Consider the following 55602-nt stretch of genomic DNA (forward strand, 5'->3'; position numbering starts at 1 on the left):
AGAGGATACCCATGTCGAAATCGCTGATAGCCATTGCCGGTCTTGCGCTTGCCCTGCCTGCCGCCGCCCATGCGCAGGACGCGGTGGACACGGGTGACGACAGTTACAACATGGTGATCGTCTACGGCGATGACGAATGCCCGCAGTCGACCGCCGACCAGATCGTCGTCTGCGCGCGCAAGGCTGAAAACGACCGCTACCGGATCCCCGAAACCCTGCGCTTCTCGCAAAGCCCGGCGAACACTTCCTGGGCAGAGCGCGTGGAGCGATTCGAAATGGCAGGCGACTTCGGGATCATGTCCTGTTCGCCCACAGGTGCCGGCGGCTTTACCGGCTGCACGCAGGAAATGATCAATGCGGCCTATGCCGACAAGGCGAATGACGCGGGCGTCCGCTTTGGCGAGATCATCGCTGCAGAACGCGCCAAGCGCCTCGCCACGATCGATGAAGACGCAGCCGCCGAACAGGAACGCGTCGAAATGATCGAGCGCGAATATATGGAACGGCTCGAGCGCGAGCGCGCTGCCGAAACCGCCGGGGAAGACGCGCTTCCGCAGCCGGAAGCGGGCGCCGATCCGGAGTAGTCTATCCGCGGTTAACCATTTGCGGCTAGGGCAGTGCAATGGCCGCGCCGCGCAAGATCCTCACTGTGTTCGGGACGCGTCCCGAAGCTATAAAGCTGTTCCCGCTGGTTCACCGGTTGGCGCGGGATGACCGGTTCATTGGCCGCGTGTGCATTTCAGCGCAGCACCGAGAGATGCTCGACCAGGTGCTTGATATCGCGGGCATCGTTCCCGATCACGATCTCGACTTGATGACTCCCGGACAAACGCTCGATGCTCTCACGGCGCGGGCGCTGGTGGAAATCGGCAAGGTGCTCGATCTCGAACAGCCCGACTGGGTCGTCGTCCAGGGCGATACCACCACCGTGATGGCGGGGGCGATTGCCGCCTATTATCGCAAGATACCCGTGTGCCATGTAGAAGCGGGCCTGCGCAGCGGCGACATCCACCATCCCTGGCCCGAGGAAGTGAACCGCCGCGTTGTCGGCAGTTTTGCCGCGCTGCACTGCGCGCCGACCACGACCGCCCGGGATGCATTGCTGCGTGAAAACGTCGATCCGGCGATCGTCCACGTGACGGGCAACACGGTTATCGATGCCTTGCAGTGGGTCACCGCACGCGTCGACAACAGGCTCGCGCTGGCGGATGGGCTGCGCGCGCTGGAAGAACGCTTCGCGGGGCGGCGGATCATTGGGGTCACCAGCCACCGGCGTGAAAATTTCGGCGAGGGCATGCAAGCTATCGCCAAAGCGGTTAAGTCGATAGCCTCTCGGCAGGACGTTGCGGTTATTTTCCCCGTCCATCTCAACCCTCAGGTGCGCGCGGTGATGAAGGTCGAACTGGCCGGGCTCGACAATGTCGCGCTACTCGAGCCGCTTGATTACCCGCAGTTCGCGCGGCTGCTCGATATCAGCCACCTGATGCTCACCGACAGCGGCGGCGTACAGGAAGAGGCGCCCGCGCTGGGCAAGCCCGTGCTGGTGATGCGCGAAACCACCGAACGGCCCGAAGGCATTGCTGCCGGAACCGCCCGGCTGGTCGGAACCGATGCCGACAGGATAGTGCGCGAAACCAATCGTCTGCTCGACGACCCGGCGGCCTATGCGGCGATGGCGCAGGCGCACAACCCGTTCGGCGACGGGCATGCCGCCGAACGGATCGCCGATCTGCTCGCAGCCAGCTGACCGGCGTTACTGTTAAATTTACCGACACGCGCTACCACAACCCGCCAAAGGTTCAGGGAAGCAGTTTCATGCGTGGTGATACAAAGCCCGATGTGTGCGTCATCGGTCTCGGCTATATCGGCTTGCCCACGGCGGCGATCATCGCTCGCGCCGGCTGTCCGGTGCACGGCGTCGATGTGACGCAGACCGTGGTCGACACTATCAATCGCGGCGAGATCCATATCGAGGAGGTCGATCTCGACGGGCTGGTCCAGGCGGTCGTGCAGCGCGGCCTGCTCAAGGCCTCGACCGAAGTTGCGCCCGCGGATGTCTTCGTCATCGCGGTACCCACGCCGTTCGCCAAGGATGGCAACCACACCCCCGATACCTCCTATGTCATGGCCGCGGCAGAGCAGGTCGCTGCCGTCCTAAGAAAGGGCGATACGGTCATCCTGGAATCGACTTCGCCGGTCGGCACCACGGAGGCCATGCGCGATGCCATCGCCGCGCGGCGTCCCGATCTTGCACTGCCCGGGCTGACCGAGGGGCTGCCCGACGTAAGCATCGCCTATTGCCCCGAACGCGTGCTGCCCGGCCGGATCCTCGAAGAACTGACGCATAACGACCGTTCGATCGGCGGAATCACTCCGCGGTGCGCGCGCAAGGCGCTGGCGTTCTACAAACGCTTCGTGAAGGGCGAATGCGTCACCACCGATGCGCGCAGCGCCGAAATGACCAAGCTGGTCGAAAACGCCTTTCGCGACGTCAACATCGCCTTCGCGAACGAGCTTTCGATGATCGCCGACCGTCAGGGGCTCGACGTGTGGGAGGTCATCCGCCTGGCCAATCGGCATCCGCGTGTGAATATCCTGACCCCCGGACCGGGCGTGGGCGGGCACTGCATCGCGGTCGATCCCTGGTTCATCGTCCATGGCGCGCCCGACGAGGCCAAGATCATCCGCCAGGCCCGCGATACCAACGACGCCAAGATGCACCACGTCCTGGCCCGCGCGCGGGCACTGGCCGCGGCCCAGCCGGACGCGAAGATTGCCTGCCTCGGGCTCGCCTTCAAGGCCAATATCGACGACTTTCGCGAATCGCCCGCGCGCTTCGTCGCCGCATCGCTCGCCCGCGAATTCGGCGCGCGCGTGCAGGTGGTCGAACCCTATGCCGGCTCCCTGCCAGCCGAATTCGAAGGCACCGGCGCCGAACTGGTCGATATCGACACCGCGCTAGAGGAATCGGACGTACTGATCCCGCTGGTAGACCACGATGTCTTCAAGGTCATTCCGCCCGAAGAGCGGCTGGGCAAGGCGGTTTACGACACGCGCGGGATATGGCCCGACGTGGCCTGAGCCGCAGGGCAGTTCGCTAATCGAGCGCGATATCGGGCGCGTCTTCCTGTTTCATGCCCACGACGTGGTAGCCCCCGTCGACATGGTGCGTTTCACCCGTCACGCCCGATGACAGGTCGGACAGCAGATAGAGGCCCGAGCCGCCGACATCGTCGATGGTGATATTCCGCCGCAGCGGCGAATTGAGCTCGTTCCATTTGAGGATATAGCGGAAGTCGCCGATCCCGCTCGCAGCGAGCGTTTTCACCGGGCCGGCGCTGATCGCATTGACGCGGATGTTTTCCGGGCCGAGATCGTTGGCGAGATATTTCACGCTGGATTCCAGCGCCGCCTTGGCCACGCCCATCACGTTGTAATGCGGAATGACCTTCTCCGCGCCGTAATAGGTCAGCGTCAGGATCGAACCGCCCTCGGGCATCATGGCGCGTGCGCGCTTGGCCACCGCGACCAGCGAATAGGCGGAGATGTTCATCGTCATCAGGAAGTTGTCGAGGCTGGTGTCGACATATTTCCCGCGCAGTTCGCTCTTGTCCGAAAAGCCGATCGCGTGAACGACGAAGTCGATCGTCTCCCAGCGCGACTTGAGCGTATCGAAGGCGGTGTCGAGCGCAGCCATGTCCGATACGTCGCATTCGATCAGGAAATCGCTGCCCACCTGTTCCGCCAGCGGGCCGACGCGCTTCTTGAGCGCTTCGCCCTGGTAGGAAAAGGCCAGTTCCGCCCCATGCTCCGCCAGTTGCCTGGCGATGCCCCATGCCAGCGACTTGTCGTTGGCGAGCCCCATGATCAGCCCGCGCTTACCTGCCATCAACCCGCTCATGCGGCATGCTCCTCTTCTTCCATTTCGCGCGCCAGGGCGGCGCGGCGGCCTTCGTCGGTTTCTTCCGTCTGGCTGAGTTCCTCTTCGGGCGTCTCGGCCAGCGCCGCATTCAGTTCCGCGCCGATAACCACCCCGAGCCCGACAAGCCAGAAAAAGAACAGGACGATCATCACGCCCGCAAGCCCGCCATAGGTCAGGTCGTAGGCGAAGAAATTGCGCAGCACCGCGGGCATGATCGTGGTCACCGCGATCCACCAGATCGTGGTGAGGAGCACCCCCGGCCACTTGGGATACCGCTTGCGCCGGTATTTGGACGGGGTCAGCGAATAGAAGATCAGGTAGAGCGAACCGAACAGGCCGAGCGACGGCACGATCCGCGACAGCCGCAGCGCCACCACGCGGTCGACCAGCTGGGGGAAATAGGCCTCGATCACCTCCTGCGCCGCGCCGATCAGGAATTGCGCGATCAGGCTGAGCAGCAAGAGAAAGACCGCGGCGAGGATCACGCCCGCGGACAGCAGCCGGTATTTCCAGAAGGCATGCGTCGCCTGCGTGCCATAGGCGCGCCGCAGAATGTCACGGATCGTTTCGATCAGGCTGCCCACGGTCCACAGCGCCACCGCCGCCCCGGCCCAGAGCAGCCAGCCGCTGCGCGCTTCGATCACGTCGCGCGCGACGGGTTCGATGACGCTGCCGACCATTGGCGGCAGCGCATAGAGGAGGGCGTTGATGGTGGCCGCGCGTTCGGCTTCCTCGCCGAAGGCGGAAAACACCGCCGCGCCGAGAATGAAGAAGGGGAAGATCGCCAGCATCGACAGATAGGCCAGATTGCCCGCGTGGATGAAGCCATCGTTATAGGTGCCGATCAGCGCACGCTTGGCGACTTTCCAGGCGCGTGTTCCCGGGCCGACCTGCTGTTCGATCCGGCCGCGCAGATCGCGGGCTTCCTCGCGCCGCTTCTCGGGCGAAAGCGACTGGATTTCGCGTCGCCAGCTGTCCGGCATTTCCTTTTGCGACAAGGGCTACACCCCGAGCTTGCTCCGCGGATCGCTCTCGTCCTTCCATCCATCGAGGCGCTTGGCAAGTTCGTCGAGCATATCGGGCAGCTGGATTTCGAGCGTTACCAGCTGGTCGCCGCGGGTGCCGGTCTTGCGGGTGAACCCCTTGCCCTTGAGGCGCAGCACGGTGCCGCCGCTGGTCCCGGGCTTGAGCGTCATCATGACCGGGCCATCGACCGTCGGGACGCGGACCTTGCCGCCGTTAACCGCCTCGTCGAGCGTGATCGGCAGGTCGAAGCGCACATCGTCATCATGGCGCTTGAAGAAACTGTGCGGGTCGATCGCGATCGTGACCAGCCCGTCGCCCGGTCCGCCGGGCCCCTGTTCGCCCTTGCCCTTCAGGCGCATCTGCGTCCCGTCCTCGACCCCGTTGGGCAGTTTCAGATCGATCGTCTTGCCGTCCGCCAACGTGATGCGCTGCGGCTTGAGCGTCGCGGCATCGATGAAGGGGACCCGCAGCCGGTATGCGACATCGGCGCCCTTCTGCGGCGCGCGCCGCTGCTGCGCCCCGCCGAAGGGACTGCCGCCGGGTCCACCGCGCGGGCCGCGGCCGCCGAACAATCCTTCGAAGATATCGCCCAGGTCGACGTCCTCGGTGCCGAAACCCTGCATGTCTTCGGGCCGGTAGCCGCGTTGGCCGCCGCCGGGCCTGAACCCGCCGCCGCCCATGCCGGCGAAGGGATTGGCCGGATTGCCATCGGCATCGATTTCGCCGCGGTCGAACTGCGCCCGCTTGTCCTTGTCGGACAGCAGGTCATAGGCATTGGTGACCTTGCTGAAGCGTTCGGACGCTTGCGGATTGTCCTTGTTGCGGTCGGGGTGCAACTCCTTCGCCAGCGTGCGATAAGCGCTCTTGATGTCTTTCTCGGACGCATTGCGGCTGACGCCGAGCGTGGCATAGGGATCTGAAGAGTTCGTGGCCATTTGGCGTATCAGCTAGGCACTACAGCGGCACCGCGCAAGCACGCGCGGTTTCCTACGGCTGGGATCGGGGATAGGGGATCGATCATGGATACCGCAATTCTCCTGTCTGTACCGCTCTCGAAGCGCCAACGGCCCGCGCAGAATTTTGCTCCAGAACCGTGTTCCATGTGTTCCAAGTCTCCCACCCCCTAGGAAAGCCCGCATGCAGTCCGACGAAAGCGCCATCCCGCAAAGCGATCCCTTCATGCTCTTCGAAGTGTGGTACGCCGAAGCGAAGGAAAGCGAACCCAACGATCCCAATGCGATGGCGCTCGCAACCGCGTCGGAAGACGGGCTGCCCTCGGTCCGCATGGTGCTGCTGAAGGGCCACGGCCCGGACGGTTTCGTGTTCTATACCAATGCCGAAAGCCGCAAGGGCGAACAGATCCGCGCCAATATGCGTGCGGCGCTGCTGTTTCACTGGAAGAGCCTGCGCCGCCAGATTCGCATCGAAGGCCCGCTGGAGGAAGTGAGCAGCGCCGAAGCCGACGCCTATTTCCATTCGCGGCCGCGCGTCTCCCAGATCGGCTCGGCAGCCAGCGACCAGTCGCGCGCGCTGCCCGACCGCCAGGTCTATCTCGACCGGGTAACGGCGCTCGAGGAACGCTATCCCGAAGGTGACATTCCGCGCCCGCCGCACTGGACGGGTTTCCGGCTCAGCCCGCGGCGGATCGAGTTCTGGCAGGATCGCCAGTACCGGCTGCATGATCGCCGGCTGTTCGTTCGCGATGCTGCGGAAGAGGCGTGGTCCGACACGCTTCTGTACCCATGACGACCGATCGCGCCCTGCTCGCGCGGTCCGCTGCCGTCGCGTCGATCTCGGTCGCGCTGATACTGGTCGCGCTCAAGACCTGGGCTAGCTGGCGGACCGGGTCCACTGCCATGCTCGGCAGCCTGGCCGATTCGGCGCTCGATCTCGTGGCCAGCCTTGCCACGCTGACCGGCGTCTGGATCGCGTCGATGCCTGCCGACGAGGATCACCGCTTCGGCCATGGCAAGGCCGAGGCGCTCGCGGCGATCTTCCAAGTGATGCTGATCGCGCTTTCGGCATTCGGCATTGCGGTGCGCGCGATCATGCAGCTGGCGGCGGGCGGGCCCACCGCTGCGGCGCAGGAAGGCATCGCGGTATCGTTGATCGCCATCGCGCTCACTTTCGCGCTGCTTTCCTGGCAGCGATTCGTGATGAACCGGACGCGGAGCCTCGCGATCCAGACCGATCACCTGCATTACAAGTCCGACCTGCTGCTCAACCTTGCCGTGATCGCCGCGTTGGTGCTCGACCAATATGCGGGTTTCGGGATCGCCGATCCGCTGTTCGGCCTAGCCATCGCCGGCTGGCTGGCATGGGGCGCATGGCGCGGGGCGAGCGATGCGGTCGACGATCTGATGGACCGCGAATGGCCCGACGAAAAGCGCCAGGCCTTCGTCGAAGCTGCGGCGCGCCATCCCGAACTGTCCAACCTCCACGACCTGCGGACGCGCACCAGCGGGAACCGCGACTTCGTCCAGTTCCATGTGGATCTGCCCCCGGCGCTGACCATTGCAGCCGCGCATGCGATCATCGACCGGGTCGAGGCCGACCTGCTCGAACAGTTTCCCGGAACCGAATTGCTGATCCACATCGACCCCGAAGGCCATGTGGACGAGCCCAACAACCCGCTGGTCGAAGACAATGAATTCGCCAAGCTGGAGAAAGATGCATGAGCCGCACGATACCCTATTGGCATGTCGACGCATTCGCCAACCGGCCGTTCACGGGCAACCAGGCTGCGGTGATGCCGCTCGAGCGCTGGCCCGACGATGCCGAATTGCTGGCGATAGCCGAAGAGAACAATTTCGCCGAGACCGCTTTCCTGGTCCGCGACGAGAGTGGCGCGGCCGAGTGGGAGCTGCGGTGGTTCACCCCGGCCGAGGAAATCCGTCTGTGCGGCCACGCCACGCTGGCGAGCGGACATGTGCTGTTGACCCGCGATGGAGGCGACAGGGTCACCTTTCGTACGCGCAGGGCCGGGCTTCTCGAAGTCGCGCGCACCGGCACGGGATACGAACTGGCGCTGCCGCTTATCCGCAGTGCGCCGGGATCATGGCCCGAAGCGGCGGCGTTGCTCGGCTCCGAACCGGCCGAAGTGTGGCTGAACGAGGATGGCTACGGCATCTATCTGTTCGACAGCGAAGCGCAGGTGCGCGCACTCGATCCCGACCTGCGCGGCCTGGGCGCGCTGGGCAGCGACCAGTTCATCTGCACTGCGCGCGGTTCGGACAGCGATGTCGTCAGCCGCGTGTTCGTACCGGGGAGCGGGGTGGACGAAGACAGTTTCACCGGCTCCGCCCATGCCGCGCTGACCTATTTCTGGACCGAACGGCTGGGACGCGACAGCTTCACCGCGTTCCAGGCGTCGCAGCGCGGCGGCCATGCCACCTGCCGCCGCGATGGCGAGCAGGCGATCTTGTCCGGCGACTGCGTGACCGTGGTCGAGGGCCGGTTCCTGCTGCCCTAGCTGGCGGGGTACAATTCGATGAGATCGGCCAGCTGCTGCAGCATGGCGCGGCGCTCGGGCGCGTCGGAATGGCCGAGCCTGACGACGGTGAGCTTCTGCGCGGGCGAAACAAAGACATACTGGCCCATGTGCCCGATCATGGAAAAGGCGGATTCGGGCGCGCGGGCGGGGATCAGCGGGTGCTGGTCTTCACCCGTCGGCCGGTTGAGCCATGTCTGCAGACCGTAATGCGGGCTCTTCGGGCTGGGAGTGACCATTTCCTCGACCCAGGCGCGCGGCACCAGCTGTTCGCCGCGATAGGACCCCTTGTTGCGCAGCAGCTCGCCCAGCTTGGCCCAGTCGCGGGCGGTGGCATGGATCAGGCTGCCGCCGATCAGCGTGCCGGCGCGATCGAATTCGGGCACCACGCTGGTCATGCCCAGCGGTTCGAACAGCCGAGCGGCGAGATAGTCGGTCACCGCCTGCCGGCGGATATCGGGATCGCTGCTGCCGGTCAGCGCCCGGGCCGCGATATCGGCGAGGATGACAGTGGTGTTGGAGGAGTATTCGAATCGCTCGCCCGGTTCCGCCTCGAGCGGCTGCGCGGTGGCGTAATCGGCCATGTCGTCGCGCCCGTCGAGGAACAGCATGCGCACTTCGCTGCTGTCATAGGGTGGATCGCCGGCCTCGGTATGTTCGAGCCCGGCGCGCATCTGCAGCAGGTGGCGCAGGGTGATTTCGGCGCGCGGATCGCCGGTTCGCTGCCAACGGGGCACGGGCGCGGGCGCATCGAGCCGGAGCTGCCCGTCGGCAACCAGCATGCCGATCATGATCGCGGTGACCGTCTTGGCCATGGACCAGCTGACGAAACGCGTGTCGGCATCATATCCCGGCGCATAGCGCTCAACCGCCAGGGTGCCCCCGTGATAGACCACCAGCGCGCGGGTTTCGCCAAGGCCCTCGCGCGTGAACAGATCGTCCGCTGCCCGTGCCAGCGGCCGCGTGGGCGCGCCGGGCTGCTTGCTTACCGCAGCGAGCGCTTCTTCGCTGAGCGGGGGTTCCTGCGCCGGTCCGGACGACCCGCAGGACGCAAGGCTTGAGGTGGCGAGCGCAAGCGCGATAAGGGGGGCGGGCCGCATGAACATATGTGCGTCACTCGCATGAAGGAATCCCGCTTGGCAACGGCCAAAACCCGCACTCGCAAAACCCGCCTCTGGTTCTGGTCGATCCTGCTTGTCGCCGTGCTGCTCGGTGCGGCGTGGCTCGCGTGGGGCGAAGGGCTGCGCAAGACCGGCGGGGCAGGGGTTGCCTATGCCGCGCGGGTCGGCTGCTCGTGTCGTTTCGTCGCAGATCGCAGCCTGGACGATTGCGCCAAGGACAGACTGGCAGGGATGGAGCTGGTTTCGCTCAGCGATGACGCGGCGGCCAGGAGCGTCACGGCATCGATCCCGCTGGTCGCATCGGAAACCGCCGCCTACCGGGAAGGCTATGGCTGCGTCCTGCAGGAGTGGCGCGACTAGGCGGCGACGCGGGTCGTCGAATCGATCCATCCGCCGCCAACGACCCTCTCGCCCGCGTAGAGGACGGCCGCCTGGCCGGGCGCGACGCCGAATTCCGGATCGGCAAAACGGATCGCAACTTCGGCCCCATTGCCCAGCGGGCCTTCGAGCGTGACCGGCACCGGTTTGGCGAGGCTACGCACCTTGGCGGTCAGCGGGACATCGGGCAGCGGACCGATGCGGTTGGTCTCGATGATCTGCGCTGCGGTCACGGCCAGCATGCGCTTCGGCCCGACCCTGACCTGTGCGGAGGCGGCGTCGATGCCGACGACATACAGCGGTTCGGGCTGGCCCCCGATGTCGAGTCCGCGGCGCTGGCCTACCGTATAGTGGATGACGCCTTTGTGTTCGCCCAGCTGCTCTCCGGTCGCGGCATGGACGATCGCCCCCGGCTCTGCGCCTTCGGGCCGCATCTTGCGCACGATCTTGGCATAGTCGCCATCGGGTACGAAGCAGATATCCTGGCTGTCGGGCTTGGCAGCGTTGCGCAATCCCGACCCTTCGGCGAGCTCGCGCACTTCCGCTTTCGGCATGCCGCCGAGCGGGAAGCGCAGGAAGGCCAGCTGGTCGTCGGTGGTGGCGTAGAGAAAATAGGACTGGTCGCGCGCAGGATCGGCAGCGCGGTGCAATTCGGGGCCGGCGGCCCCCATGACGCGCTTCACGTAATGCCCGGTGGCAAGGCAGTCCGCCCCCAGTTCACGCGCCATGTCGAGCAGATCGGTGAACTTGGGCCCCATGTTGCAGCGGATGCAGGGCACGGGCGTCCGTCCGGCAAGGTAGTCGTCGGCGAATGTCTCGACCACTTCTTCGCGAAAGGCGCCCTCGTGGTCGTGGACGTAATGCGCGATGCCCAGCCGTTCGGCGACCTCGCGTGCATCGCGGATGTCATCGCCGGCGCAGCAGGCGCCCTTGCGCCCCGTGGCGGCGCCGTAATCGTACAGCTGCAGGGTGATGCCGATGACTTCGGCACCGGTCCTCGCGGCAAGCGCGGCGACCACCGAACTGTCGACGCCGCCCGACATGGCGACAACGATGCGGCATTCGGCTGCCGGTCGCGGCAGGTCGAACAGAGCGGCAGCCTGGTCCGGCGAAAGGATATCGGTTGCGGGCATGGCAAGGCCATACACGGATTGGCGCAAGGCCGCCAGATACCAAGGGCTGGCGAGCGCTGCGGCGACCTTCACGATCCGTTTACCATGGGTCGCCTATGTACGGAGACCATGTTTGAGGGCCGCTCCAAAGAAAAAACGCTACCGGATCAGCGCGGAAGCGCGGATCTGCGCCAGTTTCGCTGGACCGATCTGGTTGCGAAACTCGCTGCGACTCGCGATTTGCGCGATGAATTCGAACGGGTGGAGGCTGGATTCAACGCCTTTGGGCAAGCCCGCCGCGAGGGCAATGAAGAAGGTAAACTGACCGTTAACCAAGCTGCTTTAAGCGATGGAAAAGCCGCCCCCCTAGGTCTTGGTCATCCCGCGAACGACGCGGACCAAGGCGACAGAGAGTAGAGAATGATCGAAAACCAGGACATCCGCCCTGCACAGGTTATCGGGCCGCTTGGCGAGCCGTTAACCGTGGACGACTTGCCTTCGCCCGATACGAAGCGCTGGGTGGTGCGGCGCAAGGCGGAAGTGGTCGCGGCGGTGAATGGCGGGTTGCTGACGATCGACGAGGTGCTCGAACGCTATTCGCTCAGCCTCGAGGAATTCGCTTCGTGGCAGCGCGCTGTCGATCGGTCGGGCATGCAGGGGCTGCGCGTCACCCGGATTCAGCATTACCGCGACCTTTACGAACGCCAGCTCAAATACTGATCGCCATTCGTCACGGGAACGATTTGACTCCTCCATCGCTGCGCGTTCATCCTCGAGCCGAATTCGGGGAACCGGTCAGCCCATGCTTTCGTTGAAGGCACATCGGGTTGACGGGAAGAACAGGAGGAATTCGAATGGCTTGGATTATCGCTATTATCGTCGGTGGGATTATCGGTTGGCTGGCTAGCCTGGTTATGAACCGCGACGCCTCGATGGGCATCTTTTGGAATATCGTCGTCGGCATCGTCGGCTCTTTCATCGGCCGTTTCATCGGTTCGCTGATCGGGGTCGGCTCGACGCTGACCGAATTCAGCATTCCGGGTCTGCTGATGTCGCTGGTCGGTGCCATCGTATTGCTCGGCATCGCCAATCTCATCCAGCGTGGCCGCGTCCGCTAAGCCGGGTCACTTACTGAAGTTTCAGGGCGGGGCGTCGCAGGGCGTCCCGCCCTTCGTATATGCGGCAGTGCTGCTTGTGGCGCGCGGGCGACATTCGTCCGGCTATACCGGCCCCCGGTCGAAGCGTCGATTGCCCTGCGCTGGGCCCGGGTCTATCGCCTCCATGCGAAATTCTTGCGCTGAGTGATATAGCAATGTAATACACTGCTCGTTCGCAGCGCTTCTGGGGCAGGGTACGACATGAATTACGAGTCAGGTGTAATGGCCGAGAAGGGCGATCCGATCACGGTCGACTTCGATCCCGACGAAGACGACCGTCTCGAGAAACGGCGTACGGATCGCCGCAGGATCATCATCATCGCCGGCCTTATCGTCCTCGGTCTCGCGATTGCGGCCTATTTCGCCATGCGTGGTGGCACGACGACCCCTGCCGGGGAAGAAAACGCGCAGGCGCCCACGGTTACCGTGGTGCGTCCGGGGCGGACCACGGTCGAAGGTGAAATCACCGCGACCGGCTCGCTCGCCGCGCGGCGTGAAATGCCGGTCGGCGTCGTGGGCGAGGGCGGCCGTGTCGTCTCGGTGCCGGTCGATGCCGGCGACTGGGTAAGTCAGGGCCAGGTGCTTGCCCGGATCGACCGCTCGGTCCAGTCGCAGCAGGTCCAGAGCTTTTCCGCACAGGTCCAGGTCGCGCAGTCCGATGCCGATCTAGCGCAGGCCAATCTCGATCGCGCGTTGCAGCTGGTCGAACGCGGCTTCGTTTCGCAAGCCGATGTCGACCGGTTGACCGCGACCCGCGATGCCGCCGTCGCACGCGTCCGCGTGGCACAGGCGCAGCTGGCCGAACTGCGCGCGCGCAATGCCCGCCTCGACATCCTCGCCCCCGCGGCGGGTTATGTGCTCGAACGCAATGTCGAACCCGGCCAGACGGTCAGCGCCGGTTCGCCGCCACTGTTCCGGATCGCCCGCGGGGGCGAAATGGAACTGCTCGCGCGGCTAAACGAAGATGCGCTGGCGTCGATTTCGCCGGGAACGCGTGCGCAGGTGCGCCCGGTCGGCACCGACAAACTGTTCACCGGGCAGGTTTGGCAGGTTTCGCCGATCATCAGCGAGCAGGATCGCCAGGGCACCGCACGCATTGCGCTGAGCTACGCTCCGGGCCTGCGGCCGGGTGGTTTTGCCACTGCAACGATTGCCAGCGGCACGGTCGTCGCGCCGATCCTTCCCGAAAGCGCAGTGCTGTCCGACGAGGACGGCGCTTATGTCCTGATCATCAATGGCGAGGACAAGGCCGAACGCCGCGCGGTGACCACCGGCACGGTCACGTCGAAAGGTATCGTGATCGCCGAAGGGCTGAACGGTTCGGAACGTGTCGTGCTGCGCGCAGGGGGCTTCCTGACCGAAGGTGAAACGGTCCGGACGCAGCTCGCCGAGCTCGACGACTAAGCAGGGGTAACTCGATGAATTTCCGCAACATCTCTGCCTGGTCGATTCGCAACCCGGTCATTCCGCTGGTGGCGTTCACGGCGCTGCTGCTGGCGGGCCTGATCAGCTTCGCCCGGATGGATGTTGTCAACAATCCAGACATCGAGTTTCCCGCCGTCAACGTCTCGATTTCCCAGCCCGGCGCCGCGCCGACCGAAATCGAGAACCAGATCACCCAGCGCGTCGAATCGGCCGTGCGCTCGATCAACGGCGTGAATTCGCTCAATTCCACCGCGCGCGAGGGCAATTCGAACACCTTCATCGAGTTCGAGATCGGCACCGATCCCAACGATGCGGTCGCCGAAGTGAAGAATGCGGTCGACACGGTCCGTGGATCCCTGCCCGACGGAATTCTCGAACCGCGCGTCACCAAGGAGGAAATCTCCGGCGGCTTCCTCGCGATCTATGCGGTCGAAGCCGACGACATGACGATCGAAGGGCTTAGCTGGTTCATCGACGATTCGGTCGCCAAGCAATTGCTCAGCATCGAAGGCATGGCCGAGGTCAATCGCTTCGGCGGGGTCGACCGCGAGATCGAAGTTATCCTCGACCTGCCGCGGATGCAGGCGCTGGGAGTGACAGCCAGCCAGATCAACGGCGTGCTGCGCCAGAGCAATGTCGATGCCGCGGGCGGTATGGCCGAAGTCGGCGGCACGCGCCAATCGGTGCGGGTGCTGGGCAACAGCGAGGATGCCTACGCGCTCAGCCAGCGGCAGATCCAGCTGGGCGGTGGCCGCACGGTCAAGCTGGCCGATGTCGCCACGGTGCGCGATGGCTATTCGGAACGCACATCGATCAGCAAGGTCCGCGACAAGGAAGTCGTCAATTTCGCGATGAGCCGCGCCAAGGGCGCATCGGACGTTACCGTCTATGAAGAAGCGCTCGAGAAGATCGCGCAGATCGAAGCGGAGAATCCGGGCGTCAAATTCATCCCGCTGTTCAACACGGTCAAATACACCAAGGACCAGTACGAAAGCGCGATGGCGGCAATGATCGAGGGCGCCATCCTTGCCGTCGTGGTCGTGTTCTTCTTCCTGCGCGACTGGCGCGCGACTGCGATATCGGCTGTCGCGATCCCGCTGTCCGCGATCCCGACCTTCTGGTTCATGGATCTGCTCGGCTTCAACCTCAACCAGCTGTCCTTGCTGGCGCTGGCGCTGGTCGCAGGCGTGCTGGTCGACGATGCGATCGTCGAGATCGAGAACATCGTCAGACACATGCGGATGGGCAAGACTGCCTACCAGGCCTCGATCGATGCGGCCGACGAGATCGGCCTGCCAGTGGTCGCCACCAGTTTCTGTATCGTCGCCGTGTTCTTCCCCGTGGGGGCCATGCCGGGAATCTCGGGCCAGTTCTTCAAGAACTTCGGCTTCACCGTCGTGGTCGCGGTGCTGATGTCGCTTGCCGTGGCCCGGATGATCACGCCGATGCTGGCCGCCTACTTCCTCAAGGCACACGGCCAGGCCGCGCATGGCGAGGGCCGCATGATGGACCGGTACATGGGCATCCTGCGCTGGTCTCTCGATCGCGGCAAGATGCTGGCGGTTCGGCAGGGTATAGCAGGGCCGCGCAGCCGCGGGCTTTACATCGTCGCATTGCTGCTGGTCGTGCTCGGCGCCTTGGCAATCTCGGCGATTGCGACTTTCCAGGCGTCTTCCCTGATCCAGGGATTGGGGCTGCCCGATCTCATCACTGGGGGCGATCCCGATCCGCAGGGCCTGGTCAAGTTCCTCGCTACGCTCGTCGGCCTGGTCCAGCTTGCCTTGGCACTGGCGATCGGCCTGCTCGCCGCCCTGGCATTCTTCCGCATAACCGGGTTCGTCGTCCGCATGTTCGGCGACCACATGGCGCAAGCCTGGCAGTATCTCTATGCGCGCTTTCTCGATCACCGGGTCTGGATGCTCGGGGTCGGCTATTTCGCGCTGTTGCTTACCATTCTCCTGTTCAGCATCGTCCCCGGCCAGTTCCAGCCCAACATCGACGATGAAAACAGCCGGGTTGAAATCGAGATGGTTCCGGGCACCACGCTCGAAACCACCGAGCGCGTGACCGATCAGGTCGCCGACCTCCTCTATGCGCAGCAAGAGGTCGAACTCGCGCTGGAACGCGTTCGTGAAGGGCAGGCAACGCTCTACGTCACGCTCAAGCCCGACCGCGAACGCACCTCGATCGAGTTCGAACGCGCCCTGGCGCCGGAATTCGCCAAGATCGCCGACGCACGGGTGCGCTTCGCCTCGCAGTCGGGCGGGTTCGGTTCGGGCCGCGACGTGACAGTGATGCTGGCCGGTTCGAATCCCGAGCTGCTCAACGACACCGCCGCCACGCTGGTCGAACAGATGAAAGGTATCGACACGCTGGTGGCCCCGCGAATCAGTGCGGACATCAACCGTCCCGAACTGATCATCGAACCGCGCGAGGACCTCGCCGCGGAACTCGGGGTGACCACTCTCGCGATCAGCCAGACGATCCGGATCGCCACCATGGGCGAGATCGAACAGAATGCCGCGAAGTTCTCGCTCTCCGACCGGCAGATCCCGATCCGCGTGAAGTTGCCCGAGCGCTCGCGCGAGGACCTCGAAACGATCCGCAACCTGCCGGTCCAGACCGCGAGCGGCGGATCGGTTCCGCTCTCGCGGGTAGCCGATGTTTCCTTCGGATCAGGCCCGACGACGATCCAGCGCTACAACCAGAACCGCCGGGTGCTGGTGGGGGCTGATCTGGCGCAGGGTGTCGTCAAGGGCGAGGCGCAGGCCGAGATCGACGCGCTGCCGATCCTTCAGGATCTCCCGCAGGGGGTCATCCGCGATGTCGTGGGCGAGGATGAATGGCAGCAGGAACTGATCAGCAGCCTTATGATCGCCATCGTTTCGGGCGTCCTGCTGGTGTTCGCAGTACTGGTCCTGCTGTACAAGCGACTGATGAGCCCACTGGTCAACATGACCAGCCTGGCGCTCGCTCCGCTGGGCGGCATCCTGCTGGTCTGGCTGTTCGGCCAACCCCAGTCGATGCCGGTGTATATCGGTATCCTGCTGCTGCTGGGGATCGTGTCGAAGAACTCGATCCTGCTGATCGACTTCGCGATCGAGGAGATGGACAAGGGCACCCGCCAGTTGCCCGCGATCATCGACGCCGGCCACAAGCGCGCCCAGCCGATCGTGATGACGACCGTGGCGATGACCGCAGGCATGGTTCCGACCGCGCTTTCGGGTGTCCTTGGGTCCGGTGATGGCGCCTGGCGCGCGCCGATGGGCACGGTGGTGATCGGGGGGCTGATCCTGTCGACCCTGCTCACGCTGCTGATCGTCCCCGCTGGCTTCAGCCTTGCAGACAGCTTCGAGAAGCGCGTCGGACCGTGGCTGCGCAACCGCCTGCTCACCTACAAGGAGGGCGACGATACGCGCGGCATCATCGGCGATAGCACCGCCGGGCCGGGGGCCGAACCCGCGGAGTGAGCGATCCACAGCCAACGGGCCGGGCGGCTGCCGGCGTACCGATCCCGGCGGATCGCGCACGGATGATGCGGCGCACGGCGACGGGGCTGATCGTCCTCATGGCGGCACTGTTCCTGTGGTCGGGTCGGTATCTGGGCGAGCACCCGGGATGGGGTTATCTCCACGCCTTCGCGGAAGCCGCGATGGTCGGCGGGCTGGCGGACTGGTTCGCGGTGACCGCGCTGTTCCGCCACCCGCTGGGCCTGCCAATCCCGCACACGGCGATCATCCCCGAGAACAAGGACCGCATCGCCGATACGATGGCGGGGTTCCTGCGCGACAATTTCCTGACGCCGGCGGTTGTGGGCCGCCGGATGGGGTCGATGAACCTTGCCGGAGCGATCGGCAGTTACCTCGCCGATCCCAAAGCGACCAAGGATTCGCGGATCCAGGCGGGAGCCGGGGAGCTGGCCGTCGAGGTGCTCGAATCGCTCGATCCAGACCGACTGGGCACGCAGGTGCGCAGCGGGATCAAGACCCAGCTTGGCAAACTCGAGGTCGCCCCGCTGCTCGGGGGCATGCTGGAAGCGATGATCGCCGACGGGCGTCACAAGCCGCTCATCGACAAGATCATCCGCTGGGCAGGTCTGGTGCTCGAAGACAATGAGGCAATGGTACGCGAGATGGTGCACCGGCGCGCGAATGCGGTTCTGCGCTTCACCGGGCTTGACGAGCGACTGGCGAATTCGGTCATCGACGGGCTCTACAAGCTGCTCGCCGAAGTGCTGGTCGATCCCGAGCACCCGCTGCGCAATAAGATCGAGGAAGGCCTGGAGGATCTCGCGCGCGGGCTGCGGGACGACCCCGTGATGCAGGAGCGGGTCGAGCGGCTGAAGAACGAGCTACTCGACAATCCTGCGATCGGCGACTGGTGGCAGGGCGTGTGGGAACGGCTGCGCGCCGGGCTGATCAAGAGCATTCGCAATTCCGGCGACGAAACCGGTCCCAGCTATATCGGCGAAACTCTGGCGGAACTCGGCGCCGCGCTGCGTGACGACCAGCGCCTGCAACGGCAGGTCAATCGCTTCACGCGCCGGACCGCGGTGGGGGTCGCGACCCGCTACGGCGACCAGATCGTCCAGCTCGTGTCCGAAACCGTGCGCCGCTGGGATGCGGTGACGATCACCGACCGGGTGGAAAGCGCTGTGGGCCGCGATCTCCAGTTCATCCGCATCAACGGCACGCTGGTCGGCGGGCTGGTGGGGCTGACGATCCACGCCTTGGATGTCTACGTAATCTGATTTGCACCGCTTTCGCGATAGAGCGAGTTCGTTGGTACCGCGAACGATCCGCTGGGCTGCGCGACCTGAATTGTCCTTGCGGCAATCCGGCGATGCCGTTTGCCTACCAGAATGCGATGCCGGCCGAACGGCGGATGCGGGCAAAGAAAAACCCTCCCGTCGAGCATCGACGGGAGGGTTAATTGTTCGGTCGAACTTTGCGCTCAGAGCTTTTCAGTCAGTTCTGGCACTGCCTTGAACAGATCGGCGACCAGGCCAACATCAGCAACCTGGAAGATCGGCGCGTCCTCGTCCTTGTTGATCGCGATGATGGTCTTGGAATCCTTCATCCCGGCAAGGTGCTGGATCGCACCCGAGATACCGATCGCGATATAGACCTCGGGAGCGACGATCTTGCCCGTCTGGCCGACCTGGTAGTCATTGGGGACATAACCCGCGTCGACCGCCGCCCGGCTTGCGCCAATACCGGCGCCGAGCTTGTCGGCGAGCGGGGTAATGACCTGTTCGAAGGTTTCCGAATCCTTCAGTGCGCGGCCGCCCGAGACGATCACCTTGGCACTGGTCAGTTCGGGACGATCGCTTTCGGCGATTTCTTCGCTGACGAAGCTCGAGAGACCTGCGTCGGTCGGGCCCGAAACCTCTTCGATCTCGGCCGAACCGCCATCGGCATCGGCCTTGTCGAAGGCGGTGCCGCGGACGGTAATGACCAGCTTGGGATCGGAGGATTCGACCGTCGCGATGGCGTTGCCGGCATAAATCGGGCGAGTGAAGGTCTTGTCGCCTTCGACCGAAAGGATGTCCGAAATCTGCATGACGTCGAGCAACGCGGCGACGCGCGGCGCGATGTTCTTGCCGGTGGTGGTAGCAGGCGCAACGAATGCGTCGTGATGGTCCATCAGCTGGGCCACCAGCGGGGCAACGTTTTCGGCCAGTGCATTGGCATAGGCTTCATCGTCGGCGATGTGGACCTTGCCGACGCCGGCGATCTTCGCCGCCTGGTCGGCCACTGCGCGGCAGCCCGAACCAGCGACCAGCAGGTGGACTTCGCCCAGCTTTCCGGCGGCGGTAACCGCCGCCAGCGTGGCATCGGCGAGGCTGGCGTTGTCGTGTTCGACCCAAACGAGGGTTTTCATGTCTGTATTCCTTCTCGTCTGTCTGACTTAGGCGATACCGAGCGCTTTGATCTTGGCGACCAGCGCATCGACATCCTCGACCTTCTCGCCTGCCTGGCGAACCGGCGGTTCGGAGACATTCGTGGTCGTCAGGCGGAGGGCGGTATCGACACCGTAATCGGCGGGCGACTTGGTCTCGAGCGGCTTCTTCTTCGCCTTCATGATATTGGGCAGCGAAGCGTAACGCGGTTCGTTCAGACGCAGGTCGGTGGTGACGATCGCCGGCAGGGTGAGTTTCACCGTCTGCAGACCGCCGTCGACTTCACGCTTCACCGTGACGCTGTCGCCATCGACTTCGACGGTGTTAGCGAAGGTACCCTGCGGACGGCCCATAAGCGCGGCGAGCATCTGGCCGGTCTGGTTCGAATCGTCATCGATCGCCTGCTTGCCCAACATCACCAGGCCGGGCTCTTCCTCAGCGGCGATCGCCTTGAGGATCTTCGCGACTGCGAGCGGTTCGACCGCATCGTCGGTTTCGACCAGGATCGCGCGGTCGGCACCCATCGCGAGCGCCGTGCGCAGCGTTTCCTGCGCCTTTGCCGGGCCGATGCTGACGGCGATGATTTCCTCGGCCTTGCCCGCTTCCTTGAGGCGGATGGCTTCTTCGACGGCAATTTCGTCGAAGGGATTCATGCTCATCTTGACGTTGGCGAGGTCCACGCCCGAACCGTCCGCCTTGACGCGCGGTTTGACGTTGTAATCGATCACCCGTTTCACGGGGACGAGGATTTTCATGCGATACCTTCCTCTCGATAGAAACTGTAGGCACCGCCTAGCTTGCGTTTACGTAAACGTCAAGCAAGCCGGAGTGCCACCATGCGGCGCTTGGGACGATCCCTCGCGTGACCGGCACGGCGGGTCAAGCGGTGCCGGCCTGCAGCTTTACTATGGCTGGCGAGGCGAATAGTTTCGCCTCCTGTCGATGGGAGGAAAGCCATGCGCGTCTGGACGATTGCCGCGGCCGTGGGAGCGCTGATGGCGCCACCGGCGCAGGCGAACGAAACCCGCGTCGCTCCGGAGGGTCATATACCTCCGCCGGCGCAGGTGGAAGCGCTCGATTGGCTGGTCGGCCAATGGCACGGCAGCGGGATCGGCGAAGCGGCGGCATACGAGAGCTGGCTCCCCTCAAGCGGCGGAACCATGGTGGGAAGCTTCGTGCAGGAAACGCCGGCCGGCGGCATCATGTTCACCGAGCACATGTATATTGCCGAAGACGCCGGATCGCTCGTCGTCCGGCTCAAGCATTTCAATCCCGACCTCACTGGCTGGGAGGAGAAGGACGAGATGGTGTCCTTCCCGCTGCTGGCGATCGATGAATGTGCCGCCTATTTCAGCGCATTGACCTATCACTGCGATGGCGCGGACGGGCTGCTGGTGGCGGTCCGGGTAAAGGGCGCCGGCGAAGCGGCCGAGGAACTGGTGTTCCGCTTTACCCGCATTCGCTGAAAGCACGCCTGCGAAACCCGCTGTTCGCATGGCCCGACCTGTATTCGGGACCGGGGGATCGGGCCGCCCCGCTCGCACAGGCATGATGCCCGCACGAGCGGATGCGGCAATTCGTTAGGCGCCGATCAGGCTGCCTGCTTCACTTCGGCGACGATCTTCTTCGCTGCGTCGCCCAGATCGTCGGCGCTGACGATCGCGAGGCCCGAGTTGTCGAGGATGGCCTTGCCTTCTTCGACATTGGTCCCTTCGAGCCGGACCACCAGCGGCACCGAGAGATTCACGTCCTTCGCGGCCTGGACGATGCCATTGGCGATGACGTCGCACTTCATGATCCCGCCAAAGATGTTGACGAGAATGCCTTCGACCGCGGGATCCTTGAGAATGATCTTGAATGCCGCCGTCACCTTCTCCGTGGTTGCGCCGCCGCCGACGTCGAGGAAGTTGGCAGGGAAGGCGCCATTGAGCTTGATGATGTCCATCGTCGCCATGGCGAGGCCCGCGCCGTTGACCATGCAGCCGATGCTGCCGTCGAGCTTGATATAGGCCAAATCGTATTCGCTGGCCTCGACTTCGGCCGGGTCTTCCTCGGTCTCGTCGCGCAGCGCTTCGACATCCTTGTGGCGGAACAGCGCATTGCCGTCGAAGCTCATCTTGGTGTCGAGCACGAGCAGGTTGCCGTCCTCGGTTTCGACCAAAGGATTGATCTCGAGCATCTCGCAGTCGAGATCCATGAAAGCAGTGTAGAGCTGCTTGGCAAGCTTCTGCGCCTGCTTGTTGAGGTCACCCGTCAGCTTGAGCGCGAAGGCCACCGCGCGGCCGTGGTGCGGCATGAAGCCCTGCGCCGGGTCGATGGTGATGGTGGTGATCTCTTCAGGAGTCGAATGCGCGACTTCCTCGATGTCCATCCCGCCTTCGGTCGAAACGATCATGGCGACCCGGCCGGTGGCGCGGTCGACCAGCATCGACAGATAGTATTCCTGCGCGATGTCGACACCATCGGTCACATAGAGCCGGTTGACCTGCTTGCCGGCATCGCCGGTCTGGACAGTGACCAGCGTGTTGCCGAGCATGTCCTTGGCGTTGGCTTCGACTTCCTCGATGCTCTTCGACAGACGTACGCCGCCCTTGGCGTCGGGGCCGAGTTCCTTGAACGTGCCCTTGCCGCGGCCACCGGCGTGGATCTGCGCTTTCACGACGTAGAGCGGACCGGGCAGCTTCTTGGCGCCTTCCACCGCTTCTTCGACAGTAAGGGCGGCATGGCCGGCGGGGATGCCGATGCCGTATTTCGCAAGCAGTTCCTTGGCCTGGTATTCGTGGATGTTCATGGGAATCCTTCGTCCTTCGCGTGACGCGCGTGGGGGAATAAGAGTCGCACCGGCCATAAGCATGTCTGGGCCCGCTTGAAAAGGCCCGCTTTCGGGTGCAGGGCGCGGACCGATAGCCATGATCGACAGCCAGCGCCTCGAATCCATCGTCTCCGAAGCCGGACGGATCGCTTACGATCTGTGGCCGGGGGCGGGCAATGCGCTGGATGCATGGGAAAAGAAACCGGGTGATCCGGTGTGCGAGGCCGACCTCGCAGTCGATGCCTTCCTCAAGCGCGAGCTTGGCGCGCTGCTGCCTTCCGCGGGGTGGCTGTCCGAAGAAACCGCCGATGACCCGGCGCGTCTCGGCCACGACCTGATCTGGCTGGTGGACCCGGTCGACGGGACCCGCGATTTCATCCGTGGGCGCAGCGGCTGGGCGGTTTCGGTCGCGCTTATTAGCGCTGGCCGGCCACTGATCGGCACGCTGTGTGCCCCTGCGCGAGGCGAGACATGGCAAGCGGTTGCAGGGCAGGGCGCGTACCGCAACGGTACGCGGCTGACTGCTTCCACCCGCCGCGAATTTGCCGGATCGCGTGTGCCTGCGCATGTCTTGCCCAAGACCGACACCGATCTGGTCACGGTCGACCAGCCCAATTCGATCGCCTTGCGAATCGCGATGGTGGCGGCGGACGAAGCGGATCTGGTTGCGACGGTGCGTTGGGGTTTCGAATGGGATATCGCCGCGGCCGGAATGATCGCGCGCGAGGCCGGTGCCGCAGTGAGCGACGCCTATGGCCGCAAGCTCGACTACAACAAGCGCGACCCGCGGGACTTCGGCGTATTGGTCAGCGCGCCCGATATTCACGCCAATGCCGTGGAGCGGCTGGCACGGCGAATGGACAACCTGCCCGAATAACGGCTGGAAGAGCTGCCCGAACGAAATCGGGGCCAGCGCAATGCCGGCCCCGATCGATGATCTGAGTGTCGGACTTGCCCGTCACATTCCCTGCGACTGGGCCGCCTGGATGTCCTGCTGGTCGAACGGAATGATCTTGATTTCGACGCGGCGATTGAGCGGTTCGTTGACATTGTCGCCGGTGGAAACCTTGGGGCGGGTCTCGCCGAAGCCCATCCAGCGGATGCGCGATGAATCGACGCCGCGCGACGTCAGGTAATTCGCCACTGCCTGCGCGCGCTGTTCGGACAGGCGCTGGTTCGAATCGGCCGAACCGACGGTATCGGTATGGCCATATACGTCGACGAGGCTGTTGGGATATTGCGTCAGGCTCGAGGCCACGCGGTCGAGCAGGTCACGGAAGCCCGGAGTGATGGTGTAGCTGCCGGTGGCGAAGGTCACGCCGTCGGGCAGGTTGACCAGGATCGCTTCGCCGCCATCGGTTTCGCTGACGTCGACGCCCGAACCGGCCGTCTGCTCTTCGAGTTCCTTGATCTGCTGATCCATGTTGTAGCCGACCACGCCGCCGGCCACGCCGCCAGCTGCCGCGCCGATGATGCGTCCGGTCTTGCCGCCGATCACGCCGCCGAGCAGGCCGCCGGCAAGTGCGCCGCCGGCCGTGCCGAGCACGGTCCGCGAAACCTTGCGTTCGCCGGTGTTGGGGTCGGTTACGCAGGCCGATACGGTCATCATCGATACGGCAGCGAGGCTGGCGGTAAGAATGCGCGATTTTTTCATGTAGTTTTCCTCCTCTGAGGTGGCAGGCGGCCCCAATACGGGCTTGGTGCCAGGCGATATATCCCGGACGCGCCCACCCACGTCACAACCAAGCCAACCGCCCAGCGGCGCGCCTGTTCCGCGCCCGGCGCAGATAAGTCACACGAAACGCTGGCAGCTTGGAGCAATTGTGCTAGCCACGCGCGGGTGACACCTTTTCCCTGGACCGACCTGCTGATCATTGCAGGACTGATCGTGCTCAACGGCGTGTTCGCCATGAGCGAACTGGCCATCGTGTCGGCGCGCACCGCCCCGCTGCGTACGGCAGCGCAGCAAGGCAATCGCGGCGCGCAGATCGCGCTTTCGCTGGGCGCGGAACCGGGCAAGTTCCTCTCGACCGTGCAAATCGGCATTACGCTGATCGGGATCGTGGCGGGTGCCTATTCTGGAGCCAGCCTCGGCGGGCCCGTGGGCGAGCGGCTGGCCGTGCTCGGCGTTCCTGCGGACTGGGCGGACCAGGCGGGCTTCGCCACGGTGATCGCGCTGACCACTTACCTCAGCCTTGTGGTTGGCGAGCTCGTGCCCAAGCAGGTGGCTCTCCGCGCTGCGGTGCCAATCGCGATTTATATGGCGCGGCCGATGGCGGTGCTGGCCAAGGTCGCCGCCCCGCTGGTGTGGTTGCTCGACGCCTCGTCCGGTCTGCTGATCCGGCTGCTCGGCGTGCGGCCGGCAGGCCAGAGCGCGGTTACCGCCGAAGAGCTGCACATGCTGTTCGCCGAAGCCACGCGCAGCGGCGTCATCGAACACGAACAGCACCAGATGCTGCAAGGCGTCGTCCGGCTGGCCCAGCGGCCCGTGCGCGAGCTGATGACCCCGCGCACGGAAGTCGACTGGATCGATATTGCGGCGGACGAAGCTGCAGTCCGTGCGGTGCTCGACGCCAGTCCCCATTCGCTGTTGCCCGTGGCCGAAGGCTCGCCCGACAGGGTGCTGGGCGTGGTCAAGGTGCGCGATATCCTGTCGCGCCTCATCGCCAACGAGCCGGTCGATATTGCCGCGCTGATGAGCAAGACCGAGGTGGTCCCCGACCAGTTGGACGCGGTCGACGCGCTGCGCGTGCTGCAACAGGCCGAAATCGCCATGGCAATGGTGCATGACGAATACGGCCATCTCGATGGTATCGTGACGCCGGTAGACCTGCTCACTGCGCTGGTCGGCGATTTCGCGAGCGATCAGGACCCGGGCGATTCGCCGGGGGTTACCGAGCGCGCCGATGGCAGCCTGCTGGTTTCGGGCTCGCTGTCCGCCGACGTGCTCGCCGATCGGCTGGGCATCGAATATGGCGAAGACCGCGAATTCGGCACCGCGGCGGGGTACGCACTGCATGTGCTCAAGCGCCTGCCCAACGAAGGCGACCATTTCACCGATCAGGGCTGGCGTTTCGAAGTCGTCGATATGGATGGCCGCCGGATCGACAAGCTGCTGGTAAGCAACGAGGCGGATGCGGCAGCGCAGCCTGCCTGACGCGGCGTGGAAATCTGCCGGCACTGGCGCCGGCAGGTTCTTCCAAATAGCTAGGCTCTCAACCCGGGATTACGGCGACGGCATTGGCGCCATCGCCCTCGGGCGCAGCGACGATGTCGCGCGTCACGCTGCCCTTGGCGACGGTGGCGGTCGCCGGATCGCCGACGGCGCTGCGAATCCCGGGGTCTGCGGCTCCCGCGCGTTCGAGCACGCTGGTTTCGACACTGCTGCGCGCCTGTGGACCGCCGAACAGGGCTTCCAGCGTCTGCGCGGCGGCACTGCCTTCGGCCGGACGCGGAGCGCCGGGCTTGGGCGGGACCAGGTTGAAATCGGGCGGCACCACCAGCGGGGCCTGCCGCTGGACGGCGAATTCATCGGGCCGGTCGCGATTGAGCAGGCCATTGCTGCCGCAGGCTGCGGTCATGGCGCCAAGCCCGGCGATCAGGGCGAAACGGGTGAATTGGTTCATCACTTGCTCTCCGCGGCGTCGGCCGCCTTGCTGTTCATGAGGTCGTCGACCTCTTGCTCGTCCTTGTCGCGCATGAAAAAGGCGCGTGCAAGGACGATGACCACGCCGATGGTGATAGCCGCATCGGCGACGTTGAAAATCAGGAACGGACGGAAATCGCCGAAATGCAGATCGGCGAAGTCGACGACATAGCCGAGCTCGTAGCGATCCTTGATGTTGCCCAGCGCTCCGCCGAGAATCAGCGACAGCGCGAGGATGTCGCCCAGCAGCTTTTCGCGCAGCATCCACACGGTCACCACCAGCGCGATGACGGCGGTCACCAGCACCAGGCCCCAGCGCATTTCCGGGCTGGTTGCTTCGAACATGCCCAGCGACACGCCGAAATTGCGCGTGAAACGCAGATCGAAGATCGGCAGCAGTTCCATCGCGTCACCCACCCGCTCGATGCCGAGCGTCTTGGTGACGTAGTTCTTGCTCCACTGGTCGGCCGCGAAAATCAGCAGGGCGATCACGCAGCCGATCAGGCGATTGCGCAGGAGGGGGGTCATGCCGCACCATCCAGCGTGGCGACCACGTCTTCGCAGCGATCGCACAGGTCGCCATCCTCGGCGACACTGGGCAGCAGGCGCCAGCAGCGCCCGCACTTGCTTTCATCTGTCCGCGTAACCGTCACCGTGTCGCTATCGCCGCGCGCGACTGACGCGGTGATGAACAATTCGGCCAGGTCGGCGTCGCTGAAACCTTCGGGCACGGCGCTGGCGGGCACGACGACGTCGGCTTCGAGTCCCGAGCGGATCACCTTGTCGCGGCGCAGCGGCTCGATCGCTTCCATGACGTCCTCACGCAATTCGCGCAGTTGCGCCCAGCGCGCGCCATCGGCGGTCACACCCGGCACCTGCGGCCATTCGAGCAGGTGGACGCTGCCGCCATCGGGATAGCGCGTCGACCACACTTCCTCTGCCGTGAACACCAGCACCGGCGCGGCATAGCGGACCAGCGCGTGGAACAGCAGGTCGAGCACGGTGCGGTAGGCATTGCGCTTCACGCTGCCCGGCCCGTCGCAATAGAGCACGTCCTTGCGAATATCGAAGTAGAAGGCCGACAAATCCTCGTTGCAGAAATCGACCAGCAACCGCGTATAGGCGTTGAAGTCGTAATTCTCTGCCGCGTGGCGCAGCTTGCCATCGAGATCGGCCAGCAGCGCGAGGATATAGACCTCGAGTTCGGGCACCTCGCCGACATCGCCCATATCGCCGACGAAACCGTCGAGCGCGCCGAGCAGATAGCGGAAGGTGTTGCGCAGTTTGCGGTACTGGTCGCCCGCGCCCTTGAGGATCTCGTCACCGATGCGGTGGTCCTCGGTCGAATCGACGCTGAGCGCCCACAGCCGGATGATATCCGCGCCGTATTGTTCCATGACCTTGAGCGGATCGATCGTGTTGCCGAGGCTCTTGGACATCTTGCGCCCGTCGCTCGCCATGGTGAAGCCATGCGTCAGCACCTGGTCGTAGGGCGCGCGGCCGCGCGTGGCGCAGCTTTCGAGCAGCGAGGACTGGAACCAGCCGCGGTGCTGGTCACTGCCCTCGAGATAGAGATCGGCGGGCCATTTCAATGCTGGCCAGCGCCCGCTTTCGAGCGTGAAGGCATGCGTGCAGCCCGAATCGAACCAGACATCGAGGATGTCGGCGACCATTTCGTAATCGTCGGGATTGTACGCCTCGCCGAGGAATTCGGCCTTGCGGCTCTCGTCCCAGGCATCGACGCCTTGCTCGCGCACTGCGGCGATGACGCGCGCGTTGACTTCGGGGTCCTGCAGATATTCGCCCGTGCCGTTCTTCACGAACAGCGTGATCGGCACGCCCCAGGCGCGCTGGCGCGACAACACCCAGTCGGGACGGCCTTCGACCATCGAACCGATCCGGCGGCGGCCCTTTTCGGGGATGAAGCGGACGCGTTCGATTTCGGACATGGCGCGGCTGCGCAGCGTGCCGCCGCCGCCCAGTTCCTTGTCCATCGGCACGAACCACTGCGGCGTGCAGCGATAGATGACCTTGGCTTTCGAACGCCACGAATGCGGGTAGGAGTGCTGGTAATCGTCGCTCGCGGAAAGCAGCGCACCCGCTTCGCGCAAATCGCTGCAGATCGGGCCTTCGGGCGAATTGAACGGCTTGTTGATGACGCTGCGGCGGCGTTCCTTGCCGTTCTCGTCCAGATCGCCAGCGCCAAGCCATTCCCAGTCGTCGCGATAGCGCCCGTCAGCCATGACCGCGAAGACCGGCTCGAGTCCGTTGGCACGGCACAGCAGGAAGTCGTCCTCGCCATGGTCGGGCGACATGTGGACGAGACCGGTGCCGCTGTCGGTGGTGACGAAATCGCCCGGCAGGAAGGGGCGCGGCTTGGCGTAGAACCCGCCGAGATGGTGCATCGGGTGGCGAGCGACGGTCCCGGCTAGGTCGGAACCCTTTCCGACCCAAGCAATGTTCCAACCGCTACCGCCCCTAAGCCAAGGACTCTGATCGAGGCGCTTGAGCGTCTCATTCATCAACTCCTCGGCAAGAAGCAGATAGTCGCCACCAGCGTGAACAAGCACGTAACTGATGTCTGGCCCGTAAGCCAAAGCTTGGTTCACCGGGATCGTCCACGGGGTGGTGGTCCAAATCACCGCCATGACCTTCGAGCCCATAGAGTTTGCAGCAGTGAGTGCGTCTGCCAAATTTTCGTCATTTGTTGCGACGATCTCGAACGCCACGTCGATCTGGGTCGAAGTGATGTCCTCATATTCCACCTCCGCCTCGGCCAGCGCGGTCTCCTCGACCGGGCTCCACATCACCGGTTTCGAACCGCGATAGAGATTGCCCGCCTCGGCGAATTTCATCAGTTCGGCGACGATGGTTGCCTCGCTGTCGAACTGCATGGTCAGATAGGGGTTGTCCCAGTCGCCCATGATGCCGAGGCGTTTCAATTGCTCGCGCTGCACATCGACCCATTTCTGGGCATAGGCGCGGCATTCGGCGCGGAATTCGGCCGGCGGGACCGCTTTCTTGTCGAGCTTCTTCTTGCGGTACTGTTCCTCGACCTTCCATTCGATCGGCAGGCCGTGGCAATCCCAGCCAGGCACGTAGGGCGCGTCCCTGCCCATCAGGTTCTGCGTGCGGCAGACCATGTCCTTGAGCGTGTGGTTGAGCGCGTGGCCGATATGCATGTCGCCATTGGCATAGGGCGGGCCGTCATGCAGCACGAAGGTCTCGCGCCCGGCGCGCGCTTCGCGCAGCTGCCGGTACAGGCCCTCTTCCTCCCAGCGCGCGGCGATCTTCGGCTCCTTCGCAGGAAGGCCGGCCTTCATGGGGAAATCGGTCTTGGGCAGGAAGACCGTGTCTCTGTAATCGCGCTTTTCGGACATAGAGGCGAGCCGTTAGGCCAAACCCGCTCCGCAATAAAGACTTTCGTCGCCCCTGCGCAGGGGAGGCGGGCTACGCCAGCAGCCGCCGCGCCTCGTCGCAGTCCTTTTCCATCTGCGCGATCAGTCCATCGAGGCTGTCGAACTTTGCCTCGCCGCGCAGGAAATGGTGGAAGGCCACCTCGATCTCCTGCCCGTAGAGATCGCCGGAGAAATCGAAGAAATAGGGCTCGAGCAATTCCTTGGGCGGATCGAATTGCGGGCGCACGCCGATATTGGCCGCACCCTTCAGCTCCTGCCCGGTGGCGAGCACGCGGCCGGTGACGGCATAGATACCGTATTTGGGGCGCAGATAGTGCTCAACGGGCAGATTTGCGGTGGGATAGCCAATCTCGCGCCCGCGTTTGTCGCCATGCTGGACCACGCCGCGGATCGCGAAGGGGCGGGTCAGCAACCGTGCGGCTTCCTGCGGGTCGCCATTGCGCAGGGCGTCGCGCACGCGGCTGGACGATACCGGTGCGCCTTGGTCCATCACCGGCGGCACAGCCCGCGCGGCCATGCCGATATCCTTGCCCAGGCTGACGAGCTTGGCGAAATTGCCGCCCCGCGCCTTTCCGAAGGTAAAGTCCTCGCCGGTGACCACTCCGGCAGCGCCCAAATGGTCGCCGAGCAGCTGCTGGACGAAATCTTCCGCCGTGGTGCCCGCCAGCGCGCCATCGAAATGGAACACCAGCATCGCGGTTGCCCCCGCGGCCAAGTAGAGTTCCTGCCGCTGTTCGAGCGTGGTCAGGCGGAAAGGCGCGGCATCGGGCTTGAAGTGACGCACCGGATGCGGATCGAATGTGGCAATGATCGACGGCCGGCCTTCTTCGCGCGCCCAGCGAATCGCTTCTCCCGCCACCGCCTGGTGGCCCAGGTGGAAGCCATCGAAATTGCCCAGTGCGATGATCGCGCCACGCAGGCTTTCGGGCAGCGTCTCGCGGTGGTCGAGAAATCTCATGCCGCGCGCTCCAGTGTCACGAAGCTGTAGGCCGGGATGTCCCCATCGGCGGCGAAATCCTCCCGCCCGCATATGGTCCATTCGGGACCCGGCGGCTTCATGAAGGTATCGCCGTCGAATTCGGCATGGATTTCGGTCAGCTCGATCCGGTCGGCATGCGCCATGAACACGTCGTAGATCGCGGCGCCGCCGATTACGGCCACGTCGCCTTCACCGGCGAGCGCGAGCGCTTCCTCGACCGACCGGGCAATCTCGGCACCGCTCGTATCCCAACGTTCGCGCCGGGTCAGCACGATATGGCGGCGGCCGGGCAACAGGCCGGGCAGGCTTTCGAATGTCTTGCGGCCCATGATCATCGGCTTGCCCATCGTCAGCGCCTTGAACCGCTTGAGGTCCGCAGGCAGGTGCCAGGGCAGGGCGCCATCCTTGCCGATGCACCCATTGGCGGCGCGCGCATAGATCAGGAACAGGCTCATCGCACGATACGGGTGACGTGACCCATCTTGCGTCCTGCTCGAACCTCGGCCTTGCCATAGTCGTGCAGATGGGTGTCGGCCGTGTCGAGCTGCGCGTATGCGTCCCGAATGTCGGCGCCGATGATATTGGTCATGGTAACGCTTTTCGCGACCGTGTCCGTGTCGCCGAGAGGCAGGCCGGCGACCGCGCGGATGTGGTTTTCGAACTGGCTCGTGGCCGCGCCCTCGATGCTCCAGTGCCCCGAATTGTGCACGCGCGGCGCCATTTCGTTGAACACCGGGCCCGCAGCAGTGGCAAAGAATTCGAGTGTGAGGACGCCAACGTAATCGAGCGCGTCGGCAACCTGCCGCGCCAGATCCCGCGCCGGTGCGACCTGATCCGCGATCGGCTGTCCGGCGGGCAGCGCGGAAGTCGCCAGAATGCCGTCGTCATGCGTGTTGCGGGTCGAATCCCAGAACCGGATCGCCCCGTCCTGGCCGCGCACGAGGATGACCGAGAACTCGGCCTCGAATTCGACGAACGCTTCGTAGATCAATGGCAGGTCGGGCAGGTTCAGACCCTCGATATCGCGCGCCGAAGTGATCCGCCACTGACCCTTGCCGTCGTAACCATCACGGCGGGTCTTGAGAATGCCGGGCACGCCCAGTCGCTCCACCGCCCGGTCGAGATCTGCGCGCCCGTCGACGCAGGCATGGGCAGCAGCCGTACCGCCAAGTCCCTCGACGAAGCGTTTCTCGCTCAGCCGGTCCTGCGCGGTTTCCAGCGCACGCGGATGGGGGAAGATGCGGCCCTCGGGCATGGCCTGCGCGGTGGCTACGGGGACGTTCTCGAATTCCCACGTCACCACATCGCATTGTGCGGCGAACGCGGCGAGCGCCGCCGTATCGTCCCATTTGTTGGCGAAGACATCGCCGCATACCTGTTCTGCCACGGTGTCGCCCTCGGGTGCATAGGCGATGCAGCGATAGCCGAGCTGTGCAGCGCTCATGGCCATCATCCGGCCCAGCTGGCCGCCGCCAAGAATGCCGATCGTGCCGCCGCGCTTCAGCATCAGTCGACGGGGCGCTCGGTCACCGCCGCGCTGCGCGCTGCGCGCCAGTCCTGCAGCCGCTGCGACAGGTCGGGGTCGTGGTTGGCGAGGATCGCCGCAGCAAGCAGGCCTGCATTGGTGGCCCCGGCCTTGCCGATCGCCAGCGTTCCCACGGGGACCCCGGCCGGCATCTGCACGATCGAGAGCAGGCTGTCCTCGCCCGACAGCGCCCGCGATTGGACCGGTACACCGAGCACGGGGACATGCGTCAGCGCGGCGATCATGCCGGGCAGATGCGCCGCCCCGCCGGCGCCGGCGATGATCACTTCGAAACCGTCCGCTGCCGCACGCTTGGCGAAATCATACATCCGGTCGGGCGTGCGATGCGCGGAGACGATGCGGACATCGGTGGCAACGCCAAGTTCGCCGAGCACTTCTTCGGCGCAGGTCATGGTTTCCCAATCGGACTGGCTGCCCATGACGATCGCAACCTTGGCGTTCCCCGGGGCAGTCATCTCAGCTGTCCTTCAGGTAATAGCGTTCGCCGATCACCTGCGTGCCGTCGAATTCATAGATGATCGGCTGGCCGGTGGGTATCTCGAGCCCGGTGATCTCCTCATCCGAAATGTTCGACAGGTGCTTGACCAGCGCGCGCAGCGAATTGCCATGTGCGGAAATGATCACCGTCTCGCCCTGGCCCAGCCGGGGCAGGATCGCTTCTTCCCAATAGGGCAGCACGCGTTCGATCGTGAGCTTGAGGCTTTCGGTACGCGGCACGTCGACCCCGGCGTATCGCGGATCGTCGGACAGGTCGAACTCGCTGCCTTGTTCGAGCTCGGGCGGCGGAATGTCGAAACTGCGGCGCCAGATATGCACCTGTTCGTCGCCGTGCTTGTCGCGGGTCTCCTGCTTGTTGAGCCCGGTCAGCCTGCCATAGTGGCGTTCGTTGAGATGCCAGTCGCGCGTTACCGGGATCCACAGCCGGTCGCATGCTTCCAGCGCAAGGTTGAGCGTCTTGATCGCGCGTTTCTGAACGCTGGTGAAGGCAAGCGTCGGCAAAACGCCCTTCGCCAGCATCAATTCGCCCGCTTCGCGCGCTTCGGTCTCGCCCTTTTCGGTCAGGTCGACATCCCACCAGCCGGTAAAGCGGTTGGCGAGGTTCCACTCGCTCTGCCCATGACGGACGAGGATCAGCTTGGACACTGGGAGCTCCCGTAATTCCCCTAGGAGCAAGGCGCGTTAGCTGCCCGCATCGCCCTTGGAAAGGGGGTGGTCGTCCGATTCGCGGATTTCGCGCGCCTGGCCCTTGCGGCGGCGCAGGTTCTCGCGAAGTTTCGCGGCGAGGCGCTCTTCGCGGCTCAACTTGTCGTCTGGGCTGTCCATGACGCAAGCTTTCGCCAATTTTGCCGCTCCGCTCAAGCGAAGGTTGACTTATGCTGCGCGTCTGCCATTAGCGCGCGCCTCCACCCCGACGGCATTTCCGGGGCGAGATGTGCTGCTGTAGCTCAGTGGTAGAGCGCACCCTTGGTAAGGGTGAGGCCGGGAGTTCAATCCTCCCCAGCAGCACCATTTCCCATATCTTCGCCCCCGGTCCCGGGGGCCGCCCCCCGCGTCAGGAGGACGTTTGCGCATCATGTCGTGCGTTCGGCCTTGTCCGCGGCATTCGTCCCCTTGATCATGCTGCGCATCGCCTCCCACTGCTCGTCGCCCATGTCCTTGAGCGCGCCGTAGAAGGTTCCGCCAGTCGCCTGGTACCCGGCGCCGTCGATGGCGATGGTCTGGCCGTTGAGCCATTCGGCACCCGGTCCCATCAGGAACACCGCCAGATTGGCCAGTTCGTGCATTTCGCCGTGGCGGCCCATCGGATTGGTGTCTTCATGCGCATTGCCACCGCGACCGCCGGGTGACAGCCGCGCGCTCATCCCGTCGGTGGGAAACAGCCCCGGGGCGATCGCGTTGAAGCGCAATCCGTGGCGTCCCCATTCGACCGCCAGGCTCTGGGTCATCGCGTTGAGACCGGCCTTGCTCATCGCGCTGGGCACCACGAAGGGTCCGCCGTTCCAAATCCAGGTGGTGAGGATCGACAGGAAGCTTGCGCGCCGTCCTTCGGCGATCAGCCGTTTGCCGATGTCGAGCGTGACATAGAAACTGCCCCGAAAGACGATATCGCTGATGGCGTTGAAACCGCCGACCGACAGGTCCTCGGTGCGGCTGATGAAGTTGCCCGCCGCATTGTTGACCACGCCGGTCAGGGGACCGTGGCTCCAGATCGTATCGACCATGGAATGAATCGCGTCCGGGTCGCGGATGTCACAGGCATGGCCGTGAACCGTTCCGCCGTGCCGCTGCATGAGTTCACTCGCCGTGTCGTCGAGCTTGCCCTGTCGCCGTCCGCAAATATGCACCGCGGCGCCGAGCTTGAGGAAGGCTTCGGCCATTTCGCGGCCCAGCCCGGTGCCACCCCCGGTTATCAGGATGCGCTCGCCTTCCATTAGGTCGTCGCGGAACATCAGTTTGGAAATATCCATGCCTCTCCCTTTCCCTTTTGTACGGCATAGCGCACCCGGACCGCGAAACCAGATTGAATAGCCCCACTGTATTGCCTAACTAGAACGCCATGGATGCCGCCGACGACCTCACCCCGCTCGACCCCGCCTACAAGACGCTGCTGCGCGTTCAGTTGGCGATCGCCGCGCTGATCTTGCTGGCGGCAGCCACGATCGCGGAAGTGGCCATCCCGGGATGGACCGGGGTGGTCTGGCTCCCCGCTCTGGCGGTGGCGGCCTATGCGCTGATCCGCGTACCGCTGCGGCGCTATCATGCGCGCGGCTATTCACTCGCCGGAGAACGGTTGCGCGTGGCCCGCGGCGTGATCTTCCGCTCCGATACCGTGGTGCCCTTCGGCCGCGTCCAGCATATCGATGTCGGCCAGGGGCCGCTGGAACGCGTCTTCCATCTCGCCACGCTCACGGTGCACACGGCGGGCACGCACAACGCTTCGGTCGCGCTGCCCGGGCTCAGCCATGGCGACGCGGTGGCCATGCGCGAGGAAATCCGCGCTGCGATCAGGCGCGACACGCGGTGAGCGAAGAGGCCGGGAACGACGCGCTCAGGACCGATCCTCGCACCTTCGCGGTGCGCGCGATCGCGATGCTTGGTCAGCTGGTCCTGCCGATAATCGTCGGCGCTTTCGCCATCCTCGATAAAGGCGATCTGGGCGACTTGCTGCTGTATTTCGTGCCGCTGGTGCTGGTGGCGGGCGGAGGCAACCTCCTGTTCGCCTATCTGCGCTGGACCCGGCTGACCTATACTGTCGGGGACACCGATATTCGGGTGGAAAGCGGCGTTCTGTCGCGCGCGGCACGGTCCGTTCCTTACGAACGGATCCAGGACGTCAGCCTCGAGCAGAAGCCGCTGCCCCGGCTGTTCGGACTGGTCGAGGTGCGTTTCGAAACCGGCGCGGGCGGTGGTGACGACCTGTCGCTCGCCTATCTGCGCGAAAGCGAGGGCGAACGCCTGCGCGAATTGGTGCGTTCGCGCCGCGAAGGGCCGGGAGCTTCCGCTGCGCCCACCGGCGAGGACGAACTTGCCCAGGCCAACACCGCGCATCTACTGTACGCCATGTCGCCCAGACGGGTCGTCACTTTCGGTCTGTTCGAATTCTCGCTGGTGGTCGTCGCGGTCGCGGCAGGCGTGGCGCAGCAGTTCGATTTCCTGCTTCCCTTCGAAATCTGGGACTGGCGCGGCTGGCGCGACATTTCGGATTGGCGGGCCTGGGGCGACCAGCTTTCCGGCCCCGGCGCATGGCTCGCGGGGCTGGGGATCCACGCACAGGTCCTGGGCGCCCTGATCGCGGCCCTGGCGCTGCTTCTGATCGGCGTGGCGAGCGGAGTGGTGCGGACGGTCTTGCGCGAATGGGGGTTCCGGCTGGAACGAACCGACAAGGGTCTGCGGCGGCGGCGCGGGCTGTTGACGCGAACCGATCTGGTCATGCCGACCCACCGGATCCAGGCGCTGCGGGTGCGGACGGGAATGGTGCGGCGCCTGTTCGGCTTCCATGCGCTCAAGGCTGTCAGCCTTGCGAGCGATAGTGGATCCGCGAATCACGACGCCGTCCCCTTCGGACGGATGAATGAAATTGCGCGCGTCGTGAGTGAAACGGGGTTCGCGCTGCCTGACGAAAGCTCCGACTGGCATCGCGGGGCACCGGCCCACCGAATCGATGCCTTCCTGTTGGGGCTGGCGGCGATGCTTGTCCTGTCCGGGATAGCCCTAGCCTTGGGGCACTGGAAGCTGGCGATCGTGCCAACCATTCTCGGTGGCGGAGCGATTGCGTTCGACCAGTTCCTTACCTGGCACTGGACTCGCCATGCGCTCGATCGTGATCGGCTCTATACGGGGCGCGGATGGCTGGCGCCCAGCATGACCATCGCCGCGCGGCATAAACTGCAATCGGTCGAGCTGGTGCAGCATCCGCTGGCCCGGCTACGCGGTTATGCCGACGTCCGCTTTGGGCTGGCCGGCGGGAATTTGCGCCTGCGCGGGCTGTCGGTGGCCGAAGCCGAGCGGGTGCGTGCGGCAGTGCTCGACAGCATGGCTGCGAACGACTTTTCACAGATCGGTGAGGCCACGCCGACCGGCTGCTAGGCGCGCAGCGGCTCCCATTCGGGATGCTGATCGAATTGCGCGGCGACGTAAGAGCAGCTGGGAATGATCTTGAAGCCTTCGCGCCGGGCATCGCGCACCAGCGCATCCACCAGCCGCCCGGCGATACCCTGTCCGCGAAGTTCCGGCGGTACGATCGTGTGCTCGGCATCGCGGGCATCGCCGCGCTGCGTCCATGTGAGCTTTCCGGCCGCCTCGCCCGGGCCGATGCTTACCAGATATTCGCCATGAGTGGTGTGATCGTGGCGTTCGATTACAATTTCGTCGTTTTCCATGTCCGAAAGTTTCCCTTCTGGGCAAGCAACGTTCCCCTGTCTAAGGGGTTCCGATGCTGTTTCTCTCCGACAATGCAGCCGCAGTTCACCCTGCGGTCTGGGACGCCCTCAAAGCCGCCGACGAGCCCGATTCGCCCTATGACGGCGACAGGTGGAGCGCGGCGCTGGACGACCGGTTTTCGCAGCTGTTCGGCCGCCCATGCACGGTACTCTGGGCAGGCACCGGGACCGCAGCGAACTGCCTCGCGCTCGCCACCATGGTCCCGCCCCACGGAGCGGTGGTCTGCCATGAAGAAGCGCATATCGAAATGGACGAAGGCGGCGCGCCGGGTTTTTACCTCCACGGGGCCAAGCTGATTCTGGCAGAAGGCACTGGTGCCAAGCTGACGCCGGAGGCCATTCGCGCAGCGGTCGATCCGATCCGCGACGATGTCCACCAGGTTCAGCCGCATGCGATCTCGATCACGCAGCCGAGCGAATATGGCCGCGTCTACCGACCGGATGAAATCGCCGCGATCGCCGAACTGGCGCGCGAACGCGGGCTTGGCCTGCACATGGACGGCGCACGGTTCGGCAATGCGGTCGCGTTCCTCGATTGCGCGCCCGGGGACGCGGTCGGAGCGGCCGACGCGCTCAGTTTCGGTTTTATCAAGAACGGCGGAATGAGCGCCGAGGCGATCGTATTCTTCGATCAGGAGCTCGCCGATGTCGCGCGCTATCGCCGCAAGCGGGCAGGGCACCTCCAGTCGAAGGGACGCTTTCTCGCCGCGCAACTCCACGCCATGCTCGAGCGGGAGGTCTGGCTGGACAATGCCCGGCACGCCAATGCCGCCGCGCAGGAGATCGCACGCGCGTGCGAAACGCGGCTGATGCATCCGGTCGAAGCCAATGAAGTGTTCGTTCGCTGTACAGCTGACGAGCGTGATGTGCTTCGTGCACAAGGCTTCGGTTTTTACGACTGGGGTGCAGATGCGGCGCGCTTCGTCACGGCCTGGAACACGCGCGGCGCCGACGCCGCCGCGCTCGCTCGGGCCATCGCCAGCCTATGAGCGCGCCTGCCGAGGCCGAGAGCCTGTTTACCCCGCGCAATTTCATCGCCTTCGTGATTGTCAGCCTGATTTGGGGCGGCACCTGGCTGGTCATCCGCGACCAGATCGCCAGCGTTCCGGCGAGCTGGTCAATCTCATACCGCTTCGTAATCGCCGCGCTGGGCATGTTCGCGCTTGCCGCCCTGCGCCGCGAACCGCTGCTGCTGGTCGCGGGGGGGCTGCGCTGGGCGGCCTTGCTCGGCCTCTTCCAGTTCACGCTCAACTTCGCGTTCGTCTACAATGCCGAAGCCTATATTACCTCGGGCCTGGTCGCAGTGATGTTCGCCTTGCTGGTGGTGCCCAATGCCGTCCTGGGCCGGATCTTCCTGCACCAACCCATCACCGGTGCATTCGTGCTCGGGTCGCTGATTGCGGCGATCGGTGTCGCGCTGCTGTTCGCGCATGAATGGCGTTCTTCGCCGGCAACACTGCAACAGGTGCTGCTCGGGGCTGGCCTGACGGTTGGCGGCATCCTTTCGGCCAGCGCAGCCAATATCACGCAAGCAATGGAGGGCGCGAAAAAGCAGCCTTTCCTTGCGCTCCTGGCATGGGCGATGACAATCGGCGTGCTGATCAACACCGTCTTTGCGCTGGTAACGGCAGGCCCGCCCCAATTCGATCCCCGACCATCCTACACGATGGGGATCCTGTTTCTCGGCCTCGCCGGATCGGTCGTCACCTTCCCGCTTTATTACGGCCTCGTCCGCAAGGTCGGGGCGGGGAAGGCGGCTTACAGCTCGGTGATCGTCCCGGTTGTGGCCATGATCCTCTCGACGCTGTTCGAAGGGTTCGTCTGGGGACCGTTGCCGGCCGCCGGGGCAGTCGTCACGCTGGTCGGTATGGTCGTGGCCATGCGGGGCCGGGCAACCGCACCACCGCGGCGGGCTACGCCCGAGCCGTGATCGCCGCGAGCCCTTCGCGATAGGTCGGGAAGGCGGGTTCCCAGCCAAGCACGCGTTTCGCCTTGCCATTGGCGACGCGTCGGTTCTCGGCGTAGAAACCGCGCGCCATCGGCGACAGCCCTGCATCCTCGATGCTTTGCAGCGGCGGCGGCGCCTGGCCCAGCAGACGGCAGGCTTCTTCGATGACGGTGTTCTGGCTCGTGGGCAGATCGTCCGCCAGATTATAGGCGCCCGCTGGTGCATTGCGGCCGATCGCAGCGATCACGCCCGCCACGATATCCGTCACGTGAACGCGGCTGAAAACCTGCCCCGGAAGATCTATGCGGTGCGCCTTGCCCTGTTCGATCCGGTCGAATGCGCTACGACCCGGCCCGTAGATGCCGGGAAGACGGAACACCCGCGCGCCGGCATCCAGCCAGCGCGAATCGCATTCCGCCCGTGCGCTGCGCCGCCCGCCGCCGGTGGGGGAAGCCTCGTCGACCCAGGCCCCCTGCGCATCACCATAGACCCCCGTCGACGACAGATAGCCCAGCCACCGGTCGCCGATCAGGTCGCCATAGCGGTCGAGCACCGGATCGCTTCCTTCGCTGGGCGGAACGCTGCTCAGGACATGGGTGGCAGCATCCACAGCCTGCGCGACGGCGGTGCGGTCGTCGAACGCCAGATTGCCCGCGCTGCCGGTAGCATCGACATGCCAGCCCCTGCCGCGCAGCGCATCGGCGATCCGTGTCGCTGTATAGCCGAGGCCGAAGATCAGCAGGCGAGTCATGCCACGCCGTAACCAAACGCTTGCCTGGTGGACCGCGTGCAAAAGGCACTCGGAGCAGCACGGAGCGGGGCGGAAATGTCGCGGCTGATATTGGCCGCAGAAAAGAGGTCGAACACGAGGATCATGCGAGGTCGCTGGCTGGGGCAGGCCAGCGGCGCTGTCAATCGCTGCAATCGGCGCAGCGCCTTGTGAACGCAATGTCTCGACGGACGTTGCAAGGAGTGACAGATCAAGAAGCTACGCATTCGACAGGAATTCCATGGATATCGCGCGCACTCCCGCAACCCCCGACGGCAATCCCGAAATGGCCGACGCCGCCATCCAGCCAAAGGCCCCACCCGAAATCCGCCGCGAGGATTACAAGCCCTTTCCCTGGCTGGTTCCGACCATCCGCCTGACGTTCGATCTCGCATTGGATAAAACGCGAGTTACCGCAAGACTGGAGATCGAACGCAATCCGGCGGCTGAAGCGGAGCGGACCATCCGCCTGAACGGCGACGGGCTCCAGCTCGAGTCCCTATCGTGCGACGGCGACGAAAGTACCGATTACCGGATGGATGGCGAAGATCTGCTGGTGACGCTTCCCGGCGAACGCCACTCGCTCGAGATCGTCACCGTCATCGATCCGTCGGCCAATTCGCAACTGATGGGGCTGTACGCTTCGGGCGGAATGCTGTGCACGCAATGCGAAGCGGAAGGGTTCCGCCGGATCACCTTCTTCCCCGACCGGCCCGACGTGCTGAGCACCTATACCGTCCGGATGAGCGGGCCCAAAGCCCTGTTTCCTGTCCTGCTCTGCAACGGCAATCGGACGGATCAGGGCGAGGAAGGCGCTACGCACTGGGCCGAATGGCACGATCCGTGGCCCAAGCCGTCCTATCTCTTCGCACTCGTCGCTGGCGATCTTGTCGCCCGCAGCGACAGCTTCACGACCATGAACGGCCGCGAGGTGGAGCTCAACGTCTATGTCCGCGACGGCGATCTCGACCGGACCGAGCACGCGATGAAAAGCCTCAAGCGCTCGATGCGCTGGGATGAGGAGGTCTTCGGGCGCGAATACGATCTCGACCTGTTCAACATCGTCGCAGTATCCGATTTCAACATGGGGGCGATGGAGAACAAGGGCCTCAACATCTTCAACACCAAATACGTCCTTGCCGACCCCGAGACCGCCACCGATGGCGATTACGACGGGATCGAAGGCGTAATCGGCCATGAGTATTTCCATAACTGGTCGGGCAATAGGATAACCTGCCGCGACTGGTTCCAGCTGAGCCTCAAGGAAGGCTTCACGGTACTGCGCGACCAGCTGTTCAGCGCGCAAATGGGCAGCGCGCCGGTCAAGCGGATCGAGGATGTGCGCGTGTTGCGCGGTGTGCAGTTTCCCGAGGATTCGGGGCCGCTGGCTCATCCGATCCGTCCGGATTCGTATCGCGAAATCAGCAATTTCTACACTGCCACTGTCTATAACAAGGGCGCCGAGGTCATTCGCATGATGCGGACGATGGCAGGCGAGGAAGCCTTCCGCCGCGGCACCGATCTCTACTTCGAGCGCCACGATGGCGAAGCGGCGACCTGCGAGGACTTCGTTCGCGCGATGGAGGACGGCGCCGATCTGGATCTTGCGCAGTTCCGGCTATGGTACTCGCAGGCCGGGACCCCCAAGGTTGCCGCGCGGCTGATACATGAAGGCCAGACCGCCACGCTCACGCTGACGCAAACCGTACCTGCGACGCCAGGCCAGCCCGACAAGCAGCCGATGCCTATCCCGCTCAGCCTGGCGTTGTTCGACCGTGAGAGTGGCAATCACGCGGGTGAAGAACTGGTAGTGCTCGATAGCGAGACCGCACAATTTTCCTTCGACGGCTTTGCGACCAGACCCGTGCTCTCGATCAATCGCGGCTTTTCGGCGCCGGTCTCCATCGACCGTGATGTTCCGCGCGACGAACTCGTCTTCCTTGCCGCGCGCGACGACGATCCCTTCGCGCGGTACGAAGCGATGCAGGAACTGATGACAGGCTATCTTGTCGGCAGCGTCTCAGGCGAGCTCGACGATGCCGAGCGCGACGCTGCGCGCGGAGATATCGCGCAGGCGATGCGCGCAGTGATCGAGGATAGCGCGCTCGACGATCTGATGCGCGGCGAACTGATGGTCATGCCGAGCCAGGCGTACATAGCGGAACAGATGCTGATCGCCGATCCGGGCAGTATCCATGCCGCTCGCGAAGCGCTCAAGGCGGACGTAGCCACACGGCTCGCCGATCCTCTCCATGCGCTCTACGAAAGAGCCGCCCAAGTGCCCTTTGCACTCGATGCCGAGGCGAAGGGCGCGCGCAAGGTCAAGACGCTGGCGCTATCCTATGCCGCTGCCGGCGATCCGGCCACCGCATCCGGTCTTGCGGCGCAGCAATACGACCGCGCGGACAATATGACCGATCGGCAGGGCGCGCTGATGGTGCTGGCCGGGCTCGACAGTGCGGAACGCACCGGCCGGCTGCTCGACTTCTACAATCGATACCAGGGCAACGCTCTGGTGATCGACAAGTGGTTCGCGCTGCAGGCCAGTTCGCTTCATCCCCACGCGATCGAGCATGTGAAGGCCTTGCGCGAACATGAGGATTTCGCGCTGCGCAATCCGAATCGCGTGCGGTCGCTCTACATGGCCTTCGCCAGCAACCCCGGCGCGTTCCATTCTGCCGATGGCGAGGGCTATCGCATGCTCGCCGATCTGATCCTCGAACTCGATCCGATCAATGCGCAAACCGCTGCCCGGTTCGTTCCCGCACTGGGGCGCTGGCGCCGGATCGAGGAAGGCCGCGCGCAGTTGATGCGCGAAGCGCTCCAGCGGATTGCCGAAGCGCCGAAGCTGTCGCGCGATACATATGAACAGGTTACCCGTTCGCTGGGCTAGTACGATGCGCGACTATCTTACGGCTTCCTCGCTGGGCGATATCCCTCATGGGTTCTCCAGCTCCGCGGGCCTTGGCGCGGACCAGATTCTTCCCGGCGCCGCGCTTGTCCGCGTCAGGCAGGTCCATTCCGCGACGGTCGTGACCGCTTGCGATGCCTGGGAAGAGCCTCCCGAAGCCGATGCAATCGTCACGGACCGGCCTGCCCTTGCGCTGGGTATCGTTACCGCGGACTGCGCGCCGGTGCTGCTCGCCGATCCGGAGGCGCGCGTCATCGGCGTGGCGCATGCCGGGTGGCGCGGTGCATCGGCTGGCGTGCTTGGCAACACGGTAGCCGCGATGGAGACCCTCGGCGCAAACCGCGGGGCCATCCGGGCGGCCATCGGGCCGACGATTGCCCAGGCAAGCTACGAGGTCGACGCCGCGTTTCGGGACCATTTCACGCACGCCGATGCCCGCTTCTTCACGCCCGGCCGCGCTGGACATTGGCAGTTCGACCTGCCGGCCTATGCGGCCCAGCGCTTGCGCGAGGCAGGCGTCACCCGGATCGACGACGTGCGACAGGATACCTACACGCAGCCAGAGCGTTTTCATTCCTATCGCCGCGCAGGGCACCGGGGCGAGGAAACGGCCGGCCGCCAGCTCAGCATCATCGCGCTTGGCCGATAGAGCCAATCGCCGGTGCCGGGCCGGAACGGGCCTCGGTTGCACGCGACTGCATAAAGCTTGCCAAAATGGCGGTTGGCAACCCGCCGCAGAGCGGCTAGAGGCGCGTCCAAACCGGGCACATATGGGGCTTTTGCGGACGCGTTATCTATGTCGTGTGCGCCGGCTTTCCACCTCACCCGGTCGATAAATTCGCACAGCGCGTCTCCGGGTCCAGGCCCGGGGCGCAGGTACAAGGCAGGCAAGGCAAAGCGCTGATGGCAGACACGGCTGCAACCGCAACTCCCGAAACGGCAGGCGACACCGCCGATGGCATTCGCCGCCGCGATTTCCTCGACATCGCTGCGGTAAGCGCGGCAGGTATCGGCGGCCTAGCGGTCGTCTATCCGCTGGTTACTCAGATGGCGCCGTCGAAGGACGTGCTCGCCGCCAGCTCGACCGAGGTCGACGTTTCGGCGATCGAGCCGGGGCAGGCGATCAAGGCCGTCTTCCGCAAGCAGCCGCTGTTCATCCGCCGGCTTACCCCGGCCGAAGTCGCCGCCGCCAATGCGACGCCGGCACGCTCGCTTCGCGATCCGGCATCGCTCGCCGATCGGACGAAGGAAGGGCATGAGGACATGCTCGTCACCATGGGTGTATGCACCCACCTCGGCTGCGTCCCGCTCGGGGCGGCCGAAGGCGAAGTGAAGGGCGAATTCGGCGGGTATTTCTGCCCCTGCCACGGTTCGCACTACGACACCGCGGGCCGTATCCGTAAGGGTCCGGCCCCGACCAACCTCGAAGTGCCGGAGTACGAGTTCACCTCGGACACCGTCATCCAGGTCGGCTGAGCTTAGAGAGAAGAGACGATACGATGAGCTTTCCCTGGGCCAAGGAATACGCCCCCACCAATGGGGTCACCAAATTCCTCGACGAGAAGTTGCCGCTGCCGCGCCTCGTTTATAACGCTGTCGGCGCAGGTTATCCGGTGCCGCGCAACCTGAGCTATTTCTGGAATTTCGGCGTCCTCGCCGGCTTCTTCCTGGTGGTGCAGATCGTCACTGGTGTGGTTCTGGCGATGCATTATGCCGCCAATGCGCAGGTCGCCTTCGCGACGACCGAGCATATAATGCGTGACGTCAACTGGGGCTGGATGATGCGCTATGCGCACGCCAATGGCGCCAGCTTCTTCTTCATCGTGATCTACCTCCACATCTTCCGCGGCCTGTTCTACAGCTCGTACAAGGCCCCGCGGGAAATGATCTGGCTGCTCGGTGTGGTCATCTTCCTGCTCATGATGGCGACCGCGTTCATGGGTTACGTCCTGCCCTGGGGCCAGATGAGCTTCTGGGGTGCCAAGGTGATCACCGGCCTGTTCGGTGCCATTCCCGTGGTCGGCGAACCGATCCAGGTGTGGCTGCTGGGCGGCTTCGCGCCCGACAATGCCGCGCTCAACCGCTTTTTCAGTCTCCACTTCCTGCTGCCCTTCGTGATTGCGGGTGTCGTCATCCTGCACATCTGGGCGCTGCACATTCCCGGTTCGTCGAACCCGACCGGTGTCGAAGTGAAGAGCGAGAGCGATACGCTCCCGTTCCATCCGTACTACACCGCGAAGGACGGCTTCGGCCTCGGCATCGCGCTGCTGCTGTTCTTCACCATGGTGTTCTTCCTGCCCAATGCGCTGGGCCACCCGGACAATTACATCGAAGCCAACCCGCTTTCGACGCCGGCGCACATCGTGCCCGAATGGTACTTCTGGCCGTTCTACGCGATCCTGCGCGCCTTCACCGTCGACTTCCTGTTCTTCCCCGCGAAGCTGCTCGGCGTGATTGCAATGTTCGGCTCGATCCTGGTGTGGTTCATCCTGCCCTGGCTCGACAAGTCGCCCGTGCGCAGCGGCCACTACCGCCCGCTGTTCCGCAAGTTCTTCTGGTTCGGCCTGATCCCCGCGATGGTCGTGCTGTTCATCTGCGGCGGTGCCCCGGCGGAAGAGCCCTATGTGATGCTCAGCCAGATCGCGACGGCGTATTACTTCCTGCACTTCCTCGTGATCCTGCCGATCGTCGGCCAGATCGAGAAGTCCGAACCGCTGCCCTATTCGATCACCGAAGCCGTCCTCGGCTCGGACAAGAAGGCGGTGCTCGGCGAAAACACCACGCCGGCCGTCTAAGCGAGTTACGAGACCAGACATGACCAAGCTTCTCAGCATCCGCCTCGTCGCCATTCTCGTCGGCCTCGGCTTCGCACTGATTGCGCTCTATTCCTTCGTCTTGGGTGCCTATGCCTGGATGACCGAAGAGCCTGCCGGGCACCTTCCCTACGAGGAACCGCGTGATATCGCCTTCTCGTTCGACGGGCCGTTCGGCAAGTGGGACATCCAGCAGCTGCAGCGCGGCTTCAAGGTTTACGACGAGGTTTGTGCGGCATGCCACAGCCTCAAGTTCGTCGCCTTCCGCGACCTCGAACAGCTTGGCTATGACGAGGGCCAGGTAAAGGCGTTCGCCGCTTCGAAGCAGGTGCCGGGTATCGATCCGAACACCGGGGAAGCGACCACGCGCCCCGGCCTTCCGACCGACTACTTCCCCGATCCCTATCCCAACAATGTTGCGGCTGCGGCGGCGAACAACAACGCCATCCCGCCCGACCTATCGCTGATGACCAAGGCGCGCGGCGACGGTGTGAACTACGTGGCTTCGCTGCTTTCGGGCTATTCCGAGCCGACGGCGGAACTGCTCGCCGAACATCCCGAAGCCGCTCCGGGACCGGGTCTCTATCACAACCCCTATTTCCCGAACCTCAACCTCGCGATGGCTCCGCCGCTGACCACCACGGGCCAGGTCACCTATGACGACGGGACGGAGGCGACGGTGGAACAGATGTCGACCGATGTCGCGGCCTTCCTCGCCTGGACCGCAGAACCGACCATGGTCCAGCGCAAGCAGACCGGCTGGCCGGTGTTGATCTTCCTGCTCTTCGCTACGGTTCTGGCCTATTTGTCGAAACAGCAGATCTGGGCAGCGGCAAAGCCCAAGAAAGACTGAACCCATTCGGTCTGACGATTTTCGCGCCCCTTGCATCCTGGTGATGCGAGGGGCGTTTCGAATCCGGGGAGGTAGGCCATGACGCCTGACGAAATCAAAGCACTTGTCCGCACGATTCCGGACTTCCCCAAGACGGGTATCCAGTTTCGCGACATCACCACGCTTCTCGGTCATGGCCGCGGTTTTGCTGCAACGGTCGAGTGGTTGACGCAGGCGGTTGCGGGCGCTGAAGCGATTGCGGGCATGGAAGCGCGCGGCTTTATCTTCGGTGCAGCGGTGGCTGCCCGGCTCGAGTTGCCCTTCCTGCCGATCCGCAAGCCGGGTAAATTGCCCTGCGAAGTGATCGGCGTCGAATACGAACTGGAATACGGGCTCGACCGCTTGGAAATGGATCCCGCCGCGGTCGGCGCAGGCCAGCATGTGGCGATCGTCGACGACCTGCTCGCGACCGGGGGCACCGCGGTCGCCGCTACCGAACTGCTCCGCAAAGCCGGTGCGCGTGTCGATCGCGCTGCATTCGTGATCGACCTGCCCGATCTGGGTGGCAATGCGCGCTTGGCCAGCCAGTCGCTCGATGTCCGCGCCTTGATGGCCTTCGATGGCGACTAAGCGTTTCGCGCAGGACTGGATATATTCTGTCCATCGGGCATTAAGGGTACTCGCGCGTTGCGGCGCACCGGTCGGCGGACAGCCGCGCAGCCAGAGAGACCCATGGAACAATCACTAGTCATCGCGATGGTCGGCATGCTGGGCATAGGTGCCCAATGGCTGGCCTGGCGGACGGGTTGGCCGGCCATCGTCCTTATGCTTGCGGCGGGCTTCCTGGCGGGCCCGGTGCTCGGCCTGTTCGATCCCGAACACGCATTCGGCGACCTGCTCGATCCGATGATCGCTATCGGGGTCGCGCTCATCCTGTTCGAAGGCGGGCTCAGCCTCGATTTTCGTGAGCTTCGGCATGCAGGCGAAGGGGTCTGGCGGCTGGTCTTGCTGGGCGGGCCGATCGCTTGGGTGCTCGGCGCATTCGCTGCGCACTCGATCGGCGGTCTCGAATGGCCGGTGGCGATCCTGTTCGCCGGCATCCTGGTAGTCACCGGGCCGACGGTGGTGATGCCGCTGCTGCGCCAATCGTCGGTCAAGGCACGGCCCGCAGCGATCCTCAAGTGGGAAGCCATCGTCAACGACCCCATCGGCGCGCTCTTCGCAGTGGTGTCCTACGAATATTTTCGCGCGGTTACCGAATCGCCTGGTGCCAGCCTGTTCGAAGTCGTCCCGCCGCTGATCATCGCCGCCATCATCGCAGGTCTGATCGGCTATGTCGCGGCCGCGGCGATCGCCTGGGCGTTTCCGCGCGGGGCCATTCCCGAATATCTCAAGGTGCCCGTGCTGCTTACCTCGGTCATCGTAGTGTTCGTGCTGTCCAACCAGATCGAGCACGAAGCCGGGCTGGTCGCGGTGACCGTGATGGGCATCGCGCTGGCGAACATGAACGTTTCGTCCCTGCGCAGCATTCATCCGTTCAAGCAGAACATCGCGGTAATCCTTATCGCCGGCATATTCGTCCTGCTTTCGGCCAGCCTCGAATTCGAGGAACTGGCTTATCTCAACTGGAACTTCGGTCTGTTCCTGCTCGCGCTGTTGTTCCTCGTTCGACCCGCAACCATCCTGCTGAGCCTGCTCGGCAGTTCGGTCCCGTGGAACGAACGGCTGTTCCTTTCCTGGATCGCACCGCGCGGTATCGTGCTGGTGGCCATCTCCGGCCTGTTCGCGCTCCGGCTCGAGGATATCGGCTATGACGGTACGGCACTGATCGGGCTCAGCTTCGCGGTGGTGGTCGCCACCATCGTGGCGCACGGTTTCACGATCGATCTCGTCGCGCGCCTGCTCAATCTCAAGGGCAGCAACCGCCCGGGGGTGCTCATCGTCGGGAGCACGCCGTGGACGATCTCGCTTGCGCTCATGATGCAGGAACTCAAGGCGCCCGTGATGGTCGTCGATTCGAGCTGGCAGCGGCTCGCGCTCGCCCGCCAGAAGGGGCTGCCTTTCTACCATGGGGAAATCCTCAATGAGGCGACCGAGCACAATCTCGACCTGACCCCCTATTCAGTGCTGGTGGCGGCAACCGAAAACGAGGCGTACAACGCGCTCGTCTGCAATGAATTCGCCTATGAGATCGGACGCGATACGGTTTTCCAGCTCGGTGATGCGATCGACGACGAGGACCGCCACGCGCTGCCGAGCGGCATCCGCGGCCGCGCCTTGTTCGAAAGCGGCTTCGGCGTCGAAGACGTAAACGAACGGCTGGCGCGGGGCTGGGTGTTCCGCAAGACCAAGCTCTCGGAAGAATTCACCTTTGCCGCGGCGCAGGATCGCTTGCCCGATGCCGCCGCCATGCTGCTGCTGGTGCGCGACAACGGCACGCTGCGCTTCTTCACGCATGCCGCGCGGCCCGAGCCGCGGGCAGGCGACGTGATCGTCAGTTTCGCGCCTCCGCAGGAACGCAGCGCTCAGGATGCGGCTGCCAAACGCGATCGCAAACGCAACAAGACCGCCGAACAGGGGGCATGAGATGAAGCACCGTTCCACTCTGACACTGGCGGCCGCCATGGCGGCTACGATGCTTGCAGGCTGCAAGGATGATCAGCCGCAGCCGCCCTCCGATGCCGACGCGCCGCCCGAAAAGCGCTCGATCTTCCGGCCCGAGTTCCAGGTCGAGCCAATCGAGAGTTTCGAGCCCAGCGGGTCGCTCGAAACCACTGTGGAGTTCCCCGACGGCACCGAACTGACCGAAGAAGGCCGCGCGGCGCTCGCCACAGTGCTTGCGTCGCCGCAGAACGAGGAAGGCGGGCTGATCTATCTGCGCGGTCACACCGACAGCGGTGGCAGCGACGAGGCGAATATGCGGGCATCGCTCGCCCGGGCCGAGGCGGTGCGCGACTGGCTGGTCGAAAACGGCGTCGCCGAAGACCGGATCCGCACAATTGCCTTCGGCGAGCAGAACCCCATCGCCCCGAATGCCCTCCCGGACGGTACGCCCGACGAAGACGGCCGTGCCGCCAACCGGCGCGTCGAAATCGAGGTCCTCACGCGCGAACCGCCGATGATCGAGGACGAGCCGACTCTGGCGGAAACGCTGGCATCCTCCGCAGAAGAAGAACGCGGTGAAAGCAGCGATACGTCACAATAGCGTGTTGACGCCGAAGCCGCTTCGATGGCATTGGCGCCGCACCCGAGCGGGTATAGCATAGTGGTAATGCTCCAGCCTTCCAAGCTGGCTAGAGGGGTTCGATTCCCCTTACCCGCTCCATCTTTCCTTCGTTTCTATCGCTTGTCCCGGACAGCTTCCGGGAGCGCAGTCACGTTAGCGGCATATTGTCGATCAGCCGGGTCCCGCCGATCCGTGCGGCCACGAACAGCCGGCTGTCTGCCATAGCGCTATCGGCGGGGCCAAGATCGTCGCCACGGCGTAGTTCGGCATAGTCGATACTGCCAAAGCCCGCACTGGTCAGTTCCCCCCGCAGGTCCTCGAGCACGGTGTTGGACGGCTCGCCCTGCATCAGGCGGGCGATCGCCTGCTTCATGCTGCGTGGCAGTGCCGCACCGGCACAGCGCTGGTCGGGCGTGAGATAGGCATTGCGGCTCGACATGGCGAGACCATCGGCCTCGCGGACGATGGCAACACCGTGAATCGCATCGACATGCGGCCGCGTAAGATCGAGGTCGCGCGCCATCCTGCGAATGACTGCCAACTGCTGCCAGTCCTTTTCGCCAAAGAATGCCATGTCCGGGCGAACCTGGTTGAACAGTTTGCAGACGACCGTGGCCACGCCGTCGAAATGCCCGGGGCGATCGCCGCCGCACAGGCCCTCGCTGACGCCCGCGACCGAGATGTTGGTGGCATAGCCCGCAGGATAGACGATGTCGGGAGCAGGCGCCCACAACAGCGCCACGCCTTCCGTTTCGAGCAATGCGGCGTCCCGTGCGAGCTGCCGCGGGTATGCATCGAGATCTTCGTTTGGGCCAAACTGGCGCGGATTGACGAAGATGGAGACCGCCACATGATCCGCCTTGGCCCGGGCGGCCCTGACCAGGGTCAGATGCCCCTCGTGCAGCGCGCCCATGGTGGGGACCAGCGCAATCGTGCCGCTACCGCCCAGTCTATCGGTGGCAGCCCGCAGGTCATCGAGCGTGTGGACGGTAAGCAGCATTCGTCTCCCGAAAGAAAGGCAATGGAATCGAAAGGGGCGGAGCGACCTGTGCCGTTCCGCCCCTCGCGTGGCAAGATCGCCGATGTCAGCGTGCGATGGGTGCCGCGGCAGCCGCATCCGTCGGCAGGCCGCCCAACTGGGTCACCAGATCGGTATAGGCATTGAGGTAGGCCAGCACGATGATCTGTCCGATCGCCGTGTTCTCATACCCGCCGAAGCCCCCTGCAGCGCCGCCCCCGCCGCCGAACAAGCCGCCCCCGGCAGCCCAGCCGAGGTCCTTTTTGCGAAAATAGCCTTCGACCAGCGCTTCCTCGACCGTGGTTCGGGCATTCACCAGCGACAGGACGACATTGGCTTCGCCTTTCTTGACGCGAATTCCGCCTACCAGCGCGCCGGCGGTGCGGCCGAACAGGCCGCCGACCACTCCACCGAGCACTCCGCCGCCTCCGCCCGAATTGCTGTTCGCGCTGACAATGTCGGGTTGGAGGAAGTAATCGGCTGTGCGGACCTGGCCCAGGCCGACATTCTGCCCGTCCTGCAATTCGCCCTGTTCCTCCAGCGCGCGTTCCATGGCGCGGCTGCGCATTGCCCGGCCGCGGCTGACCATGGTAAAACAGCCAGAGCGTTGGACAAACACCCGGATGATCTGTTCGGGGCTGCCGAGATTGAGCTCGCGCCACCATTTGTCGTCGGGTTCGACCACGGCAATCGTCCCAAGGTTTTGCGAGCAGCGCGGAATTTCCATGCTCGCCCGCTCCTGCGCCTTGCGGCCCGAGGAGCGCCCCTGCGCAACTACGGGTTCGGCAGCCATGCCGGTCACGCAGAAGAGAGCGAGTGCGGTGTAGATCAGTTTCTTCATATCCTGGGGTTCCTCTAGAATGAGCGTTCGCGGCTGCCGGCTTTGGCCGGTTCTCGCCGGTCTACTGCGACCCAGGCGGCCGCGATTCTAGCAAAGCGGACAATGACCGCTAGTAAGCATCCGTCATTGTGGGAATCGGACACGGCAGGCGGGCGCTACATTGCCGCAGCGCGATGGGTTGGATAGGGACAGGCGCAGTATGAAATTCCCGGCCCCTATTCGATGACCGCCCGTCCCCACCGTATCGTTTTTGCGAACGAAAAGGGCGGCACCGGGAAATCGACCACCGCGGTGCATGTCGCAGTCGCGCTCGCTTTCGGCGGTGCGCGGGTGGCCGCGTTCGATCTCGATCACCGCCAACGGACCATGTGCCGTTATTTCGAGAACCGTGCGGAGACGATGAAGCGCCGCGGGATCGAACTGCCGACCGCGCAGTGCCATGTGGTCGAGGACCTGGACGAAGCGGGCATGGAAGCGTTGATTGCGGCGGAATCCATCGGCGCCGACTTCGTGATCATCGACACGCCTGGCCGTGATGATCCGCTGGCCCGGCATGCGGCGACCATGTCCGACACGCTGGTCACACCGATGAACGACAGCTTCGTCGACTTCGATCTGATCGGACAGGTCGAAAGCGAGAATTTCAAGGTGCGCAAGCTTTCGTTCTATGCGGAACTCATATGGGAAGCCCGGCTTAAACGCAGCCGTACGTCGATCGAACAGAACCGCGCGCAGATGGACTGGGTGGTTGTACGCAACCGCACCGGTTACACCGAGGCGCGCAATATGGCGCGGATCGAACAGGCGCTTACCGAAATGTCCAAGCGGGTCGGCTTCCGCGTCGCCAAGGGGCTGTCCGAACGCGTGGTCTACCGCGAGCTCTTCCCCTCGGGCCTGACGCTCCTCGACAAGGGCCATCTGGGCGATCTGGGGACCAGCCACCTGGTGGCGCGGCAGGAATTGCGCGGGCTTATCGCCACGTTGCGCCTGCCGGGGTCAGAAGCCCGGGAGAAGGCAGCGGCCGCACGATGATCCGCTATATTGCCCTGGCCCTGGTAATTTGCGTGGCATGCCGCTGGCTGCTTGGGAAATGGCCGTGGGAGTATCTCTCGACCCGCAGTTCGAGCGAGCGCGCGCTCGACAATGCGCGCCGCCTGCTCGATGTCCCGCGTAACGCTTCGGCCGAAGAAATTCGTTTGGCACATCGGCGCATTGCTACAATCATCCACCCGGACAAAGGCGGTAGCGCCGCGGCGCTGCAAGAGGTGAATGCAGCCCGCGACCTGCTGCTCGCCCGGCTTGAACACACGCGAACGGAGCGTTCAGAATGACTCACAGTTTCCATCCTACCGTTTTGCGCGAATACGACATCCGCGGGATCATCGGCGAAACGCTTGGCGCGGATGACGCGCGCGCGATCGGACGCAGTTTCGGCTCGATGCTGGCAGAGGCTGGCGGCAGGAAAGTGGCGGTGGGCTACGATGGCCGGGTCAGTTCGCCCATGCTTGAACACGCCCTCGTCGAAGGGTTGAACGCGTCAGGGATGGATGTCGTCCGCATCGGCATGGGCCCCACGCCGATGCTGTATTATGCCGAAGCGTCAGCCGAGGACGTGGATGGCGGCATCGAGATAACCGGCAGCCACAACCCCGCCAATTACAACGGCTTCAAGATGGTGTTTCAGGGGCGGCCGTTTTTCGGGGCGGACATCCAGGAGCTGGGCCGCAGGAGCAGTGCGGGCGAATGGGTTGACGGCTCGGGATCGGTCGAGGACCGCGATGTCATCGATGCCTATATCGAACGGATGCTGGAAGCGCTTGACGGGATCGATCCCGCCTCGCTTGCCGGCCTCAAGGTCGGTTGGGACGCGGGGAACGGCGCGGCCGGTCCGGCGCTCGAAAAGCTCGCCGCGCGTCTTCCGGGCGAACATCACCTGCTGTTTACCGATGTCGATGGCGAATTTCCCAATCATCACCCCGATCCCACCGTCGAGGAGAACCTCGCGGATTTGCGCAATCTGGTCGCCGAGAAGTCGCTCGATTTCGGGGTGGCTTTCGACGGGGACGGCGACCGTATCGGTGCGATCGACGGCGAAGGCCGGGTCATTTGGGGCGACCAGTTGCTGATGGTGTTCGCCGAAGACCTGCTCGCGCGGCGCAAGGGCGCCACGATCATCGCCGATGTGAAGGCCAGCCGTGCGCTGTTCGACCATGTCGCAGCGCATGGCGGCGAACCCCTGATGTGGAAGACCGGGCATTCGCTGATCAAGTCCAAAATGAAGGAAACGGGCTCGCCGCTTGCCGGCGAAATGAGCGGCCACGTGTTCTTCGCGGATGAATATTACGGCTATGACGACGCGCTCTATGCCGGCATTCGGCTGATCGCTGCCGCTGCGCGGTTGGGGAAATCGGTGACCGAACTGCGCTCGGCCATGCCGCCGATGATCAACACGCCCGAAATGCGCTTCCAGGTCGATGAAAGCCGCAAGTTCGCTGCTATCGGAGAGATCGCCGGACGCGTTGCTGCCAGCGATGCACTGGCCGACACGACCGATGGTGTGCGGGTTACCACCGATGACGGCTGGTGGCTGCTGCGCGCTTCGAATACGCAGGACGTGCTGGTTGCGCGAGCGGAGAGCGAGAGCGAGGAGGGGCTTGCCCGGCTCGTTGCGCAGATCGACGAACAACTGGCGGAATCGGGCCTCGAGCGCGGTCCGCAAGCCGGTCACTGAGTCCGGGCAAACAGGGGGCAAGTTATGAAGGGAATGGCAGGCAAATTCATCGCGGCGGCTGCGCTGGTCTGCGCTGCGCCGGTAGTCGCGCAGCAGGAAACGGCCACCCACGAAAGCGCGATGTCGCCGGAGGCCCTCGACGGGTTTGCGGGAATGATGGCCGGTCTGTTCCAGACCGAACCCTTGACCGACGAGCAGACCGCCCGGTTGCCTGCTGCGCAAGCGGTGGTCGGCCAGATGATGCCCGATGGCTTCTATGGCGAAATGATGGGCGGCATGATGGACAAGATGCTTCGTCCGATGCTGTCGATGTTCTCGCAGCCCGAATTTGTGCTTGGGGCGCGTCTGGCTATCGAAGCCGAGGCCATTGAGGCGCTCGGTGAAGACGAACAGGCGGAACTGACCGCAATGCTCGATCCTGCCTATGAGGCGCGCGGCGATGCGATGGTCGAGGTCCTCACCTTACGCATGGGCGGGATGTTCTCGGCCATGGAGGCCCCGATGCGCGAAGGGCTGTCGAAAGCCTATGCTGTCCGTTTCGACGAGGGGCAACTGGCCGACATCGCGGCCTTCTTCGCCACCCCGACGGGGAGCGAATATGCGCGCGAATCAATGGCGCTGTTCGCCGATCCGCAGGTGATGCAGGCGAGCATGCAGGCGCTGCCCGCGATGATGAACGGCTTCGGCGATATTGAAAGCGCGATGCGCGAGGCGAGGGCGGCGCTCCCGGCCGAGCGCGGATACGGTGATCTGACGGGGGCACAGCGCCAGCGCATGGCGGAACTGCTCGATGTCGACCCGGCCCAGCTAGCCGACCTCGTCAATCCGCCCAAGCCGCTGGATGAGACGGCAGAGCAATAGGCCGCAGGGGCCGGGGAGCGTCCCAAGGTCGTTACCCGGAACCAGTATGGTGTCTCCGGCGCTTCTAGGCTGATGCAGCCCGACGTTCCGCCCGAGATCGCCGATTGGTTTGCCGGGCGCGATTGGCGCATCCGGCGGCACCAGCTCGATATGCTGGTTGCCAGCGATCGGGGGCGGCACGCCTTGCTGGTGGCTGATACCGGTGCGGGCAAAACCCTTGCAGGCTTCCTGCCAACGCTGGCCGATTTTACCCAGGCGCGTCTCAAAGGGTCGGAGCCTCCACCGGGCCTGCACGCCCTGTATATCTCACCGCTCAAGGCTCTTGCGCATGATGTCCAGCGCAATCTCCTGGCTCCGATCGAAGAGATGGGCCTGCCGCTGAGGGTCGAAACGCGCAGCGGCGACACGCCTTCCGATCGTAAGAAGCGGCAACGCAGCCGCCCTCCGCACGTCCTCCTGACCACGCCGGAGAGCCTGTCGCTGCTGCTCTCCTATCCTGACAGTTTCGAGCTGTTTCGCGGGCTGAAGCGCGTGGTGATTGATGAAGTGCACGCCTTTGCCACGGACAAGCGAGGCGATCTCCTCGCGCTTGCGCTGACGCGGCTGCAGGCGCTCGCACCTGACCTGCAACGGGTCGCGCTATCGGCGACGCTCGCCAACCCGGAAGGGTTCCGCGAATGGCTGGCCCCGTGGGGCGATATCGATTCGGTGGAATTGGTAGCAGGCGAAACGGGGTCGCCCGCGGAAGTCGAGATCCTCCTGCCCAATGAGGAACGG

General features: G+C 64.4%; 56 protein-coding genes and 2 tRNA genes (1 of these 58 only partly in view). 35 read left to right on the forward strand and 23 right to left on the reverse strand.

Translation table 11 applies throughout. The features are described 5' to 3' along the window. Window positions 1–11: 11 nt before the first annotated feature. From GRI55_RS03985 to wecC, 3 genes are all read left to right on the forward strand, one after another. Complete coding sequence (locus GRI55_RS03985; RefSeq protein WP_160766260.1) at window positions 12–584, forward strand: hypothetical protein; 573 nt, start codon at window positions 12–14, stop codon at window positions 582–584. 38 nt (window positions 585–622) lie between these two features. Further along, window positions 623–1747: a non-hydrolyzing UDP-N-acetylglucosamine 2-epimerase gene (wecB, locus tag GRI55_RS03990; RefSeq protein WP_160766261.1), complete on the forward strand. Its 1125-nt coding sequence runs from the start codon at window positions 623–625 to the stop codon at window positions 1745–1747. 68 nt (window positions 1748–1815) lie between these two features. Beyond that, on the forward strand, window positions 1816–3081 hold the full coding sequence (gene wecC, locus GRI55_RS03995; RefSeq protein ID WP_160766262.1) for a UDP-N-acetyl-D-mannosamine dehydrogenase: 1266 nt from the start codon (window positions 1816–1818) through the stop codon (window positions 3079–3081). 16 nt (window positions 3082–3097) lie between these two features. On the opposite strand, the gene fabI is transcribed toward wecC, so the two are convergent. The 3 genes from fabI to GRI55_RS04010 are packed head-to-tail and all read right to left on the reverse strand — an operon-like array spanning window position 3098 to window position 5883. Continuing rightward, on the reverse strand, window positions 3098–3901 hold the full coding sequence (gene fabI, locus GRI55_RS04000; RefSeq protein WP_160766263.1) for an enoyl-ACP reductase FabI: 804 nt from the start codon (window positions 3899–3901) through the stop codon (window positions 3098–3100). Beyond that, complete coding sequence (locus GRI55_RS04005) at window positions 3898–4920, reverse strand: YihY/virulence factor BrkB family protein (RefSeq protein WP_414478898.1); 1023 nt, start codon at window positions 4918–4920, stop codon at window positions 3898–3900. Before GRI55_RS04005 ends, fabI begins: the two co-directional genes overlap by 4 nt. A gap of 3 nt (window positions 4921–4923) precedes the next feature. Then, window positions 4924–5883, reverse strand: a complete 960-nt coding sequence (locus GRI55_RS04010; protein ID WP_160766264.1) for a DnaJ C-terminal domain-containing protein — start codon at window positions 5881–5883, stop codon at window positions 4924–4926. 202 nt (window positions 5884–6085) lie between these two features. On the opposite strand from GRI55_RS04010, the gene pdxH reads away from it, so the two are divergent. Genes pdxH through GRI55_RS04025 form a run of 3 tightly spaced genes read left to right on the forward strand, consistent with a single transcriptional unit; the run spans window position 6086 to window position 8420 of the window. Further along, window positions 6086–6694 carry a pyridoxamine 5'-phosphate oxidase gene (gene pdxH, locus GRI55_RS04015; RefSeq protein WP_160766265.1) on the forward strand — a complete coding sequence of 203 codons (609 nt, stop codon included), beginning with the start codon at window positions 6086–6088 and terminating at the stop codon, window positions 6692–6694. Then, window positions 6691–7626, forward strand: a complete 936-nt coding sequence (locus GRI55_RS04020; RefSeq protein WP_160766266.1) for a cation diffusion facilitator family transporter — start codon at window positions 6691–6693, stop codon at window positions 7624–7626. The genes pdxH and GRI55_RS04020 overlap by 4 nt, the downstream gene beginning before the upstream one ends. Continuing rightward, window positions 7623–8420 (forward strand): PhzF family phenazine biosynthesis protein, encoded by a 798-nt coding sequence (locus tag GRI55_RS04025; protein ID WP_050601435.1) that lies wholly within the window; start codon window positions 7623–7625, stop codon window positions 8418–8420. The genes GRI55_RS04020 and GRI55_RS04025 overlap by 4 nt, the downstream gene beginning before the upstream one ends. Here the strand turns inward: GRI55_RS04025 and GRI55_RS04030 are convergent. Next, window positions 8417–9544 (reverse strand): serine hydrolase domain-containing protein, encoded by a 1128-nt coding sequence (locus GRI55_RS04030; RefSeq protein WP_063505500.1) that lies wholly within the window; start codon window positions 9542–9544, stop codon window positions 8417–8419. The two genes, GRI55_RS04025 and GRI55_RS04030, sit on opposite strands and share 4 nt — an antisense overlap. Before the next feature lie 30 nt (window positions 9545–9574). On the opposite strand from GRI55_RS04030, the gene GRI55_RS04035 reads away from it, so the two are divergent. Continuing rightward, window positions 9575–9919 (forward strand): hypothetical protein, encoded by a 345-nt coding sequence (locus tag GRI55_RS04035; RefSeq protein ID WP_233996522.1) that lies wholly within the window; start codon window positions 9575–9577, stop codon window positions 9917–9919. On the opposite strand, the gene mnmA is transcribed toward GRI55_RS04035, so the two are convergent. Next, complete coding sequence (gene mnmA, locus GRI55_RS04040; RefSeq protein ID WP_160766477.1) at window positions 9916–11070, reverse strand: tRNA 2-thiouridine(34) synthase MnmA; 1155 nt, start codon at window positions 11068–11070, stop codon at window positions 9916–9918. The genes GRI55_RS04035 and mnmA overlap by 4 nt on opposite strands. Window positions 11071–11178: 108 nt before the next feature. Between mnmA and GRI55_RS04045 the strand changes: the two genes are divergently transcribed. From GRI55_RS04045 to GRI55_RS04070, 6 genes are all read left to right on the forward strand, one after another. Beyond that, the gene (locus GRI55_RS04045; RefSeq protein ID WP_156488744.1) at window positions 11179–11466 is read left to right on the forward strand and encodes a hypothetical protein; all 288 of its coding nucleotides are present in this window, start codon (window positions 11179–11181) and stop codon (window positions 11464–11466) included. A 3-nt stretch (window positions 11467–11469) separates the two neighbouring features. Further along, window positions 11470–11769: a CtrA inhibitor SciP gene (gene sciP / locus GRI55_RS04050; protein WP_050601432.1), complete on the forward strand. Its 300-nt coding sequence runs from the start codon at window positions 11470–11472 to the stop codon at window positions 11767–11769. Between the two features lie 134 nt (window positions 11770–11903). Continuing rightward, window positions 11904–12167 carry a GlsB/YeaQ/YmgE family stress response membrane protein gene (locus tag GRI55_RS04055; RefSeq protein ID WP_050601431.1) on the forward strand — a complete coding sequence of 88 codons (264 nt, stop codon included), beginning with the start codon at window positions 11904–11906 and terminating at the stop codon, window positions 12165–12167. Window positions 12168–12407: 240 nt separating this feature from the next. Then, on the forward strand, window positions 12408–13610 hold the full coding sequence (locus tag GRI55_RS04060) for an efflux RND transporter periplasmic adaptor subunit (protein ID WP_050601430.1): 1203 nt from the start codon (window positions 12408–12410) through the stop codon (window positions 13608–13610). 14 nt (window positions 13611–13624) lie between these two features. After that, on the forward strand, window positions 13625–17101 hold the full coding sequence (locus tag GRI55_RS04065) for an efflux RND transporter permease subunit (protein ID WP_160766267.1): 3477 nt from the start codon (window positions 13625–13627) through the stop codon (window positions 17099–17101). 65 nt (window positions 17102–17166) lie between these two features. Continuing rightward, the gene (locus GRI55_RS04070) at window positions 17167–18381 is read left to right on the forward strand and encodes a DUF445 domain-containing protein (RefSeq protein ID WP_160766478.1); all 1215 of its coding nucleotides are present in this window, start codon (window positions 17167–17169) and stop codon (window positions 18379–18381) included. 203 nt (window positions 18382–18584) lie between these two features. On the opposite strand, the gene GRI55_RS04075 is transcribed toward GRI55_RS04070, so the two are convergent. Further along, a complete protein-coding gene (locus tag GRI55_RS04075) occupies window positions 18585–19514 on the reverse strand; it encodes an electron transfer flavoprotein subunit alpha/FixB family protein (RefSeq protein WP_160766268.1) in 930 nt (309 codons plus the stop codon). 27 nt (window positions 19515–19541) lie between these two features. Further along, a complete protein-coding gene (locus tag GRI55_RS04080) occupies window positions 19542–20288 on the reverse strand; it encodes an electron transfer flavoprotein subunit beta/FixA family protein (protein ID WP_063507066.1) in 747 nt (248 codons plus the stop codon). A 201-nt stretch (window positions 20289–20489) separates the two neighbouring features. Between GRI55_RS04080 and GRI55_RS04085 the strand changes: the two genes are divergently transcribed. Next, window positions 20490–20999 (forward strand): DUF6265 family protein, encoded by a 510-nt coding sequence (locus GRI55_RS04085; protein WP_160766269.1) that lies wholly within the window; start codon window positions 20490–20492, stop codon window positions 20997–20999. A 125-nt stretch (window positions 21000–21124) separates the two neighbouring features. On the opposite strand, the gene sucC is transcribed toward GRI55_RS04085, so the two are convergent. Beyond that, on the reverse strand, window positions 21125–22324 hold the full coding sequence (gene sucC / locus GRI55_RS04090; RefSeq protein WP_160766270.1) for an ADP-forming succinate--CoA ligase subunit beta: 1200 nt from the start codon (window positions 22322–22324) through the stop codon (window positions 21125–21127). 118 nt (window positions 22325–22442) lie between these two features. Here sucC and GRI55_RS04095 point away from each other — a divergent pair, with 118 nt between their 5' ends. Next, window positions 22443–23222 (forward strand): 3'(2'),5'-bisphosphate nucleotidase CysQ, encoded by a 780-nt coding sequence (locus tag GRI55_RS04095; RefSeq protein WP_160766271.1) that lies wholly within the window; start codon window positions 22443–22445, stop codon window positions 23220–23222. 81 nt (window positions 23223–23303) lie between these two features. Here the strand turns inward: GRI55_RS04095 and GRI55_RS04100 are convergent, their stop codons facing one another. Next, window positions 23304–23999: an OmpA family protein gene (locus GRI55_RS04100; protein ID WP_050601422.1), complete on the reverse strand. Its 696-nt coding sequence runs from the start codon at window positions 23997–23999 to the stop codon at window positions 23304–23306. A gap of 186 nt (window positions 24000–24185) precedes the next feature. Here GRI55_RS04100 and GRI55_RS04105 point away from each other — a divergent pair, with 186 nt between their 5' ends. Further along, window positions 24186–25502, forward strand: a complete 1317-nt coding sequence (locus GRI55_RS04105; RefSeq protein WP_160766272.1) for a hemolysin family protein — start codon at window positions 24186–24188, stop codon at window positions 25500–25502. Window positions 25503–25560: 58 nt separating this feature from the next. Here GRI55_RS04105 and GRI55_RS04110 read toward each other — a convergent pair whose 3' ends face one another. From GRI55_RS04110 to GRI55_RS14845, 9 genes are all read right to left on the reverse strand, one after another. Further along, the gene (locus GRI55_RS04110) at window positions 25561–25971 is read right to left on the reverse strand and encodes a DUF3035 domain-containing protein (RefSeq protein ID WP_050601420.1); all 411 of its coding nucleotides are present in this window, start codon (window positions 25969–25971) and stop codon (window positions 25561–25563) included. After that, entirely contained in the window at window positions 25971–26519 is a 549-nt protein-coding gene (gene lspA / locus GRI55_RS04115) for a signal peptidase II (RefSeq protein WP_202392330.1), read from the reverse strand. Before lspA ends, GRI55_RS04110 begins: the two co-directional genes overlap by 1 nt. Next, entirely contained in the window at window positions 26516–29371 is a 2856-nt protein-coding gene (gene ileS, locus GRI55_RS04120) for an isoleucine--tRNA ligase (RefSeq protein WP_160766273.1), read from the reverse strand. Before ileS ends, lspA begins: the two co-directional genes overlap by 4 nt. A gap of 70 nt (window positions 29372–29441) precedes the next feature. Continuing rightward, window positions 29442–30368, reverse strand: a complete 927-nt coding sequence (locus tag GRI55_RS04125; protein ID WP_160766274.1) for a bifunctional riboflavin kinase/FAD synthetase — start codon at window positions 30366–30368, stop codon at window positions 29442–29444. Further along, window positions 30365–30844 (reverse strand): dihydrofolate reductase, encoded by a 480-nt coding sequence (locus tag GRI55_RS04130; protein ID WP_063510487.1) that lies wholly within the window; start codon window positions 30842–30844, stop codon window positions 30365–30367. Before GRI55_RS04130 ends, GRI55_RS04125 begins: the two co-directional genes overlap by 4 nt. Continuing rightward, entirely contained in the window at window positions 30841–31896 is a 1056-nt protein-coding gene (locus GRI55_RS04135) for a 5-(carboxyamino)imidazole ribonucleotide synthase (RefSeq protein WP_160766275.1), read from the reverse strand. The genes GRI55_RS04130 and GRI55_RS04135 overlap by 4 nt, the downstream gene beginning before the upstream one ends. Continuing rightward, a complete protein-coding gene (purE, locus tag GRI55_RS04140; RefSeq protein ID WP_050601415.1) occupies window positions 31896–32390 on the reverse strand; it encodes a 5-(carboxyamino)imidazole ribonucleotide mutase in 495 nt (164 codons plus the stop codon). The genes GRI55_RS04135 and purE overlap by 1 nt, the downstream gene beginning before the upstream one ends. A 1-nt stretch (window position 32391) precedes the next feature. Then, window positions 32392–33078 (reverse strand): 2,3-diphosphoglycerate-dependent phosphoglycerate mutase, encoded by a 687-nt coding sequence (gene gpmA / locus GRI55_RS04145; protein WP_160766276.1) that lies wholly within the window; start codon window positions 33076–33078, stop codon window positions 32392–32394. Window positions 33079–33114: 36 nt separating this feature from the next. Beyond that, a complete protein-coding gene (locus GRI55_RS14845) occupies window positions 33115–33258 on the reverse strand; it encodes a hypothetical protein (RefSeq protein ID WP_197458147.1) in 144 nt (47 codons plus the stop codon). A gap of 111 nt (window positions 33259–33369) precedes the next feature. Here GRI55_RS14845 and GRI55_RS04150 point away from each other — a divergent pair. Further along, window positions 33370–33444, forward strand: a tRNA-Thr gene (locus GRI55_RS04150). 62 nt (window positions 33445–33506) lie between these two features. Here the strand turns inward: GRI55_RS04150 and GRI55_RS04155 are convergent. Next, window positions 33507–34403 carry an SDR family oxidoreductase gene (locus tag GRI55_RS04155; protein ID WP_160766277.1) on the reverse strand — a complete coding sequence of 299 codons (897 nt, stop codon included), beginning with the start codon at window positions 34401–34403 and terminating at the stop codon, window positions 33507–33509. Window positions 34404–34492: 89 nt separating this feature from the next. On the opposite strand from GRI55_RS04155, the gene GRI55_RS04160 reads away from it, so the two are divergent. Together GRI55_RS04160 and GRI55_RS04165 are read left to right on the forward strand one after the other, a co-directional pair. After that, window positions 34493–34960 carry a PH domain-containing protein gene (locus GRI55_RS04160; RefSeq protein WP_160766278.1) on the forward strand — a complete coding sequence of 156 codons (468 nt, stop codon included), beginning with the start codon at window positions 34493–34495 and terminating at the stop codon, window positions 34958–34960. Next, window positions 34957–36522 carry a PH domain-containing protein gene (locus GRI55_RS04165; RefSeq protein ID WP_307019955.1) on the forward strand — a complete coding sequence of 522 codons (1566 nt, stop codon included), beginning with the start codon at window positions 34957–34959 and terminating at the stop codon, window positions 36520–36522. The genes GRI55_RS04160 and GRI55_RS04165 overlap by 4 nt, the downstream gene beginning before the upstream one ends. Here GRI55_RS04165 and GRI55_RS04170 read toward each other — a convergent pair. Further along, the gene (locus GRI55_RS04170) at window positions 36519–36815 is read right to left on the reverse strand and encodes a GNAT family N-acetyltransferase (RefSeq protein ID WP_160766279.1); all 297 of its coding nucleotides are present in this window, start codon (window positions 36813–36815) and stop codon (window positions 36519–36521) included. The two genes, GRI55_RS04165 and GRI55_RS04170, sit on opposite strands and share 4 nt — an antisense overlap. Before the next feature lie 53 nt (window positions 36816–36868). Here GRI55_RS04170 and GRI55_RS04175 point away from each other — a divergent pair, with 53 nt between their 5' ends. Together GRI55_RS04175 and GRI55_RS04180 are read left to right on the forward strand one after the other, a co-directional pair. Beyond that, the gene (locus GRI55_RS04175; RefSeq protein ID WP_160766280.1) at window positions 36869–37864 is read left to right on the forward strand and encodes a threonine aldolase family protein; all 996 of its coding nucleotides are present in this window, start codon (window positions 36869–36871) and stop codon (window positions 37862–37864) included. After that, window positions 37861–38805, forward strand: coding sequence for a DMT family transporter (locus GRI55_RS04180; protein ID WP_063510479.1), 945 nt, complete (start codon window positions 37861–37863; stop codon window positions 38803–38805). The genes GRI55_RS04175 and GRI55_RS04180 overlap by 4 nt, the downstream gene beginning before the upstream one ends. Here GRI55_RS04180 and GRI55_RS04185 read toward each other — a convergent pair. Continuing rightward, window positions 38789–39574 carry a Rossmann-fold NAD(P)-binding domain-containing protein gene (locus GRI55_RS04185; protein ID WP_160766281.1) on the reverse strand — a complete coding sequence of 262 codons (786 nt, stop codon included), beginning with the start codon at window positions 39572–39574 and terminating at the stop codon, window positions 38789–38791. The two genes, GRI55_RS04180 and GRI55_RS04185, sit on opposite strands and share 17 nt — an antisense overlap. Before the next feature lie 259 nt (window positions 39575–39833). Between GRI55_RS04185 and pepN the strand changes: the two genes are divergently transcribed. The 9 genes from pepN (at window position 39834) to GRI55_RS04230 (ending at window position 49473) form a co-directional block, all read left to right on the forward strand. Then, on the forward strand, window positions 39834–42485 hold the full coding sequence (gene pepN / locus GRI55_RS04190; protein ID WP_160766282.1) for an aminopeptidase N: 2652 nt from the start codon (window positions 39834–39836) through the stop codon (window positions 42483–42485). Window positions 42486–42489: 4 nt separating this feature from the next. Further along, complete coding sequence (gene pgeF / locus GRI55_RS04195; RefSeq protein WP_160766283.1) at window positions 42490–43152, forward strand: peptidoglycan editing factor PgeF; 663 nt, start codon at window positions 42490–42492, stop codon at window positions 43150–43152. A 254-nt stretch (window positions 43153–43406) separates the two neighbouring features. Continuing rightward, entirely contained in the window at window positions 43407–43979 is a 573-nt protein-coding gene (gene petA / locus GRI55_RS04200; protein ID WP_160766284.1) for a ubiquinol-cytochrome c reductase iron-sulfur subunit, read from the forward strand. A gap of 23 nt (window positions 43980–44002) precedes the next feature. Further along, complete coding sequence (locus tag GRI55_RS04205; RefSeq protein WP_063505355.1) at window positions 44003–45298, forward strand: cytochrome b; 1296 nt, start codon at window positions 44003–44005, stop codon at window positions 45296–45298. Between the two features lie 19 nt (window positions 45299–45317). Further along, window positions 45318–46169: a cytochrome c1 gene (locus GRI55_RS04210; protein ID WP_050601402.1), complete on the forward strand. Its 852-nt coding sequence runs from the start codon at window positions 45318–45320 to the stop codon at window positions 46167–46169. 78 nt (window positions 46170–46247) lie between these two features. After that, window positions 46248–46778, forward strand: coding sequence for an adenine phosphoribosyltransferase (locus tag GRI55_RS04215; protein WP_063505356.1), 531 nt, complete (start codon window positions 46248–46250; stop codon window positions 46776–46778). A gap of 102 nt (window positions 46779–46880) precedes the next feature. After that, on the forward strand, window positions 46881–48734 hold the full coding sequence (locus GRI55_RS04220) for a cation:proton antiporter (protein WP_063505357.1): 1854 nt from the start codon (window positions 46881–46883) through the stop codon (window positions 48732–48734). Window position 48735: 1 nt separating this feature from the next. Then, a complete protein-coding gene (locus GRI55_RS04225; RefSeq protein ID WP_237452390.1) occupies window positions 48736–49353 on the forward strand; it encodes an OmpA family protein in 618 nt (205 codons plus the stop codon). 46 nt (window positions 49354–49399) lie between these two features. Beyond that, window positions 49400–49473: transfer RNA gene (locus GRI55_RS04230), tRNA-Gly, on the forward strand. Between the two features lie 49 nt (window positions 49474–49522). On the opposite strand, the gene panC is transcribed toward GRI55_RS04230, so the two are convergent. Both panC and GRI55_RS04240 read right to left on the reverse strand, forming a co-directional pair. Next, window positions 49523–50371, reverse strand: coding sequence for a pantoate--beta-alanine ligase (gene panC / locus GRI55_RS04235; RefSeq protein ID WP_237452428.1), 849 nt, complete (start codon window positions 50369–50371; stop codon window positions 49523–49525). Between the two features lie 88 nt (window positions 50372–50459). Beyond that, a complete protein-coding gene (locus GRI55_RS04240) occupies window positions 50460–51233 on the reverse strand; it encodes a CsgG/HfaB family protein (protein WP_050601398.1) in 774 nt (257 codons plus the stop codon). A gap of 222 nt (window positions 51234–51455) precedes the next feature. Here GRI55_RS04240 and GRI55_RS04245 point away from each other — a divergent pair, with 222 nt between their 5' ends. From GRI55_RS04245 to GRI55_RS04265, 5 genes are all read left to right on the forward strand, one after another. Next, on the forward strand, window positions 51456–52265 hold the full coding sequence (locus GRI55_RS04245) for a division plane positioning ATPase MipZ (RefSeq protein WP_063506802.1): 810 nt from the start codon (window positions 51456–51458) through the stop codon (window positions 52263–52265). Then, window positions 52262–52564: a J domain-containing protein gene (locus GRI55_RS04250; RefSeq protein ID WP_050601396.1), complete on the forward strand. Its 303-nt coding sequence runs from the start codon at window positions 52262–52264 to the stop codon at window positions 52562–52564. The genes GRI55_RS04245 and GRI55_RS04250 overlap by 4 nt, the downstream gene beginning before the upstream one ends. Continuing rightward, on the forward strand, window positions 52561–53964 hold the full coding sequence (gene pgmG / locus GRI55_RS04255) for a phosphoglucomutase/phosphomannomutase PgmG (RefSeq protein WP_160766286.1): 1404 nt from the start codon (window positions 52561–52563) through the stop codon (window positions 53962–53964). The genes GRI55_RS04250 and pgmG overlap by 4 nt, the downstream gene beginning before the upstream one ends. Window positions 53965–53988: 24 nt before the next feature. Continuing rightward, window positions 53989–54825: a DUF2059 domain-containing protein gene (locus GRI55_RS04260; RefSeq protein WP_160766287.1), complete on the forward strand. Its 837-nt coding sequence runs from the start codon at window positions 53989–53991 to the stop codon at window positions 54823–54825. 72 nt (window positions 54826–54897) lie between these two features. Further along, window positions 54898–55602, forward strand: the start of a protein-coding gene (locus GRI55_RS04265; RefSeq protein ID WP_160766288.1) for a ligase-associated DNA damage response DEXH box helicase. Its footprint extends 1761 nt past the window's final position; 705 of the gene's 2466 nt are visible here — the first part of the coding sequence; its start codon is at window positions 54898–54900; the stop codon falls past the right edge of the window.

The sequence above is a fragment of the Qipengyuania citrea genome (assembly GCF_009828015.1).
Lineage (GTDB): Bacteria > Pseudomonadota > Alphaproteobacteria > Sphingomonadales > Sphingomonadaceae > Qipengyuania > Qipengyuania citrea.

Bases quoted from the DNA above. Each gene is read 5' to 3' on its own strand.
- GRI55_RS03985 (WP_160766260.1), top strand. From the start codon at position 12: ATGTCGAAATCGCTGATAGCCATTGCCGGTCTTGCGCTTGCCCTGCCT.
- pepN (WP_160766282.1), top strand. From the start codon at position 39,834: ATGGATATCGCGCGCACTCCCGCAACCCCCGACGGCAATCCCGAAATG.
- wecC (WP_160766262.1), top strand. From the start codon at position 1,816: ATGCGTGGTGATACAAAGCCCGATGTGTGCGTCATCGGTCTCGGCTAT.
- pgmG (WP_160766286.1), top strand. From the start codon at position 52,561: ATGACTCACAGTTTCCATCCTACCGTTTTGCGCGAATACGACATCCGC.
- GRI55_RS04045 (WP_156488744.1), top strand. From the start codon at position 11,179: ATGTTTGAGGGCCGCTCCAAAGAAAAAACGCTACCGGATCAGCGCGGA.
- GRI55_RS04085 (WP_160766269.1), top strand. From the start codon at position 20,490: ATGCGCGTCTGGACGATTGCCGCGGCCGTGGGAGCGCTGATGGCGCCA.
- GRI55_RS04220 (WP_063505357.1), top strand. From the start codon at position 46,881: ATGGAACAATCACTAGTCATCGCGATGGTCGGCATGCTGGGCATAGGT.
- GRI55_RS04185 (WP_160766281.1), bottom strand. From the start codon at position 39,574: ATGACTCGCCTGCTGATCTTCGGCCTCGGCTATACAGCGACACGGATC.
- GRI55_RS04250 (WP_050601396.1), top strand. From the start codon at position 52,262: ATGATCCGCTATATTGCCCTGGCCCTGGTAATTTGCGTGGCATGCCGC.
- GRI55_RS04100 (WP_050601422.1), bottom strand. From the start codon at position 23,999: ATGAAAAAATCGCGCATTCTTACCGCCAGCCTCGCTGCCGTATCGATG.
- GRI55_RS04010 (WP_160766264.1), bottom strand. From the start codon at position 5,883: ATGGCCACGAACTCTTCAGATCCCTATGCCACGCTCGGCGTCAGCCGC.
- GRI55_RS04065 (WP_160766267.1), top strand. From the start codon at position 13,625: ATGAATTTCCGCAACATCTCTGCCTGGTCGATTCGCAACCCGGTCATT.
- GRI55_RS04020 (WP_160766266.1), top strand. From the start codon at position 6,691: ATGACGACCGATCGCGCCCTGCTCGCGCGGTCCGCTGCCGTCGCGTCG.
- GRI55_RS04025 (WP_050601435.1), top strand. From the start codon at position 7,623: ATGAGCCGCACGATACCCTATTGGCATGTCGACGCATTCGCCAACCGG.
- GRI55_RS04130 (WP_063510487.1), bottom strand. From the start codon at position 30,844: ATGAGCCTGTTCCTGATCTATGCGCGCGCCGCCAATGGGTGCATCGGC.
- wecB (WP_160766261.1), top strand. From the start codon at position 623: ATGGCCGCGCCGCGCAAGATCCTCACTGTGTTCGGGACGCGTCCCGAA.
- GRI55_RS04225 (WP_237452390.1), top strand. From the start codon at position 48,736: ATGAAGCACCGTTCCACTCTGACACTGGCGGCCGCCATGGCGGCTACG.
- GRI55_RS14845 (WP_197458147.1), bottom strand. From the start codon at position 33,258: ATGGACAGCCCAGACGACAAGTTGAGCCGCGAAGAGCGCCTCGCCGCG.
- GRI55_RS04160 (WP_160766278.1), top strand. From the start codon at position 34,493: ATGGATGCCGCCGACGACCTCACCCCGCTCGACCCCGCCTACAAGACG.
- GRI55_RS04135 (WP_160766275.1), bottom strand. From the start codon at position 31,896: ATGCTGAAGCGCGGCGGCACGATCGGCATTCTTGGCGGCGGCCAGCTG.
- GRI55_RS04125 (WP_160766274.1), bottom strand. From the start codon at position 30,368: ATGAGATTTCTCGACCACCGCGAGACGCTGCCCGAAAGCCTGCGTGGC.
- GRI55_RS04055 (WP_050601431.1), top strand. From the start codon at position 11,904: ATGGCTTGGATTATCGCTATTATCGTCGGTGGGATTATCGGTTGGCTG.
- lspA (WP_202392330.1), bottom strand. From the start codon at position 26,519: ATGACCCCCCTCCTGCGCAATCGCCTGATCGGCTGCGTGATCGCCCTG.
- GRI55_RS04175 (WP_160766280.1), top strand. From the start codon at position 36,869: ATGCTGTTTCTCTCCGACAATGCAGCCGCAGTTCACCCTGCGGTCTGG.
- GRI55_RS04170 (WP_160766279.1), bottom strand. From the start codon at position 36,815: ATGGAAAACGACGAAATTGTAATCGAACGCCACGATCACACCACTCAT.
- fabI (WP_160766263.1), bottom strand. From the start codon at position 3,901: ATGAGCGGGTTGATGGCAGGTAAGCGCGGGCTGATCATGGGGCTCGCC.
- pgeF (WP_160766283.1), top strand. From the start codon at position 42,490: ATGCGCGACTATCTTACGGCTTCCTCGCTGGGCGATATCCCTCATGGG.
- GRI55_RS04260 (WP_160766287.1), top strand. From the start codon at position 53,989: ATGAAGGGAATGGCAGGCAAATTCATCGCGGCGGCTGCGCTGGTCTGC.
- petA (WP_160766284.1), top strand. From the start codon at position 43,407: ATGGCAGACACGGCTGCAACCGCAACTCCCGAAACGGCAGGCGACACC.
- purE (WP_050601415.1), bottom strand. From the start codon at position 32,390: ATGACTGCCCCGGGGAACGCCAAGGTTGCGATCGTCATGGGCAGCCAG.
- GRI55_RS04075 (WP_160766268.1), bottom strand. From the start codon at position 19,514: ATGAAAACCCTCGTTTGGGTCGAACACGACAACGCCAGCCTCGCCGAT.
- GRI55_RS04240 (WP_050601398.1), bottom strand. From the start codon at position 51,233: ATGAAGAAACTGATCTACACCGCACTCGCTCTCTTCTGCGTGACCGGC.
- GRI55_RS04245 (WP_063506802.1), top strand. From the start codon at position 51,456: ATGACCGCCCGTCCCCACCGTATCGTTTTTGCGAACGAAAAGGGCGGC.
- GRI55_RS04215 (WP_063505356.1), top strand. From the start codon at position 46,248: ATGACGCCTGACGAAATCAAAGCACTTGTCCGCACGATTCCGGACTTC.
- sciP (WP_050601432.1), top strand. From the start codon at position 11,470: ATGATCGAAAACCAGGACATCCGCCCTGCACAGGTTATCGGGCCGCTT.
- GRI55_RS04110 (WP_050601420.1), bottom strand. From the start codon at position 25,971: ATGAACCAATTCACCCGTTTCGCCCTGATCGCCGGGCTTGGCGCCATG.
- GRI55_RS04205 (WP_063505355.1), top strand. From the start codon at position 44,003: ATGAGCTTTCCCTGGGCCAAGGAATACGCCCCCACCAATGGGGTCACC.
- GRI55_RS04080 (WP_063507066.1), bottom strand. From the start codon at position 20,288: ATGAAAATCCTCGTCCCCGTGAAACGGGTGATCGATTACAACGTCAAA.
- ileS (WP_160766273.1), bottom strand. From the start codon at position 29,371: ATGTCCGAAAAGCGCGATTACAGAGACACGGTCTTCCTGCCCAAGACC.
- GRI55_RS04070 (WP_160766478.1), top strand. From the start codon at position 17,167: ATGCGGCGCACGGCGACGGGGCTGATCGTCCTCATGGCGGCACTGTTC.
- pdxH (WP_160766265.1), top strand. From the start codon at position 6,086: ATGCAGTCCGACGAAAGCGCCATCCCGCAAAGCGATCCCTTCATGCTC.
- sucC (WP_160766270.1), bottom strand. From the start codon at position 22,324: ATGAACATCCACGAATACCAGGCCAAGGAACTGCTTGCGAAATACGGC.
- GRI55_RS04095 (WP_160766271.1), top strand. From the start codon at position 22,443: ATGATCGACAGCCAGCGCCTCGAATCCATCGTCTCCGAAGCCGGACGG.
- GRI55_RS04180 (WP_063510479.1), top strand. From the start codon at position 37,861: ATGAGCGCGCCTGCCGAGGCCGAGAGCCTGTTTACCCCGCGCAATTTC.
- GRI55_RS04030 (WP_063505500.1), bottom strand. From the start codon at position 9,544: ATGTTCATGCGGCCCGCCCCCCTTATCGCGCTTGCGCTCGCCACCTCA.
- GRI55_RS04155 (WP_160766277.1), bottom strand. From the start codon at position 34,403: ATGGATATTTCCAAACTGATGTTCCGCGACGACCTAATGGAAGGCGAG.
- GRI55_RS04210 (WP_050601402.1), top strand. From the start codon at position 45,318: ATGACCAAGCTTCTCAGCATCCGCCTCGTCGCCATTCTCGTCGGCCTC.
- GRI55_RS04060 (WP_050601430.1), top strand. From the start codon at position 12,408: ATGAATTACGAGTCAGGTGTAATGGCCGAGAAGGGCGATCCGATCACG.
- mnmA (WP_160766477.1), bottom strand. From the start codon at position 11,070: ATGCCCGCAACCGATATCCTTTCGCCGGACCAGGCTGCCGCTCTGTTC.